The sequence below is a fragment of the Virgibacillus sp. FSP13 genome (assembly GCF_054048505.1).
Map to the genome: position 1 here is coordinate 1 of NZ_JBSVKG010000016.1, position 57,671 is coordinate 57,671.

Consider the following 57,671-nt stretch of genomic DNA (forward strand, 5'->3'; position numbering starts at 1 on the left):
GTAATAAAGTTTTGTTGAGGTTGTTTCAAGGAGTGTGATTATATTGAGTAAATCAAGTAAAAGATTAAGTACATCTCTTTTCATTTTAATGGGTTTATTATTTGTGTTTTCGATGCTTTCAATAGCTTTTTCCTTTAGCAGTTTACTGAAAGATATTGTTTATGCAGCAGGATTTTTAATTGCGATTGTCCTAATAATTTTTCATAGAATTCAAGCTAAACAGGAATGAAATAACAGCAAACGGGCGCGATTCTTTAATATACGCTTTATGTAAGGTTACTGTAGGAGTTCATAGAACAAAGCTCTTTCAAAAAAGTAGTATATCTTCTGTACAGCATCATTGGTAATTAGCAACAGTTATCAAACCTGATTCAAAATGAGTATTTTTATTTAAAACTGGTTTAGTTTACAATTTTATTAGGGGTGACGAATGCGCTCGTATCGTACAATAGGTTTAATATAAATTTAAGAGGGAGGGAAATAAAAAAATGAAAGCTGTAATTCAACATGAATTCGGTGATGCTAATGTACTTTCGTATACAGATGTTGATATACCAAAAGTAGGCAAAAATGAAGTCCTGATTAGAGTAAAATATACGAGTGTAAATTATGCCGATATAAAAAAACGTTTGGGAAATAAAGGGGAAGGTAATTTTCCTTTAATGCTTGGATTAGACCTTGCCGGAACCGTTGAAAGCCCTACCAAAAATTCAATGTTTTCAAAAGGAGATCGTGTAATTGCTTTTTCAAAAAGTGGTTCATATGCGGAATATGTAATAGCAAACGAGGAATTGGTTTTTAAAATTCCAGACCATCTTTCGTTTGAAAAAGCAGCAACAATGCCAACAGTATCTATTCTGTCTTATATACTTCTGCATGAAATTGGACAAGTAAAAAAAGCAGATACAATTGTTATACATAGTGCTGCTGGTGGTGTGGGTTCTATACTCGTACAATTGGCAAAATTAGCTGGTGTAGAAAAAATTATTGGCACTGTCGGCAATGTTAATAAAGAAGATTATGTTAAGAAATTGGGAGTCGATATAGTTTGCACCTATGAAACATTTGCGGAAGAGACCTTAAAGCAAACAAACCATCAAGGTGCCAATGTTATATTCGACTCGGTTGCTGGCGAAGTTTCCAGTAGAAGCATGGATTGTTTGACGCTATATGGCACACTGGTGCAGTTTGGAAATAGCAGCGGAGAAGCCGGCACTTTTAAAACAAGCGATGTTCATAGTAGTTGCAGGAATATCAAAGGCTTTAGCTTGGGAACAACCAGAAAGCATGATCCAGCACGATTGGCTCCTATTGCTCAAAAAGCATTGGAATTATTTGCTTCAAACAAAGTTCATATTCCTATTGCACAGGTTTTCAAATTAAGTGATGCGTCTGAAGCTCATAGGTTAATTGAAAGCCGCAATTATAAAGGAAAAATTTTGATCAAAATATAAAAATATATTATTGTCAAAACGCAGTACAAAATTGAGTAAAAATACGTGATTAAGTTATTGGGGGGATATTGGTATCTTCTTCAATCGGGCGCATTTGCGGAAGATCAGACTTAGGAAATAATCAACCTTTTTTATAAAAATTGTATAATACTTCACAAAGAAACCTTTTTGATCAATACTTTTCAAAATGGTTTTTTCTATTCGCGGAAATTTGGGGTTTAAGGGGTGTTTTGATCAAACTTTATAACTTACACTAACCTGCTAAAGTGACGGGAAATAGATCACAAAAACGCATAAAGTATCCTCGCTTATCCATACTATACGTAAATATGAAATGAATAGGTGAAGAAATGGATTTATTGAGAGATTTGACGCAAGCACAAAGCGCATCAGGTTACGAAAATGAAGTCCGCCAGATTATGCAACATGAGTTGGATCAAATAAGCAATGATATTCTGTACGATCATACGGGAAGCATTTTTGGAAAAAGGGAAGGAAACCCATCCGGACCGAGTGTTATGCTTGCAGGTCACATGGACGAAGTTGCTTTCATGGTAAAAGGAATTAATCAGAATGGGTATCTTCGTTTCACCCCGCTTGGTGGTTGGTGGGACCAGGTCATGCTAGCGCAGCGTGTAACGGTAATTACAGAAAAGAAAAAATTTACAGGCGTAATTGGTTCAAAACCACCGCATTTACTACAGCCCGAGGAAAGAAAAAAGGTATTTCCGATGCGGGAAATGTATATAGATATTGGTGCTCACAGTAAAGAGCAGGTTGAAAAGTGGGGAATCCGAGTAGGGGATCCTATTGTACCAATTTGTCCGTATGAAATGATGCATGATAATGATACGGTTTTATCGAAGGCACTTGATAACCGAATTGGATGCTATATGGCCGTAGAAGCTGCGAAACAATTAAGCAGAACAGACCATCCAAATACCGTTTATGCTGGTGCGAATGTACAGGAAGAAGTTGGAATACGTGGGGCAGAAACCTCACCATACGCGGTGGATCCGGACATTGCGATTGTACTTGATGTCGGTGTTGCCCAAGACACTCCTGGCACAAGCAGTGATGATGTCGATCATCCCGAATTACGAAAGGGACCACTTGTGACTTTTCTGGATGCCTCAATGATTCCGAATATCCGTTTCCGCGATTTGGTGGTCAAAACGGCAGAAAAAAACAACATTCCCTATCAGATTGAAGTGATGACTGGTGGCGGGACAGATGCCGGAAAAATTCATATGTACAAACAAGGTGTTCCTACCATTGTTATCGGAGTGCCAATACGATATATGCACAGTCATGTATCGCTCGCTAGTAAACAAGATATTGAAAACGGCGTAAAGCTGCTAGTTGAGGTTATTAAACAGTTAAATTCAGACACGTATGCATCACTTATAAATTATAAATGAATGAGCAAAAAACCTGGTTCTGAAGAAGAACCAGGTTTTTTGTATAACGGGTTTCTGTTAGCTATCACAAATATCGGCGCGTGTGCGTGAACATCGGCGGGAAAGCAGAAACATCAGCACGAGAGCAGAAACATCGTCCCGAGAGCGGAAACATCGGCGCGAAAGCAGAAACATCGGCGCGAGAGCAGAAACACCGGTGGGAGAGCAGAAACATCGGCGCGAAAGCAGAAACATCGGCGGGAGAGCGGAAACATCGGCGCGAAAGCAGAAACATCGGCGGGAGAGCGGAAACATCGGCGCGAAAGCAGAAACATCGGCGGGAGAGCGGAAACATCGGCGCGAAAGCAGAAACATCGGCGGGAGGACAGAAACATCAGCGCGAGAACAGAAACATCGGCGCGAGCGAGGAAACATCGTCCCGAGAGCGGAAACATCGGCGCGAAAGCAGAAACATCGGCGCGAGAGCAGAAACACCGGTGGGAGAGCAGAAACATCGGCGCGAAAGCAGAAACATCGGCGCGAGAACAGAAACATCGGCGCGAAAGCAGAAACATCGGCGGGAGAGCGGAAACATCGGCGCGAAAGCAGAAACATCAGCGCGAAAGCAGAAACATCGGCGCGAGAGCAGAAACATCAGCGCGAGAGCAGAAACATCGGCGCGAAAGCAGAAATATCAGCCCGAGCGCGGGATAGGTAACGGCATCCTTTAGATTTTCGCACGTCCTTTTTGACCCTCATAAATACCGCCTTCGTAAAAAGCAAATCAAAAAGGTAAGACACTTGCCAAGTATAGTTATCTGAAATAAAATAAAAGATAGAAAATTCAGTTCAAATAGTCAGCAAAATCATTTAAGGAGTGGGGAAATGAATTCAAAAGTAAATGATGAGCTTACAAGTCTGTTGCAACGTGCAAGAAGGAATACACTGGGAGATCTGCTGGCCAGAACGCGGGATCGGACACCGGAAAAGTTTGCAATTAAATATGAGGATAAGCATCTGACGTATGCGGAATTGGATGATCTGGTAAATCAAACAGCACGGGCATTTTTACAAAAAGGGATGCAAAAAGGGGAAATGATTACGGTCATGTCCAAAAACAGTTTGGATTTCGTTGTCGTCAATTTTGCTTTAGCACGGATTGGAGCAGTAATGATTCCGATTAATTACATGCTGACGGAAGAAGACATTCGGTATATTGTTGAACATGCCGAAGTGACTGGATTCATTGCATCGGCGGAATATGCCCCTGTACTAGACGAGGCGGCAGGTAATGCAGACATTGTTCATCGCTACTTAATGGATTTACAAGCTGCGTATGTGCCGATAAATGAACTTTCCTCTTGGCGGCTCTTGTCTGTTATCCGAGATGGAATATCAACGGATTTTGTAGAGACTGATATTACAGACGATACATTAGCTCACGTGCTATACACAAGTGGTACAGAATCCCGACCAAAAGGGGTGATGCTGACACATAAATCGTTAGTGAGTGAATATGTCAGTTGTATTGTTGATGGAAAAATGGAAGCGCGCGATATTGCCATTCATGCCCTGCCACTCTATCACAGTGCACAACTCCATGTGTTTTTAGGACCAAGTGTTTATGTCGGTTCTAGTGGAATTGTTCTTGGTGCGGCTAGTCCAGAACTTATTTTGCAAACGATTGAAGAAGAAGGGGCAACACAGCTGTTTGCGCCGCCAACTGTCTGGATTGCACTTTTGCGCCATCCTGATTTTGATAAGCGAGATTTATCGACGTTGGAAAAATGTTATTATGGGGCCGCGATTATGCCCCGGGAAATTTTAAAAGAATTAGCTGAACGATTACCGAATGCTCGTTTTTGGAATTTTTACGGTCAAACAGAAGTAGCCCCGCTTGCAACAGCCTTGCAGCCGGAAGACCAACTCCGCAAATTGGGTTCAGCCGGAACTGCATCCTTAAATGTGCAAACGAAAATTGTTGACGAGAACGATAAGGAAGTAGCTCGTGGCGAGATTGGTGAAATCGTCCATCGCACTCCACACGCGATGAAAGGCTATTTACATGATCCTGAGAAAACTGCCGAAGCATTCCGAGGCGGATGGTTTCATAGTGGTGATCTCGGTGTGATGGATGAAGATGGTTATGTAACCATAATTGATCGAAAAAAGGATATGATTAATACTGGCGGTGTAAATGTTTCCAGTCGAGAAGTAGAAGAAATGATTTATCAATTGGACGGGGTGTCTGAAGTCGCAGTCGTGGGAATACCTGATGCTTACTGGATTGAGGCTGTTACAGCAATTATTGTGCCAAAAACAGGGGCAAATCTGACAAAAGAAACTGTCCTCGAATTTTGTAAAGCCAATTTATCCACATTCAAGGCACCAAAGTATGTAGATTTTGCAGAAACGCTTCCAAAAAATCCGAGCGGGAAAGTATTGAAACGGTCATTGAGAGATCAGTATGATGGTCTTGGGTCGAAATAGCGACGGGATGGTAAATGAGTGCTTATCGGGGTTATTTTAGGGAAATCAAATATCTATCCATACACACGTTATTTCATTTTTGTAATAGCGTGTGTTTTCTGCAAGGGTGAGGCATTCTAAATTATAATGTTCAGTAAATGCTTTTTCTTATTCAATTAGCGGGGTTTCAATATTGATATATCAGGCTAACCCCCGTCAAGAAAGCTCTCCTGTGATATAATAAGTTTAATAAGTATACAAATGGAGGAGATTTGCATGAGTCTTCCCGAGGAAAAGAAAGTAAGTGTCGAAACCTTTTATAAAATGCGAGAAGAGACAGATCACTTATTGGAATTTGCTGATGGAATTGTTTTTATGTCACCATCTCCCTCGACACGGCATCAACAGGTTTCCGCCAGGCTACAGGCAAAATTGTTTAACTTTCTTGACGGCGGAAAATGCCAAGTGTTCAGTGCCCCTTATGATATTCATCTGCATAGAGATGACCTGGACGATACGAAAATATTCATACCGGATTTATCCGTTATTTGTGATGTTGAAGGACTGGAAGAAAACAGGTTTGTCGGAGTGCCTGAAATGATAGTTGAAATTCTTAGTCCATCCAACCAAAGTCATGATCTTGTAACAAAACTGGAAGCTTATATGAAATACGGTGTGAAAGAATACTGGGTGGTCAACCCGATGCTGCATGCGATTCAAGTATATGCTTTAACAGATAAGCAGGTTTATCAACAAGTAGACATATTAAAGAGTGAAGGTGTAATGAAATCTACTGTATTGAAAGGGTTTCAGGTTGATTTGGGAGAAATTTTTCGATGATTATCAGGATAACTAAAAAGACCCAAATAGACAAAACTCATCAAGAGGAAATAATCACTTAAGGAAGGGAATCCCTCAAATGCTTGGCTGAAGCTGATGAGGGATTATTATTTTCTTTTATGAGTGTATTTTATTTTGGTAGGGCTTCATCAATATGTAAATAGGGCTTTAATTTTTGTAGTTCATGCTCCGGTAATGCCGCTTCTATCATGGGAAAGAGAACGCGCTCTTCTTTTCTAATGTGTGTATCTAAAAGCTCTCCAAGGTTATTCATTAAGGAAACAAGATTATTTTCATATGTAACAATTTGATGTACATGTGATCGGATGGTTACATGTTCCAACAACATTTCGGTTATCTCAGGTTGCTCAATAGACGCATATTGTACATAAACAGGTAGCAGAATCTCCTCTTCATCCCGAAAATGCTGATTACCATCCTTTTCCCAAAAATACGCAAGCTCACTTTTCAATTCATCCACGGTCATCTTACTTTTTTCTGTCCCGATTCGTTTCAATTTTAATGCTAAAACTAATGCATGGTGATGATGGTGTGAAAGTGGATATAACGACTCGTGCCGCTTCATCCCTTTATTGTGTTTAGCCATATCTAAATCCCTTTAAAAAATTATTTTATTACTAAGTCTAGTATACATCTTTCCATTAATACAAAATACCTACATAAATCTTGAAATGAGCATGATGATGTTATCAATAATCAACTCCAAGTGCTACAAGGTACACAAACAAGTACAGCAGAACAAGGTTGGTTTTTAGAATATAAACCTCACAAATTTGCAACACTAATTACAGGAGGTGTCTTCAATGAGTGAAAAGGAAAATAATTGGAAAAAACGAAGACCGGATTCTAGTGTGAACCCACAAGGCCTTACAGAAGATGAAGCAAATCAAAGGCCAAAGTCACAACTGGAACAACGGGCTAAAAAGCGAAACACAAAAATTTAACATTGGAATTTTCGCTAAGAAGGTGAGTCAAATCGACCATACATTAGATTATTTGCGTGAATCATTATCAAACTATATGGAAAATGATTTATGCCAACAAATTTATGAAAAAATGGAATCAGGGAATTATGATGGCGAAGAGGAGTTTGTTCGCGATTTGGATGATGATGAAATGTCATATTTGAACGCTATGTTGGAAAGAGAAATAAATTACGCAAAAAATGTCCAAAATGATAGCAGAGTAAAGGAACTGAATGAGGTCTATGAATTGTTAGTACTTTAACTACATCGAATGACCTAAACATGTTTTTAAATAAAATGGGTAAAAATACCATTGAAATATCCTGCATGAAGATGTACTATATAAATACAAGCTACGATGTTCGTAATCATAATAAGTTTTAACCTCTAATGTGATAATAGGGAGTTTTAGATCGGAACTCTAATGTCGGGCCGCCCAGAGCGGAAGACAGGAAGGTTTCTGCAAACACCCACTTTGTGAAGTGGTGGTTTAAAACTTTTTATATAACAATTACGGCACTTGTGGCTGTTAACTACAACTATGACAGACCAGTTTCTATTTAGGAACTGGTCTTTTTACATACAAAACATCCATGAATATAAGCTCTCAACCATGGATGAAAAAACTTTTTCACAAAAAAAGAGATCATGCCACTACTGGTCATGATCTCTTTTCGATTAAGCTGTTTTCAACGTGATTCCAATACTCTCTAGTTTTCTTTTTGACTCTTCGCTTGCAGGTCGGTAGCCTTTTTCAATAAGTTCTTTTATGTAGATTTTGTTATAAATGAATGAAAAAATGATGGAAACAACCCATGTACCCATACCTGCTGTTATGATTGCAACGGCTACTGCAGCAACGAACATAATAGCGGCCCATTTCAGATCTCCTCTAAATAATGCAGGGAAAAAACCAAAAAAGAATGTAGTCCAACTAAAGCCAACTTTAACCTCTTTAAATAATCCAATTTCATTTTCGAGACTTGCCTTCATTATTTTCACCTCCTAAAAATCAACTATAACCTGTAACATCAATTGAGCATATTACATGTATAGTTAAATTATACTACATTTTTCATATATCGTTAATACATAGTAAGATATTTACCGAAAAGTCGTATAAGTAAAACTTTACACTATTAATTACAAAAAAGTATTATACATCCTGTTTTCGTAGCGATAAGATAAATATATAGAGAAGAGGAGGAAGTTATATGTCGTTTCAAATTGATAAAATTGACCATGTACAGCTTGCAGCACCAATTGGTGGGGAAGATCGTGCGAGAACGTTTTTTCAAGGATTATTGGGCTTTGAAGAAGTGGTCAAACCGGAATCTTTGCAAAAACGTGGAGGGGTTTGGTTCCGAATTGGTTCCATTCACTTGCATATTGGGATAGAAGAAAATTTTCACCCTGCCGAAAAAGCACATCCAGCATTTCAGGTTAAGAATATTGAAGCGATGAAAGTGTATTTGCGTATGCGTAATGTGACATTTACGGAGGATGAAAATCTTCCAAAAGCGAATCGTTTCTATCTTCATGATCCATTTGGGAATCGGTTAGAGTTTTTAGAATGGCTGGATGAATAACATGCTAGAAACGAAAAGACGAACGCTATTTTAGATATTAAAGTATAAAATTTGTAGCTGTATGAATCCTTTTTTAGGAAGAGCCACGTCCAGCTCCAGCGCCCAGCGGCTATTGTGCTTCCTTCACCTTCGTACGATAAGTTAACATCGGTTCGCTTCCAGCTCACCGTGTTTCCTTTATCTCCTACGGTTCAGTCCAGCACATACGCCGCTAACCGGGCGCTTGCGCTTTTGTTCTCTTTTCGTTTCCCCTCCAAGTAAGGCCTTTTTCAATCATTTCCTGATACTTTTGCGTAATTAATTTCCTTTTTTCGTTGTCCTATTGCAGATACAACACTATGTAAAATCATTCCCACAACTACAAGCGCCATCCCGGCGAATGAAATCGGGCTTGGCAGTGGTGCATTTAGTATGAGTAACTCCCCAAACAAGGCAAAAACAACTTCACCAGATTGTGTCGCTTCAACAGCAGCTAGTTTTTGATTATCATGGTTGACCAGTTCCGTTGCATAGAAAAATAATACGGTAGCGATGATTCCAGAAGATACTGCCACAATAAACGTTTGCAAAATTTGACTTGAGCTCGGTAGTCCTTGGGTAGTCAGCCCATAGATCGATAAAATTATCCAAAATGGCATACTCGAAATTGTCATACCAAGGATTCGTTGAAATGTATTTAAGTCACCGTTTACGACCTGCATCATTTTCCGATTGCCAAGTGGATAACTAAACGCCGAAACGATTAAAGGGATGACACATAGTATAACGCTTGTAACCGAGACAGAAGATGCGTGTTCCATCTGCATAATAAAAACCCCTGCTAGTATGACTAGTGAAATGAAGACACTCTGAATTGGAATGCGCTGTTTCTTCTGTTTATTTAAAAATGGTACAAGCAAAGACCCGGCGATAATGGTGATTTGAAATGTTGCTGCAACAAGCCAACCCGGGCCATAAATAGTCGCAAATGTAAGTGGTGCATAAAACAATCCAAATCCAACCGTGCTCCAAATCGTCCATGCGAAAGGCTGTTTTTTTATGTGCGTGATGACTGGTTTTAAATTTTTTTGATAGCCAACGATGATGAAAAGCATTGGCAGCATAAATAGAAACCGAAGTGAAGCGCTCCAGGCCCAGCTTCCACCCTCCAGTTCCATCGATCGATTTAGAATAAATGTTACGGAAAAAAATAAGGCCGCCAAGATACCGATACCTGTTGCTTTCATTGTCTCACTCCAAATTCTTGTAAGTATGTTTATGAATAAGCATACCAGAAAGGAAATAAGAATTGTTGAAATTTTTCATGAAAATCACAATCGCTAGCATATAATTATATCGAACTATTACATTTGAAGGGGGACGGAACATGGGTGTCAAATTAATAAAAATTTCGGTTGTATATTTTATGATTGGGATTTCTTTTGGACTATATATGTCCGCTATGCATGTATTTTCTATGACAACCGTACATGTTCATGTGAATTTACTTGGTTGGATGTCGCTTGGTATTGCTGGTATTTTTTATGTGCTATTTCCCCAACTTGCCGAAACAACTGCTGCAAAGGCCCACTTTTGGCTGCATAACATTGGTCTGCCGGTTATGATGATTAGTATTGCTTTGGCAATTTTAGGTGCAGGGTCAGTATTTTTCCCAATTGCTACGATTGGAGGGGCACTTACAGTTATTGGAATCTTTTGTTTTGGGTATAATGTGTTGCGAAATTTAGGAAGTGTAGCTGGTAAATAGGGACGATAATTAGTAATGAAATAGTACGTGATTGAAGGATTTTTGCTGTTGCAGAAATCCTTTTAGTGTGTGTTCAAAAAGTTGCCAAATTAGAAGCAAGGTCGACTAAGTTCGTCACGTCAATAGCCAACGTCGACACTAGCACGTCCTCGAAAAAGAGATACACTTTTTCTTCGTGCGATGTATCGCTGTCGTAGCCTTCCTTGTCCTGTGCGTCGAAGGTCGAGGCGGCGTAGCTTTGAACACCGGAGTGTACATAAATTGGTACATGAGGAGCAAAAAAGCAAGCCAACGAAGAGATTCGCCGCTTATTATTTGGTGACTGAACAACCTCTTTTAATATTTTTTTTGATCATTAATGTCTGCTATAATTTGGTTAGGAAATTGTATGAAGAAAGGGTGGAAGCTTGCGGCAATTTTTATTAATTTTTGGTGTGCTTTTCTTATTAATGGGATGTAGTCCGGAAAAGGAATATTACATGTCTATGACCGGTGACAGTGATAGCTGGCGGATCGAGAATTATCAAATCAAAATAACGGCGGATTCGTTTAAAGCTGGAAACGGAGAATTGTTTATGAAGAGGAATGACGAATATAAGACTGATTCTTTTTCAATCGAAGCTCATGCTGTTATAAATAATAATGATAAAGTGATTAGTCGATTTAGCTCATCGGCTTATGCTGGTGATGGGATGAATATCGCGGGAAAGCAGGATACTGGAGAAATTGAGAGCGGTGCTTACATAAATGAAGATGGGGATCCGATCACATTGGATGACATCAGCAATGTGTATGTCATAGTTGAATGGTGGGATCAGGGCAAAGAAAGGGACATGAAGGAACGTATTGATTTATATGATGCAACCGATCGTATTGGAAGCGTTGAAAATAGAAAATAACCATACAATGACACGGTTGATCATGGAATGTAAGAAACATGTGGAAATCATCGTAAGTTTAAGGAGATGAAGTAATGAAAACAGAGAAAAATAAAATGATAGATGGAGAATTGTACAATCCAGCTGATCCAGAATTAGTCAATGAAAAAAGCAATGCACGAAGGCTTACCCGATTATTTAATCAGGCACTAAGGTAGGGTTAATGTATGATAAGGAAAAATAGAAATGTATTATTTCAACTATTTTTCCCTTTTGATCTAAACCATAGAAAAAGCTTTGTAAACCAATATGCAATAAGAGAAACTGCAACATCAATGAGGAACAAGTATGTTAGATTCATACCTTTATCTACTTTTAAAAGGCCGAACGCCAAACAGAACGAACCAAAACCATATGCAAAGACAAGAGCTCCAATAATCGCAAAAACATAAAAATTCTTCTTGTGGTTCATACAATATTGATACAATAGCATGAACGTTATCGGCAATAAAATAGCTGCTATGTTAACACCTGTTGGAATAATGTAAGTAAGGCTATGTGGATAAACGAAATAGTTAGCCGATGATAAACTACTACCTATATTTATCCAGATTACGTGAATGGTATAACCGAAAAAGCAAATTTCGAATAATCGTTTCTTGTCTATTAGGAAATATAGAATTATAAGCGGGATTATTACGCTTGCAATATTGAACCAAAAGTACCATGTATCAACACCAGAAAATGCATGCCAATAATCACTTATTAGTTTTTGTAGTTGGTCTTTTTGTTCGTAGATTTTGTCATATAGTTGCTTTTCGCTCATCGTATAATCCTCCAGAACTGCGATATTACTATGTCATGTAGTATTTGGTTTAACCTTATATTTATGCACTGATTAAAAACGAGCCCAGATTTGTTCTAAGCTCGTTTTGTTAAAGGGATTTCCATTATTTTATTTTAATCACAATTTTTCCCTTTGCATGATGTGACTCGCTAAGTTCATGGGCTAGCCGCAATCCATCCTGGTTAAATGGGAAGGTGTGCCCAATATTTGCTTTTACTTTTCCTTTTTCTAAAAGTTCACCGAGTTCAGCGAGTTGCTTGCCATCTGGTTCTAACCAGAGAAAGCCTGCTGATATCTCTTTCGACGCAGCCAATTTCTCATCTGGCGGTTGAGCAATCGACACTAATTTCCCGCCTTGTTTTAAGACGTCAAAACTCTTCTCTTGAATGGCGCCTCCCATGGTGTCGACAACAATATCGTAATCTTTGAGAATCTCTTCAAAATTTTCTTCCTTATAATTAATAAATTTATCCACACCGAGTTCGTTTAGAAATGCTTCGTTTTTCCCGCTTGCTGTTGACGCTACATATGCTCCGAAATGTTTGGCAATTTGAATCGCAAAACTGCCAACGCCGCCTGAGCCTGCATGAATGAGAACCTTGTCGCCAGCTTTTATTTTAGAAAAATCGACAAGACATTGCCATGCTGTTAATCCGGCCAGTGGAACTACAGCTGCTTCTTCATAACTTATATTTTCCGGAATTTTTGCCACCAAATTCTCATCGACTGCTGTGTATTCTGCATATGTTCCATTGGGTGTTGTAGCCGGTCTTGCAAATACTCGATCACCGACATGAAAATTGGTAACATCAGAGCCGGCTTTCTGGATAATTCCAGCTGCATCCCATCCTAAAATGATCGGAAACTCGAATGGTTCCCTTTCTTTTAAATATCCCTCGCGCAATTTCCAATCGATTGGGTTGATTGATGTGGCATACAGCTCGATGAGTACCTGATTGGGCTTAATGTCCGGCAATGGTACATCCCGCTCGATTAAATTGTCCGCTGATCCATATTGGTCTATTACAATTGCTCGCATTAAAAAACCTTCCTTCTGCGTTAAATGTCGAAAAAATGGGTATACCGTAATTAGAAGAATACACATCATATATTTTCCCGTATTTCATTTTTCTAATCTTATGTAGTATGCTGTCCTTTAGATGAGGTGATGAGATGCAAGAAAAGTTGAACTCGCTTCCGCCGATTGTAGGAGAGAATGCGAAATTGCTTATTTTGGGGTCGATGCCTAGTAAGCTGTCATTAGAAAATCAGGAATATTACGGTAATCCGCGCAACCATTTTTGGAGCATTTTGTATGCATTGTTCAATCAAGAGCCAATTGAAGATTACGATGAAAAAATTGCCTTTATTAAACAGCATCAGATAGCTTTATGGGATTCAATCGGTACGTGTTTTCGTGAAGGAAGTTTGGATTCAAGGATTACGGACGAAGAACCAAATGATATTATTGGTTTGCTGAAGAAGCAGCCAAATATTCGGTTGATTGCTTGTAATGGCACAAAATCATTCCAGACGTTTATGGAATATTTTAATGGAGTGAATTTAACTGGCATTGATGTGATCAAATTGCCGTCAACGAGTCCTATACCAGGGCGTTACACGAAATCATTTGATGGTAAAGTGGAAGAATGGAGAAGAATTTTAGCCTACCTATAAAATGAAGTCTAAAAATTTTGATTTATTTGTGTTTTAGTATGTATTTTATAGTATAATAAGCATAGATAGAAATAATTAGATTAACAGCGTGGGGAATTTAAATATAGATATAATTGCTCAAATTTGATCGGTTTAAATTTTTAGTTGTTTTTTTTGAAGGATCAGAATAGAATAAAAAGGTGAGTCGCAAGCGGCAACTTGCGACTCAGACAGTTATCCGCAGAGTGCGGCGACTTTGTTATAGGGAATTAAAAAAGTAATTATCCCGTTAACGCCATCGACAGGGTGATTACTTTTTTTCTCGGCTGTTGACAATTAACAATACAAGAGTTGAGAACATCAACATCAACTCAATAGCTTTTTCGATTGGAATCAATTGCTTCAGCCCCTTTCCTAGGGGATAAAAGCCGCCGATTAAAGAAGCTTCCCTATGCAGCCTCAGTGAAGCTCACCCTGCATTACCTGTCCTCACCATTATACAATAAAATAATTGGAAAAGGTTGTAATTATTTGAAAATGGTACAATTTTCACAGAAATCCGTATATTTGTATTAAAGCCCTTCTTTTTACTCATCATCAGTTTATTTCCAAACCGAAGCTTGTTCCATCGTGTTATTATCCACAATCATTTCCTGCCTAAATAAAAACAAGTAAGATCATGTGATTTGAATATGTTTGCTTCCATCATGTTTATATTTCCGATAAAAATCAATCATAGGTTCGATCGTATCTTTGAAATCGGGACACACAATATCCGATCCCTTTTAATCGGCAACAGCTTGTGAACAGTCATAGGAAGAATGAATCGTAAAATAATCCATTGATTCCTTTTCAACTTTAAGCCATTTACGAGTTGGGGCAAATGCTAATGATGCCTTGGCAAGTGAGAGTGGAATTTGTCCCCTAGGTGTTTTGCCTAAGTAGTGTTCGGTTAGCATTTTGTATAGTTCCCTCATTTTATAAGGCTTTGGATCAGTTAGGTGATAGGTTTTCCCCACCCCAATTGGTGCAATTGCTAAATAACTTGTTGCTTGTAAAACATAATCCGCTGGTACGAAATTTCCTTCTGGCTGCCCGTCACCAAGGTATGGAATGACGGGAAGGAAACTTAGGTTATCAAGAAAATTGAGCATAAAATAAAGCCCATCGAATTTAATCGTGTGACCTGTCTGGGAATTTCCTTTTACAATCCCGGGACGAATAATTGTTGTCGGTACAACTTTTTTTAACCCATCCACAAGTAATTCTGCTTCATACTTTGTTTTTTCATAATGATTTTTAAACGTTTGACCTTCAACAAGCTCATGCTCGTAAATACGGCCTTCACGAGCTCCAGAAACATAGGCAGTACTAAAATAAATATAGCGTTTGAGTCTGATTAGTGTTTGGACCCAATCATTCATATGCTGTGTGCCGTTCACGTTGACATTATAGGCAAGATCCTTTGGCACAGCCAGGTCATAAATAGCTGCCAGGTGGAAAACATGTGTTACCGATTGCTGCAATGTGTGGTCGACATCCTCTTTAAGAGCTAAGCTGGGTTTGGTAATGTCACCTGTAACAATCGTAAACAAGTCTTGATCCAAATCTTGATTTTTTGCAAAGCGGGTAATTTTTTCTGTTGCGTTATCTTTGAGTTTTGGTAAAACAAGTAAGTAGATATGGTCGATGTTGTGATCATGATCATCGATGAGTTGTTTGATCAAACTAGATGCTAGAAATCCTGGATAACCAGTAAGAAGATAGGTATGTTTCAAATGAGCAACTCCAATCTCTTAAATGTATTTTCTTCATTATACCATTATCAAGTGAATCTTTAAAAAATTCACTTGATTTTTAAAATGTTTTTCCGTATACTAATTTTAACATTTAAGCAATGATATCTTCCTATAAACGTTGATGAGGGAAAGTAGGATTTCGATATTTTGTCCAGAGAACTTCGATAGCTGAGAAGAAGTGAAAATTCGAATCTGAACAATGGCCTCTGAGTTTCGCACTGAACGTATCATTTTTTTGGTATTAGTAGGTTCCGACGAGATCTGGTACTCGTTATCCAAACCAAAGTATGGAAGCTTTTCGTCTTTTATACTTGTAGAGATTGTATGTGTGAGCATGCAATGAAATAAGGTGGTACCACGTTACAATAAACCACGTCCTTATCATTTAATTGATGAGGACGTTTTTTAAGTTAGGTAAAAAAGCATAAAATCTGGCTCTAATTTGCTTCCGGCATGATGAGCCACGTCCAGCTACAGCGCCCAGCGACTAGCGAGACTTCCCTCACCTCCGTACGATAAGTCAACATCGGTTCGCTTACGCTCACCGTGTTTCCTTTATCCCCTACGGCTCAGTCCAGTCCGTACGTCACTAAACAGGCGCTTGCGCTTTTGATCTTAAAAATAGGGGGAAAACAACATGAGTAAAAATATAGTTTTTCAAACAGACTTTGGTACGAGTGACGGTGCGGTCTCTGCTATGTATGGCGTAGCGATTTCAGTCGATCCAGCACTTAGAATTTTTGATTTAACCCACGATATTCCGCAATTCAATATATGGGAAGGATCCTATCGTCTGTACCAAACGATCTCTTATTGGCCTGAGGAAACAGTATTTGTATCGGTGGTTGATCCTGGAGTCGGATCGGAGCGATTAAGTATTGTCGTAAAAACGGCTGAGAATCAATATATCGTAACACCTGATAATGGAACATTAACACATATTAAGAAAAATATAGGAATTGTGGAGGCCAGAATTATTGATGAAAAAGTGAACCGGTTACCAAGATCAGGTGAATCGTATACATTCCATGGACGTGATGTTTACGCATATACTGGAGCACGACTCGCTGCGAATGTGATATCTTTTGCTGAGGTGGGTCCGGTTATTGATGTGGAGGATATAATTGAATTGACGATCACCGAACCAAGTGTCACTCAAGATGTAGTCACCGGTATCATTGATATTCTCGATGTACGATTTGGAAATATATGGACAAACATTTCTCGTGAGCTTTTCCAACAGGCAGGGATAACATATGGGGATTCATTAGAAGTTACTATTGCAAATCATATGAATCAAGTATACAAAAATAGGATGACGTTTGGCCGGTCATTTGCTGATAGTCGCCTTGGTGAACCATTGCTTTACGTGAATTCGCTAGACAAGTTAGGCGTTGCTATAAATCAGGGCTCATTTGCCAAAGCGTATCATATTGAAACAGGAGCTAATTGGAGAATAACGATCCGGAGGGCTATTGAAAGTCAAGTATAATTTAATTGAGCTAGTAACCAAAAAACTGGATAAATCGTTTTCATGTGAAGTTTTATTACTGAAGTAGCAGGGCTGAAGGAAGGTGAACTAGGGGTGTGAAAAATTTTTGGTTACGTTTTTTGATTTTTTGTTTACTGTGGGTATTGATGATCTATCAGGAAAGTGAAAAGATTCCCATCAGTATTTTTGTATTTACTGTTGCAGTAGGAATTTATTTTTTCTTATCGATTAAGAAAGGACAATTTGTTTTATATTTGAGTTTATCTAGCGTTATTATTCTTCATGATTTTCTCATTGTAAATGAAAATACATACAGTTTTTTGCTACTTCTATTTTTAGCGATCATTTCTGCATTCGGTCTAAGTGAAAAACAACTTATTATCTATTTGGTTATTAACCTAGGACTATCTTTAATTATGAGTACTGTCCATATGGATGAATTTGTTGAAATGGTGGGGGTTAGTATTTTCTTTTATTTTTTAGTCTGGTCGTTAAATCGTATGGTACAAATAAGAAACGAGCAAAAGGGAACGTATGGACAGCTTTTAGGTGAGTACCGGCAACTAAAACGCATGAATTTAGTTGCTGAAAATGATGCTCGCTTAGAAGAACGGACGAAAATAGCACGGGACATTCACGATTCCGTTGGGCATCGTTTGACGGCATTGATTATGAAGCTGCAAATGTTGGCCATTCAAAATGGTGATACGAATTATCATGAATTAAAACAAATGGCGCAGGATAGTTTAGCGGAAACCCGTCAGGCAGTAAAAGCTCTTCAGACAGAAGAAAATGAGGGAATTGCAACAGTTGTGCATTTAATTCGCAAACTGGAAGCGGAAAGTCATATTCTGGTGCAATTTACCACGAAACAAGGCGTGTTGTCGGTAGCACTCACCAATGAAAAAAGTGTTGCTTTATACCGTGCGATCCAGGAGGCATTAACAAACGCAATGCGCCATGCACAATCGCGGGAAGTACACATTATTTTAGGAAGATCAGCAGATGGTGCAATTTCTTTTGAAGTAAAGAATCCAATTTTTGCTGCTCAACCGTTTACATTTGGGTTCGGGCTTACAAATATGAAGAAAAGGGTTGAAAATGTTGGCGGAAATCTAGAAGTTTATCAGACAGAAAATCAATTTGTCGTGAGCGGGAGAGTTCCGAGCAAGTAAGGAGAGGTAGTATGCTGCGGGTATTATTAGTTGAGGATCAGGCAATTGTTCGGCAAGGGTTAAAAGTAATTTTGGAGCAAGATGAAGAGATTACGGTGACACACGAAGCGGAAAATGGACAGGAAGCACTGGCTGTTTTGGAAAAACACTTGATAGATTTTGTCATGATGGACGTCAGGATGCCAGTCATGAACGGGATCGAAGCAACAAGACGAATAAAGGCACAGTGGCCAGATATAAAAATATTGATCTTAACAACGTTTAATGATGATGAATATGCAGTGCAGGCGTTAAAGGAAGGTGCCAATGGATTCTTGTTGAAAACATCCGAATCTGAAAAATTAATTGACGCTGTACATAGTTGTATGAAAGGTGGATTGACGATTCATGATGAGGTGGCGGCAAAAGTGTTGCCTCGCTTGTTACAGCAAACGAAGCCTGCTGGTGCTGATTTTAGGCTTTCTCCCCGTGAATTAGCGATTACTAAACTAATAGGAGAAGGGATGACGAACAAGGAAATTGCTGAACAATTATATTTGTCAATCGGTACAGTGAAAAATCATCTCACACAAATATTGCAAAAGACTGGAATGCGCGATCGTACACAGTTAGCGATATATGCGGTGAAACATGATATCTATGAATCTTAAAAACTTCCTGCTTAGGTGGGAAGTTTTTTTGCGATGAGATACTGGTAGCGGGATTGACATTTGCCTGAAATATAACTACTTCAACCCGAAAGCTAAAAACGTCAACCATCCACAGCAAACATGACTTGAGTCACCCCATCAATCCAAATCTAGTGACTTCCGTTAGTATTGTGCTGAAACAAAGCATCGTAAACTATAGATATAGGAGGCGAACACCATGCTTGAATTAGTTGATCTATCTAAAAAATTTAAACAGTTTTATGCTGTGAAAAATTTAAATATGTTTATTGAAAAAGGTGAAATTGTTGGTTTACTTGGACCAAATGGGGCAGGAAAGTCAACTGCTATTTCGATGTTATCATCGTTAACCGAACCGACAACTGGTGATGTACGATTTCATAACAAAAGTATCATTAAAAGCCCGGCACCATTAAGAAAAGTGATTGGTATCGTTCCACAGGAGATTGCGCTCTATGATGATTTGACAGCTGAAGAAAACTTGCAATTTTTTGGCCGGATTTATCGGTTGAAGGGTGCCAAACTGAAACAAAAAATGGATGAAGTATTAGAACAGATTGGCTTAACCGACAGAAGGAAAGAGGTTGTGAAGAAATTTTCAGGTGGGATGAAACGGCGACTGAATATAGGTGTGGCGCTGTTGCACAATCCTGAGCTTATTATTATGGATGAACCGACTGTTGGGATCGACCCGCAGTCAAGAAATTACATCCTGGAAACGGTGAAACGTCTAAATGAAGAAAAGCAGATGACGGTACTCTATACAAGTCATTATATGGAAGAAGTTGAGTTTCTTTGTGATCGAATTTACATCATGGATAAGGGTAACTTGATTGCATCTGGAACGAAAGAAGAAATCAAACGGATACTTTCTTCAGAAAAAACAATTGTCATTAAAGTAGACCGATTAAATGATCCATTCCTTGATGCACTAAAACAAGAGCCGACGATCAACAGGGTAACAGCAGGGGATAAAACAGTGACTGTGATGGTACCAAAAGAGATTAATATTTTTCGGAAACTATTAAAACTGGCTGAAGGTGCGGAAATCGAATTAAATTCTGTTGATATCAAGACACCTACTCTTGAGGATGTCTTTTTGCATCTTACTGGGCGGGCACTTAGGGATTAGAGGTGAGAAGAAATGATTTGGTCAATTGTAAAGAAACAAGGATTGATTTTACTTAGAAATCCACAGCAGCTTCTTTTATTAATCGGACTCCCCATTCTTTTGATCGCTATTTTAGGTGCCTCGCTAAGCAGTTTTATGAACGGAGGTACCGTGTCCATTGATGCGAAAGTTGCTTTTATTGAGCATGGAAACAATGATAAGCAAGTGGAACAATTCCTTCAAGAAGTCGAGCATCGCTCACTCCCTGAAAAACAAAAAGCGGCTATCAGTGCAAATGCTTCACAGATTAACCCAGTCAAAACATTGAAGAAAGAAATTTTTGGAAGTGAGGAATTAAGCGACGTCATACAATTGGAGAGAGTGAAACCGTCCGAGAAGCAGAAAATTATTCATGATGATGCATATGCAGCAGTTATTGAGGTTCCGAAAAACTTTACCTATGACACGTTACGTCATATTTTTCTAGAAGAAGATACACCTGGAACATTACAAGTTTATGAGAATGAAGGCAAGTCACTTGGTTCGAATGCTGTAAAAAATATTGTGCAGCAATATCAGGAGCAATTAACGCTTTTAACATTTGCTGGGAAAAAGAGTGCGGACTCCGGGGCATTACAAGTAGAACCGGGTTTAATTAAAGGAGAAGTCGTTTCATTACATCAAAAAAGTCCCGTTACAGCTAAGGAATACTATGCAGTTGGTATGGCTGTGATGAATGTACTTTTTCTAGCCTCAACGATTGGATCGTTTGCATTTTTGGAAAGAAAGCTACATGTATTTAATCGTATTATCCTCGCAGGTGTTTCCAGATGGATTTATTTTGCTGGAATTTTTATCGCAGGTGTTATTTTTAGTTTTATTCATTTATTGATTGTATTTGGTTTCTCTTGGCTGGTTTATGGTGTTGCATGGTCTAATTTACTTGGCTTCTTTGCCGTTACATTTGGACTGGCACTTGCGGTTGGTGGATTATCGGTACTGCTCACAGCAATCAGTTTTCGGATAAAGACAGAAATCATTACCAACTTTTTTTCATCTATTATTGTGACAATATTTGCTTTTCTCGGTGGAAGCTTTTTCCCGATTGGCGAATTATCAAAAATGATTCAATTTCTTGGGAATCTCACACCAAATGGAGCTGGAATGACAGCATATTTAAGTATTTTACGAGGTGATGGGGTAACACAGGTGCTTGATTATCTTGTATTCTTAGTTATTTTCGCGATTACCCTGGTTGTGATCGCCGCATTCAGTTTCCCAAAAAGGGGGCAAACGACATGACCGGTATTTTATTAGCAAAAATAAAGCGATTTATCCGCAATCCTTGGACATTTGTGATTATGACGGTCATGTCAATTGGATTTTCCTTTATTTTGGGAGGGGGAAATGCCGATTCCATTACCGTTCCAGTATATACGGTTCATGACCATCTTCGTAATTCGGTTGTTGGGGAGATGTTAGATGATTCGGATGCTTTAACATTTAAATGGATGTCAAAAGATGATGTTGATGAAATGATCACCAATGGAAAAGCAGAGTTAGGAGTAGAATTGCAGGAAAATGACTTTCGCGTATTGGTTGGGGTCGAATCACCATCCATTGATCTGGTGCAGCAAACAGTTGAAACTGCTTACATGAAAAAAATCCAGTATGAGCAATTGTCTGAGTCTACCAAAACGGATAATCTTCAATCGATAATGGATAATCCGGTTTTCACCATAGAATCAGCATCATTTCGTGGATCAGATACGACGATTTATAATAATACGCTCCGGACATTATTCGGTTTTACGTTGTTTTTCGTTATTTACACAATTGCCTATAATGTCTTTCACATATTGGAGGAAAAGTATGATGGGATATGGGATCGGGTTATTTTATCGCCGGTGCGAAAGTGGGAAATGTATGTTGCTAACTTTCTGTATAGCTTTATCACGGGGTATTTACAGGTAGTCATTATATTTTCTGTTTTTCGTTACTGGATTGGGGTAGACTTCAACGGGAATTTCGGCGAGGCTTTACTACTATTAATTCCATATGTTTTTGCGATTGTCGCGTTGGCCATTTTGATTACAGGATTGGTAAAAACCATACAGCAGTTTAATGCGGTTATTCCAATCGTTGCAGTCAGCATGGCGATGATTGGTGGAGCATACTGGCCACTAGAAATTGTCCAATCGGAATTCATGCTGACCCTGTCAAAACTTGTTCCGATCACATATGGAATGGAAGTCTTGAATGGTGTGGCTGTTTATGGATACCCAATGAGTGAATTGCTTTATCCGATCAGTATCCTGCTTTTGATGGGAGTAGTGATGACAGGGGTTGGGATTCATTTGATGGAGAAGCGGCATATTTAAATATATGGGTTAATCACAGTAATTGTGATTAACCCATTTTTCTGCAGCCCAGCTATCTAAGTTATGAAAAACAAGGATTAGGGAAGGATTTAACTAAGATGAAACATTGACGAATATTTTTATACAAGGACGGTATGTATGAAAAAAATCTTAAGTATTTTCAAAACAGACGTAAAAAATATCGGAACAAATTGGGTCGCCGCCATCCTAATCGGTGGTTTAATTATATTGCCGTCACTGTATGCGTGGTTTAATATTAAGGCGTCATGGGATCCTTACAGTCAGACAGATCAAATACCGATTGGGGTTGTAAACGAAGATATAGGTGCAACAGTTCGTGACCAGGAAATCCACGTTGGTGACGATCTCGTTAAAACATTAAAGAAAAACAAAGATATGGATTGGCAGTTTGTCAGTCATAATCAGGCAATGGAAAAATTAGAGTATGGGGATTATTTTGCTGTCATTGTTATCCCGAAGGATTTTTCTGAAAAACTAAGTAGTGTTGTTAGCGATAACCCTGAAAAGGCTGCGGTTGAGTATTATGTGAATGAAAAAACTAACGCGATTGCTCCCAAAATTACCGAAAAAGGTGCTAGTGTCATTGTCGAGCAAATTAGCAGTAAGTTTATTTCCACTGTTAATGGAGTTATTTTTGATTTGTTTAATGATATCGGAATCGAATTGGAAAGTGATCTTCCGGATATTAAGCGATTTGAAAATTATATTTTTAAAATAGAAGAAAAACTGCCAGAAATTCATCAAACATTGAAGGAGTCAATGACGGATGCTACAAATGCGCAAGGGATGATAGATAAGGCACAAGGGTTAATTCCGGATGCCAAACAAGTGACAAATAGTGGCCTGCGAACAATTGATGATACAACTGCATTTCTAAAAAAAGCTGAAGGCCGATTGAATAAAATAGCGCCAAAGATTAAAAAGGATCTAGCAAAGGTGCAAAACATAGCGACAGAGGCGAACAATTTCATTAGCGAAGTCCAATCAACCACAATTGATTTTAGCGGTGGCAAAGAAATCAGTGATCAATTAAATGGCAAAATGGATGAAGCGCTTCAGAGAATCAGTACAGTTGAAAAGGCGTTGCAGCAATTGAAGGCACAAAATGACAATAAGCAGAATCAACAAGATGAGCAAATCGATGATGAGGAACAAACAGGTGGGAATTTACAAGATCCAAACATGCAACAACAGCCAAATGATCAAATAGATGAAGCACTACAACGATTGGAAACATTAAAGTCAGGTTTGTTGGAAGCACAAGGTAATATTGATAAAATAAATTCTTTTATTGATAGAAAAAAGCAGGAAGTAGACGGTGTTATTGCTGATTTACAGGATATAACAGCAACAACAGCTAAGAACATCGATGCTTTTGTGAAGGAGTACCATGACACAATTGAGCCAACTGTTTTACAAGAAGTAGATAAGGCTAAAAATACGTTATCAGATGCGAGAGGAATTTTAACTAAGATTCAGTCGACAATACCTGAGGTCGAAGGGATATTGAATCGAACGGAAAATAATTTAGGCGAAGGTAAAGAAGTGCTTAACGATGTACTCGGTGAATTTCCTTACGTGAATGAAAAAGTCAACCAACTAGCAACCCATATTCGCGATATTCAGGGTGAAACCGATATAAGTGAGATCATCCAGTTATTGCAAAACGACCCACAAGCAGAGCGAGGATTTTTTGCTGAACCGGTTCAACTCAATGAAAATAAGCTTTTTCCAATTCCAAATTATGGATCGGGAATGACACCATTTTATACGGTATTAGCGATTTGGGTTGGTGCGCTGTTATTGATTTCGTTATTAGCAGTCAGTGTTAGGAATGATGAGGCGTATACACCACGGCAAATTTATGTTGGTCGATATTTAACTTTTATGTGTATTGGAATCGTGCAAACGTTAATTGTTACATTAGGTGATAATTTCCTAATCAATGTTTATATTTGGTCACCTTTTTGGTTTGTGTTGTTCGGTTTGTTCATTGGAGTTGTATTCATGTTAATTGTCTATTCGTTCGTTTCTGTGTTTGGTGATGTTGGCAAGGCAATGGCGATTGTGTTACTTGTATTGCAAATAGCCGGATCAGGTGGTACATATCCAGTTGTACTATTGCCAGATTTCTTTCAAGCAATTAATCCATACTTGCCATTCACATATGCAATTGATCTAATGCGCGAGGCTGTTGGTGGGATAGTTTGGGAACGAGCTTATCGGGATATTTTCTTCTTAGCAGTATTTGGTGTTATTGCCTTGTTATTAGGTATTTTCTTAAAAGGGCCAATTAATCGTAAGGGAAAGACACTAATGAAAAAATCAAAGGAATCGGGATTATTTCATTAATGAAAAGAATGCGGTATAGTAAGGGATAGGAAGTAAATTCCATAACGTGAAGATTGTAGATTGTGAACGGAAAGATTCAATAAATGATAAAAGGGGAGATTTTTTTGCAACCAAATGATCAAGCTCGGGAAACATTATTGACGGAAGTAAATGGGATTTCGGATGAGAATTTAAATAAGAAACCGGATGAAAAAAGCTGGTCGATTAAACAAGTGCTTGAGCATTTGTTTTTAATGGAAGGTGCAATTGTGAAAACGATTGCGGATCAATTGGAAAATGGGGAGGATGTTGAAACGGACCAAAAACCAATTGAAGCAACCGTTGATCGCAGTAAAAAGGTCGAGGCACCTGACTTTGCTGATCCATCTGCAGATTACGCAACACTTGATGAAATGAAATTAAAACTGGAAGCATCCCATCAAGGACTAATCCAATTGGTGGAAAAAGCCGATGTAGACAAGCTGGAGCGTAAAGCCTTTCCACATCCAGTATTCGGACAAATGAGTTTAAAACAATGGATTCCGTTTATTGGATGGCATGAGAAGAGACATATATTGCAAATCCAGGAAGTGAAAGAAGCACTAGGTTTAACCTGATTTCCTGGAGTAGCATCTGGTGGCTGTGACCAATTGGTGATGATCCAAATAGATAGTTACATACAAAAAGCGGGCAGTGTATTGCCTGCTTTTTGTTATGAAATACAATTTTGTAAAGAAGTACCAGCGCTTATTTTTCATCGTTGTCCTAATTCTTCTGTATAATAGAATTATAGCTTTTTAGAAAGGAGTGCGAATGTGAAGGGGAAAAGATGGCTAAAAGTTAGTATAGGAATTATTATTATTCTATTTATTATAAATGTAGTTGCTGGTTTCTTTTTTTATAACCTGGCAATTGATCGCAATCAAAAGGACTTTCTACAAGACAATACTGACCTTGAAGTTTCTGCTGAGGCGATGGACGTTTTCATAAAAGGCGATTGGCGCAATTGGGTCAGTGAAAAGCAATTTGAAGAGGTGGAAATGACTTCTTATGATGGATTGACACTTAATGGCTATTTTTTACCAGCGAAAAAGCCAACAAATAAGACCGTCATTTTAGCGCATGGTTATCTTGGAAGCGGAAAAGACATGGGGTTATACGGTCAATATTATTACGAAAAACTTGGCTACAATCTGTTGATGCCTGATGCTCGCGGTCACGGGCAAAGTGAGGGCGACTATATTGGATTTGGCTGGCATGACCGCTTAGACTATGTGGATTGGATTAATTTGATGGTTGATAAACTTGGTCCAGATACAGAAGTTGTACTCCATGGTGTGTCAATGGGAGCAGCTACTGTATTGATGACAAGCGGCGAAGATTTACCTGCCAATGTGAAAGCAATCATCTCTGATAGTGCATATACAAGTGTGAAAGATATGTTTGCCTATCAAATGAAACGCATGTATCATCTCCCATCATTTCCAGTTTTACCGACTGTGAGTCTCGTTACTGACATGAAGGCTGGCTATTCATTATCAGAAGCATCCGCCCTTGATCAGGTGAAGAAAGCAGAAGTACCAATTTTGTATGTCCACGGAAATGCGGATACATTTGTACCGACTAGAATGTCAAAGGAACTCTATGAAAATACAAAAAGTGAAGCCGAAATTATGACGGTTGATGGAGCCGGACATGGGGAATCATTCGTTGTTGATCAAGATCGATATAAAGAAAAGCTGAGCTCGTTTTTGGAGCAATATGTGAAGGAATAAGCAGTCATTGAGCTGCTTATTTTTTTGTGTTGACTGAATATCGCTACGTGTGCGGTGGAATATTGGCGCGTGCGTGGGAACATCGGCGCGAGAGCAGGAACACGGCGCGTGCGTGGAAACATCAGCCCGAGAGCAAGAACATCGGCGCGAGAGGAGAAACATCGGCGTGAGAGGAGAAACATCGTCCCCAGAGCAGAAACATCATCCAAAACACTATCCAAAAAAGGCTGATGCTCTAATAGAGAGCATCAGCCTTCCCTCATCCTATAAATATTCCTCAAACCACCTGCAAATATGTTGCAAGCGTGCCATTCGCATTTCTGGCTTACCGCTTCTGCTCAGTTCATGGTTTGATCCTGGGAAGCGGACAAATTCTACTTCTTTTCTCAGATGTTTTAACGTTACATATAACTGTTCACCTTGTTCGATCGGGCAACGAAGATCTTGTTCACCGTGCACAATTAATAATGGTGTTTCGACATTTTCTGCATACTTTAATGGAGAGAAATCCCATAGTTTGGCTGGATCGTCCATTAAATTTTGGCCGAGTTCCCATTTCGTGAAGAAGTACCCAATATCACTGACCCCGTAAAAACTAAGCCAGTTGCTGATAGAACGCTGGGTAACTGCAGCTTTGAAGCGGCTCGTGTGGCCGACGATCCAGTTCGTCATGAAGCCACCATAACTGCCACCGGTTACACCGAGACGATTTTTATCAATAAAGTCATAGTTTTCCAGTGCATAATCAACCGCTGCCATTAAATCAGTATAATCTTTTCCACCATAATCTGAACGACACGCGTTAACGAATTCCTGTCCATAGCCATGACTACCTCTTGGATTTGTATACAGGACAACATATCCTTTTGCTGCAAGTAATTGCAATTCATGGAAAAAAGTTTGCCCATACATGGCGTGTGGACCACCGTGAATTTCTAGTATAAATGGATACTTTTCATTTTCCTCAAAGCCATATGGATGTAGAAGCCACCCTTGAATTTCCCAGCCATCTTCAGCAGCAACTGTTATTGTCTCCGGTTCAGCTAATGTTACTTCTTCTAAAATCTCAGCGTTAGCATCTGTTAATCGTGTCAATTTCATATCATTCAATTGATAAAAGTTGCACGGATTTGTTGGTGTACTAATGCCTAAAACAAACGCGTCTGTTTTGAGATCATAGGAAAACCCGAAAACATGATTGTTATCTTTGTAGAGTACTTCAATCTTGCTGTTTAAATCAGTTTGATAGAGTCCTGTTGCGCCATGATCTGTTCCGATAAAAAATAACTTATCTCCATTTGCTGACCACACAGGCCCCTCTTGGGATTGCCCTATTCTTGTATCACCAATCATCGCATCACCAAGTTGCATGTCTAGAGATGAACTTAGGCATGTTCTTTCTTTCGTCATTACATCGAAAACAAATAGCTCATTCAATGTTGCACCACTATAAGCAAATTCATGGCCGAAACAAGCGATTTTATTCCCGTTTGGCGAAAAGCTGGCATTGCCGTATGCCCCGTTTCCGTCTGTTAATTTTGTTATTTCCTTCGTCGTTCTATCTAGTGTGAACAGGTCATTCGTTAAGGAATAATCTGCGTCATCGTCAAGATTCGCTGAAAATAGTATAAGATTACCATCAGGAGAAACATCTTCAAAGCCATGATCAGCATCGTCTGAAGTTAGCTGGGTAAATGTTTCCTTTTCCACATCAAAGAGTACCAATTGCGCTTTCTTACTATCATGAACCCCCTTTGCATCGGATTTGTGATCAAGGCGATCGATCACAATTGGTTTGGTAGCCTTGTTTTCCTTCTCCTCTTTACGTTCTTCCTTGGATTGTTCTGCTTGATCCTGTACGCTATCATTCCTATCCAATTCGGCGGTAAAAATAATCGACTTTCCATCTTTGGACCATTCAGGATTAACGGCGCCGTGTTTGAAAAAAGTTAGTTGACGTGCCTCACCACCATGTGTTGGAACAAGCCAAAGCTGGGGAATGCCGCTTCTCGTAGACTGGTAAACTAGCTTTTTCCCATCAGGAGAAAAACGTGGATGGCTACTTTTAGCATCATCAAATGTCCATTGCTGGGGCTGTTTATCCGTTATTTTTTGTGAGAAGAGCTGTGATTGATACTCGTTATCGTCATTGACTGTTGTGGAAACAAATGCGTATGTTTCCCCATTAGGTGCGAATTGTGGGTCACTGTATACTGCGATTTTTGTTAGATCTTCTACTGATAAAGCACGTTTTGAATTTGCCATTAAACAAGGCCTCCCAATTTCGAGTAATAACATTCTGAACTTTTATTTAGTTTAATCTATTTCGAATGGCGAATCAAATAGAAAGATCGCAAAATGAAACTTCATGTAATAATATCCGGTAATACAGCATAAAAAAATTCCCTTACTTTATCTAAGGGAATTTCACGTTCGTTAATTTGTTTGCTTCATTTTATTTTTTTCGATATCAGCATCTTTCACATATGCTTCTTGTAGCTGCCGGGTGATTTCTCCTGGCTTACCATCTGCAACAGGCTTATCATCAACGGTGACAATCGGCATAATTTCTGATGTACTGCTCGATAAAAATAGCTCATCAGCTGTTTCGATGTCTATAATAGAAAATCCAACTTCATTGAAAGGAATTCCAAGACGATTGGCAAATTGCTCCACACGAATGCGCACACAGCCATGCAAAATATTTCTCGTTGCCGGATGGGTGAAAATTTCCCCGTTTTTAACGAGGTAGACATTTGAAGAGCTGCATTCTGTTACAAATCCATCCTTATTTAGAATTGCCTCATAACAGCCATGTTCTTTTGCCTCTTGTTTAGCCATTACATTCGGTAACAAGTTAAGACTTTTAATATAGCAATTTTCCCAACGAACATCTCGCTGAGTAATCGTTCCAACTCCATTTTCCAAAAACTCCAGATTTCGTGGTAAAGCTTTTACATACGCGTATGCATTCGCCGCTACTCCAACAGGAAAAGTATGCTCCCTAGGGGCGGATCCGCGGGTAACTTGAAGGTATACCTTTGCATCCGTTTGAACATCGTTTTTGGTTAATAATGTGTTTAATAGCGTTTTTAGCTCTTCCTTTTCGAATGGCAACTGTATTTTCACAGCTTCTGCCGAGCGAAATAATCGACTTACATGTTCCTCAAGCAAGTAATATTCACCATGATAAATACGAATGACCTCGTATATACCATCTCCAAATTGTAACCCACGTTCTTCAAACGGATACTGCAACGAATCACGGTGGGCAAATTTGGTTTGCGATAAAATAATCGGATAGATAGACATTTCTGTTAACGCCTCCTATAAAAGCTTAAACCTATTCTATATCTTTCTATGTAACTTGTAAATGAAGGAAGATGAGCTTTTGTTCTGTAAATCGTGATAAAAATCACAGTTTTTGTTTTGTTAGTTCAATATAATGGGTATTAATAAGGTAAGTATCTAATATAGTGAGGATAAATAGCGCAGGAAATCGGGATTACTTATGTTCCGGTTAACTTTAAAAAAGGATCGTGATGATGGTGGAACCTTTGTTGCAACGACTCGATACCGATGATTATAATATGTTAATTGCTGATTCAGAACGGTTACATGTTAAAAAAGGAGAGCTCATTTTTAGAGAAGGTAGTTTGGCTGAGAACTTATATTTTATAAGCAAAGGTGAAATTCGTATTTTTAAAGATTTGGGTGAGAAAAAGGAATTAACTATTTTTACTCGCGGTGAACAGGACGGATTCGGTGAGATCGGCATATTTAGTGGAAATAAATATTCAAATACAGCTCAGGCTGCAAAGAATTGTGAACTTTTTATCATTAAAAAAGCAGAATTGGAAAAACTTCTTGGTCAGAATGGAAGATTAGGATTGCAATTCACTAGATGGGTCGCGGAGTCCTTAGAGGAAAGCAAAGCTAGAATTCGCGATTTTATGGTATTTGGATCAGAAGGCGCCGTAGCATCCATGTTTGTTCGATATTCGAATATGTATGGAATTGTAACACCGAAGGGCACCGCATTACGGAACCAATCATGATCCGGAACATTAGCAATTATATTGGGATTTCCAGAGAAACGGTGAGCCGGATTGTGAATAATTGGAAGGCACAAGGGATTTTAACAAATGTTAATAAATACTTTTTAATTAAAGATATAAATTATTTTAGAAAATTGCTGGCATGCGAAAAATGTGGTGTAGAAAATTGCGTCATGTAAGGGCCATTTTTAAATAGGAGCCTTTTTTTGTGATAAATGTCTAAAAATCGACAAATTCCCCTTGATTATAAGTGATCAAATTGCTATAATAAAAAATACGTTACAAAAACGCAGATGAATAAGCTAGAAGAGTAGGGGCATGATGCACGTAAACAAAATTTAATATCAACTTACACCAGATGCGGGTGTAGTTTAGTGGTAAAACCTCAGCCACGAGGAAAACATCCACCGAATAAACTACGAGTTGCCCCGAAGCACCATACACCCTTGAATAAGCTAGAAGATGTAGGGGCATGATGCACGTAAACGAAATTTAATATCAACTTACACCAAATGCGGGTGTAGTTTAGTGGTAAAACCTCAGCCACGAGGAAAACATCCACCGAATAAACTACGAGTTGCCCCGAAGCACCATACACCCTTGAATAAGCTAGAAGATGTAGGGGCATGATGCACGTAAACAAAATTTAATATCAACTTACACCAGATGCGGGTGTAGTTTAGTGGTAAAACCTCAGCCTTCCAAGCTGATGATGAGGGTTCGATTCCCTTCACCCGCTCCATACATACGTCATAACGCAGTGTTTCGTAAAGCAGACTTACGAAGCGTTGCGTTTTTAATTTAATTTCGGGTTTTATAATATTGAAATTGAACTTTCAGCTTGGACAATAATATTGGGAGGCTTTTCCTATGTCATACACAGATGATAGCTTAGCATTGCACACGGATTTGTATCAAATTAATATGGCCGAAACGTATTGGGCAGACAATATGCATGATCGAAAGGCGGTATTTGATTTGTATTTTAGAAAAATGCCGTTTGATAGTGGATTTGCAGTATTTGCAGGATTGGAAAGAATAATTGATTACATTAATAATTTTCGTTTCAGTGCATCTGATTTATCCTACTTAAAGGATGAGTTGGGATATGGTGATGATTTTATCGACTATTTAAAAACAATACGTTTTAACGGTACGATTAAGTCCGTATGCGAAGGAGAAATTGTGTTTGGAAATGAACCGCTCTTGCGGGTAGAGGCCTCTTTAGCCGAAGCACAATTGATGGAAACAGCCTTACTCAATATTGTGAACTACCAAACATTGATTGCAACCAAAGCAGCAAGAATTAAACATATTGTCGGCGATCAGCCTTTAATGGAATTTGGGACAAGAAGGGCACAAGAAATGGATGCGGCCATTTGGGGTACAAGGGCAGCATTTATCGGCGGATTTGATGCAACAAGTAATGTCAGGGCAGGGAAACTATTTCATATTCCGGTATCAGGCACACATGCGCATTCCATGATTCAAGCCTATAGAGACGAATATACGGCATTTAAAAAATACGCAGAAAGACATCGTGATTGTGTTTTCCTAGTGGATACGTATGACACATTGAAATCCGGTGTACCGAATGCAATAAAAGTAGCAAAAGAATTAGAAGATCAGATAAATTTCTTGGGTGTTCGTTTGGATAGCGGTGATATGGCATATTTATCAAAAGAAGCTCGAAAAATGCTGAATGCGGCAGGTTTTGAGGAGACCAAAATATATGCATCCAATAATTTAGATGAATCGACCATTTTAAGTTTACAAAGTCAAGGTGCAAAAATTGATGTTTGGGGAGTTGGAACTAAACTTATCACTGCGTATGATCAACCAGCATTAGGAGCTGTTTATAAACTGGTTGCCATAGAAGACGAAATTGGAGACATGCAAGATACGATCAAAATATCAGGAAACCCGGAAAAGGTCACGACACCTAGTATGAAGAAGCTTTATCGGATCATAAACACAATAAATAACCACGCTGAAGGCGACTATATTACATTAGAACATGAACAACCAAATGATGAAGAAAGACTAAAAATGTTTCACCCTGTACACACTTACATAAGTAAATTTGTGACGAACTTCAATGCGATTAATTTGCATCATGATGTATTTGTAGACGGTAGTTTAACCTATAAAAGTCCAAGCTTGAATGATATGCAAGCATATGCAAAAGAACAACAAAACCTGTTCTGGGAGGAGTATAAACGCACTATTAATCCGGAAGAATATGCTGTTGATTTGAGTCAGAAGACATGGGACAACAAAATGGATAATATTAAAGAGGTTAGGGAAAAAGTCAGGAAGATGAGGAAGCATCAATAAGGTCGTATCCGCAATTCTAACAATGGTACACCATTCTACAGTGGGGGATGCTTGATCTCCCACTGAAAGTTACCTTCATAGTAAAAATGAACATCCACAATATCGTTCACCCCCATTAAACACTTCAACACTACACTTGAATTACAAGCTACACGAATAGTATTCTAGAGAAAGAAACTATAATAAGTTGAGGGATTTGCATGAAGAGTTTATTACAACAATTACATCAATTAGATGGTAAAAGTTATAAAGGATATAAAAGCGTACAAGGTCATTACACATATGACAATTTTACGTTATATATAGATTATGTACAGGGGGATCCGTTCGCAGCACCATCAAAAATCCGCGTGGTCGTTCCAACACAGAAACGTTCCATAAAAAATGAATGGCTGGAAAATTACCACCGTAAAATAGCCGCGGCAGATAGGATTGCTCGATCTGTAGGGAAGGCGGTTAATGGTAGTAAGTTCCAGGTAAAAGGTTCAGGTAAAAGTGGTGCAGTTATTTTTGACACGCCAGGGCAGGAAGCAATTGAAAGAAGTGCGGTTCAAATCACTTCCTCGAGTACAACAGTGTGCTTGTCGGTCGGTTTACCGGCAAATGGGCGAAGAATCAACGGCCGGGAAGCAGAGAAATTGTTTGGTCAGGTCATTCCCGCTATTATCAAAAATTCGGTATTTACGATTACTGATCAGGAAATAGAAACGGCAATTCAATTAGCCGATCAGCAAGAAGCTATTCGACGCGAAATGGATAAACGAGATTGGGTTGCTTTTATTGCGAACGGATCTATTTTACCAAGAGAAAGTGGTGTCAGTAACCGCCCATTGAAACAGGCAATTCCTTTTCAAAGCCCAAGCAAAAATGAGGTTGAAATCAGCCTTCCACATCAGCTAGAACCTCTAAAAGGGATGGCGATAAAAAAAGGAATTACATTAATTGTTGGTGGAGGATACCACGGAAAAAGTACTGTTTTAAAGGCGATTGAGCGAGGCGTTTATCCCCATACAAAAGGAGATGGGCGCGAATTTGTTTTAACAAACCCTGATGCGGTAAAAATCCGTGCAGAAGACGGGCGGCAGATTACAGGTGTCAACATTTCACCTTTTATCTCGAATTTGCCTCATAAGCAGGATACACAATTTTTCACAACGGAAAATGCGAGCGGCAGTACGTCACAGGCAGCAAATGTCATGGAGGCACTTGAAGTTGGCGCGACAACATTACTGATTGATGAAGATACAAGTGCAACAAATTTTATGATTCGGGACTACCGGATGCAGCAGCTCGTGAAAAAGGCGCAGGAACCAATTACACCATTTATTGATAAAGTGAAACAAATGCGCGATGAACTGGACGTCTCAACGATTTTAGTTATGGGCGGCTCCGGTGATTATTTTGCTGTAGCGGATGAAGTGATAATGATGGATGAGTATGTTCCAAAAAATGTAACAAGTCAAGCGAAATCGATCATGGAAGAACACCCGGTTGAACGGGACTCAACCACAAACGAATATTTTGGTGAAATAGCAAATCGGACATTGAAGCAAAATAGCTTGCAAACGCAAAAAGGAAAGCGCGCAAAGACACAGGCAAAAGGGTTAACAAAAATTATTATGGGAAGATCCGATATTTCATTTGAACAGACAGAACAATTGGTGGATGCTTCACAAACTCGCATGATTGCCGAGATCATTCAGTATTTGGATCGAACGAGTGGATTGAAACGACCAGTATCTTTGGAAGAATTACTGGAAACAATTGAAAGACAAATGGATCAAAATGGTCTAGCATCGTTTGCTGTATTTCCAAATCAGCATCCAGGGGATATTGCAAGACCACGAAAATATGAAATTGCAGCTGTTTTGAACCGAATCCGCTCATTACATGTATCGCAATTAGACAAATAATAAAAGGAAGCGGGATCAATGAATTCAGGACAATTGAAAGAAGAAATCATTGCGTATAGTAAAGAAATCGGTATTGATAAAATCGGTTTTGCCACTGCTGATGTTTTTGGTGAATTAAAAGAACGCTTAAAACGCCAACAATCATTAAGCTATCAATCCGGTTTCGAAAAGGGATCGATTGAAGAGCGGACAGAACCAGAACGTTTATTACCGGAGGCTCAATCCATTCTCTCGATTGCGGTTGCTTATCCATCACGGATAAAAAATGCACCAAAGGGTACGAAGCGGGACCGCCGGGGAATTTTCTGCCGTGCTTCATGGGGAACGGATTACCATGTTGTTTTGCGGGATCGTTTGGAAAAACTTGCGGCCTTTATTCAAGAAAAAGTTCCCGAGGCTGTCAATAAAGTGATGGTTGACACAGGTGAACTGTCTGATCGTGCCGTTGCTGAACGAGCAGGTATCGGGTTTAGTGGGAAAAACTGTGCAATTATCACACCAGAATTTGGTTCTTATGTGTACCTTGGGGAATTGATTACCAACATTCCTTTTACACCAGATTCACCAGTTGAGGATAGCTGTGGGGATTGTCGAAAATGTCTCGATGCATGTCCAACTGGCGCACTTGTTCAAGGTGGTCAACTAAATGCCCAGCGCTGTCTATCCTTCTTAACGCAAACAAAAGGATTTTTAGCTGATGAATTTCGTATTGAACTAGGTAATCGTGTCTATGGTTGTGATACCTGCCAGCAAGTATGCCCGCGCAACAAAAAAGTGGATTTCCATCTTCATGAAGAACTTGAGCCAGAGCCAGAAGTTGCCAAACCTAAGCTAAAACCTATGCTGCGAATTTCTAATCGGGAATTCAAAGAAACATATGGTCATATTGCAGGTTCTTGGCGTGGCAAAAAACCGCTGCAACGGAATGCGATCGTTGCACTTGCCCATTTTAAGGACGAAACAGCGGTAGTGGAATTGATCGCTGTGATGCAGCATGATCCGCGCCCAGTAATTCGCGGAACAGCCGCATGGACACTTGGGAAAATCGGCACGGAGGAATCTATTGCAGCTATAAAAGAAGCGATGAACAAAGAAACGGATGATCAAGTTTTATTTGAAATGGAAAAAGGCTTGGATTTTCAGGGAGAACTTTCGGCTAGTGAATAACAACAACTGTATCGATAAGTGGAGAACAATGGAATGATCTTCAACAGGGCCACTAAACATGAAAAGTGAAATGGGGTAAAAAAGCATGGGGGAAACGAGGCTTTATTTTGACGAAATGGAAACTTCTATAGGTCCATTGTTAATCATTAGTGATGGGGAAAAAATTGTCCGGATTGATTATGGAAGTATGGCCGATTTAGAGGTGCAAATGAACAAATGGAGTAAACGTTATTTTGACAATCCTGTTTTTGAAAACAAACCAGAAAAAGTAGAACATGTAAAAGAAGAACTTCAAGCTTATTTTAAAGGTGAAAGCAAAAAGTTTTCGTTTGCATTTACGTTTCATGGAACACCTTTTCAAACAAAAGTATGGCAAGCATTATATGATACCATCCCATACGGTGAGATAAAGACGTACAAAGATATTGCCGAAGCCATTGGCAATCCAAAAGCAGTACGGGCCGTTGGCGGGGCAGTCAATAAAAATCCATTTTCAATTGTCGTCCCATGTCATCGTGTGATTGGAGCAAACGGCAAAATGGTTGGGTATAATGGTGGACTTGATAAGAAAGAATATTTATTGGCACATGAACAAGATGTGAAACTTTTTTGATTGGGATTGCGGTGTAGAATCATTTTGAATGTGGGAATATCAGCTCGGGAGCAGAAACATCGACACGAGAGCAGAAACATCGGCGCGAGAGTGAGAACATCGGCTCGAGAGCAGAAATATCGGCGCGAAAACAGAAACATCGTCCCGAGAGCAGAAACATCAGCTCTAGAGCGAGAACATCGTCCCGAGAGAGAGCGAAAACATCGTCCCGAGAGCAGGAACATCAGCCTAGAGCAGAAACATCGGCGCGAGAAAGAGAACATCAGCCCGAGAGGAGAGCAGAAACATCAGCCCGAAACCCAGATACATCCCCCTGCCAGAAAGTTATAATTCAGACAACCATCCTTTCCATATATATGTAATGGAGGGGATTTTTTATGGAAAAATTGGCAGAATGGTGGCTGGATTTTCTTCAATCAGATTGGAATAACGAGAAGTGGTGGGAACAAAAGAAAGCATCGTGTAAGGAACGAGGCGTAGAAATAAGCAGAATTCAGGGGAAAGGACATATTTTCCAAAGATTGCGCTATGATCACAGATCGACTTATCAGTATTTGCTTCATTTATCCTTTTTAATGAAACAAGGTGATTTCTTTTATCGAGAGGAACAAGTACTACCACTCCAATTTCGATTAAGTCATGATTATAAAATCGAACATTTGCAGATGGAACGACAACCGGAATCAGCTGAAAGAAGTGTCTCATTGCCAACAGAAGACCAGCGGAATTTGGAGGAATACCGATTTTCTTACGACAGACTTGCTGCGGTGAAGTATGCGGAGCGTTGGTGGAACAGTTATAATCCCGCCTATCGTACGTTTGATGTTGATTGTACGAATTATGTGTCCCAATGTCTTCATGCAGGCGGTGCACCGATGTGGGGAGCACCTGATAGGGGACGTGGCTGGTGGTATCAAAATGGGAATGATAATTGGAGCTATAGCTGGTCGGTAGCACATTCCCTGCGCTGGTACTTAAGTGGTTCGACACAAGGTTTAAAAGGAAAGGAATTACAGGCAGCGGATGAACTTATACCAGGTGATATTATTTGCTATGATTTTGAGGGAGATGGTAGATGGAATCATAATACGATTGTTGTAGCCAAGGATGCTAATGGAATGCCGCTTGTCAATGCTCATACATCCAATAGCCGCAATCGCTATTGGTCATACGAGGATTCAACCGCATGGACACCGAAGATAAACTATAAATTTTTTCGAATTGGCGAGTAGTGGTATAATAATCTTCGTATTTAACTAGGTAAGGAGAATGATAGGTGAGTTTACATGTTGTTTTATATCAACCAGAAATTCCAGCAAATACAGGAAATATTGCACGAACATGCTTAGCTACAGGTGCAACGCTTCATTTGATTCATCCACTAGGATTTTCTACTGATGATAAAATGGTACGTCGGGCTGGGCTTGATTATTGGAAGCATGTTGATATTCGAGAATACGATTCAATTGAAGATTTATATGCAATATATCCGAATGGTAATTTCTACTATATAGAGAATTTTGGAACTAAGTATTACACAGATTATGATTATAGCAATACGGAAGAGGAATTATTCTTTGTATTCGGTAGGGAGACGGATGGGATTCCGAAGAGTCTGTTAGTTGGAAAAGAAGATAAGTGTTTACGCATTCATATGACAGATAAGGTACGGTCGCTGAATTTATCCAACACAGCAGCAATTATTGTGTACGAAGCATTAAGGCAGCAAGGATTTGCCAATCTAAAATAAAAAGTTGCTCCGTTCAACTTAAAGGCGGAGCAACTTTTTTAAAGATAAGGATGTATAAAAATTTGGCTCTGATTTGTTCACGGGTAGGACAAGCCACGTCCAGCTCCAGCGCCCAGCGACTAGCGAGACTTCCCTCACCTCCGTACGATAAGTCAACATCGGTTCTAGTTAAAAGGAAGGCCGACTAAAAACGGGCTTTGCGCCCAACGTCGGCATACCCCTTTTGCAGGGGCATGTTTCCTTTATCTCCTACGGCTCAGTCCAGTCCGTACGTCGCTACGACGCACAGGACGTGCTAGTACAGGCGTTGCGACAGGACGTCGCGCACTTAGCCTGTAAGGGCACTTACGCTTTTGTTCTTTATTGTTTCGTTGGTTTTCCTGGTTTTGCTTCGTAACCGGATGTGAAAAAAGATACGAGAAACGTAACGATAACACCCATTAGTAATGCCATTTTCATGTGTGTTGCCTCCTTTTATAGCTATGTAACAAGAATATATCAATTAGTATGTCCTCATTATACCGAAAAAAATTCCCAATGTGAACTATAAGTATAGCAAAGTTGAAAAAGCGTCACAATGTCGGTGGATAGATTGTGAAAACCTTCCATTTCTAATTATTTTCTTAACATAATTTTAATGAAAATAGGGGTGCGTATTTTCTGTATTTTAAGAATTCGAAACCCTAGCTCTTTTCCTGTCAAAAAGGGTGTTTATTATGTTGTTTATCGTTATAAAATAGGGTATATTAGTTGATGAAGTCATTCGTCAGTTCTATAATGGATACGGAATGTGAAACTACCGTTACAAAAACGGAGAAAGTTAACTGCTAATGGGGGTATAAGACGTGGCACAGAATGAAGAATCGAGTGTTAGCTTCTGGGGAGAATTTTATGGTCCTAACTTGGGGTATATTGAAGAACAATATGACTTATACAAAGAGGATCCAGATGCAATTGATTCATCTTTAAAAGAACTTTTTGATCAATATGGAGCCCCCAACTGGAAGCGCCAAGCAAATGGTGCAGCAATGGAGTCAGTGGCACCATCAACTTCTATAAATGATGTGAAAAAACTAACCTCAGCGATGAAACTTGTTGAGGCTATTCGTCGTTATGGACATTTGGAAGCTGATATTTATCCAGTTGGACGAGATAAAAATCGCAAATCAGAACTAGTTGATCCAGAATCGTATGGATTAACAACTGATGATTTGAAAAGTATCCCTGCATCATGGCTGTGGGAAGAGGCGCCAAATGGTGTGGATAACGGGTATGAAGTTATTGAACGATTGAAAAAATATTACTCTGGAACGATTACGTTTGAATATGATCATGTGAATAATGATGATGAACGTAAATGGTTATTAGAACGAATTGAGTCAGGAAATGTTTATTTATCACTGACAGATGAGGAAAAAAAACAATTACTGGAACGTCTTGCCCATGTAGAAGGTTTTGAAGGATTTTTACAAAAAACATTTGTCGGTCAAAAACGTTTTTCAATTGAAGGATTAGAAGTAATGGTTCCAATGTTGGATCAAATTGTGAAACATGCGACAGCCGAAAAAGTTGAACATATTATGATGGGAATGGCTCATCGTGGCAGGTTGAGTGTGTTGTCACATATTCTAGGAAAACCATACGACAAAATCTTTTCTGAATTTCACCATTCACCGGACAAAGAATTAATACCATCAGAAGGATCAACGGGAATTAATTATGGTTGGACTGGAGATGTGAAGTATCACTTTGGGGCATCAACAGAAGTCAAGGATAGCGATGAAGCGTCTACACATATTACGCTTGCACACAATCCATCACATTTGGAGTTTGTTAATCCGGTTGTCCAAGGTTTTACTCGGGCAGCACAAGATAATCGTTCGGAAAAAGGCTATCCCGAGCAAGATATAAACAAAGCGTTTAGTGTTTTGATTCATGGCGATGCCGCATTTATAGGTGAAGGTGTTGTTTCTGAATCGTTAAACTTAAGTGGATTACCTGGTTATCGCACAGGTGGAACACTTCATTTAATAGCAAACAATCTTGTTGGATATACAACAGATCAAAAAGATGGTCGTTCAACGCGATATGCTAGTGATTTAGCGAAAGGCTTTGAAATTCCGATCATTCACGTTAATGCAGATGATCCAATTGCATGTATTTCGGCAATGAATCTAGCGTATGATTATCGCAAAACGTTCCATAAAGACTTCTTGATTGATCTAGTTGGTTACCGTCGTTACGGTCATAACGAAATGGATGAGCCAAGAACGACACAACCACAGTTATATCAGGACATTGATAACCATCCAACAGCAGCGCATGTTTTTGCTGATGTATTAAAGGAAAAAGGTGTCATTGAAGAAGACGGCCTTACGAAAATTACGGAGCAAGTCGAAAAAGGCTTACGTGATATTTACGATAGTATGAAGGAAAATGATACTGGTGAGGCTGAGGCAAAAGGGATGCCAAAAGCATTAACAAATAACATTGATCAATTTGAAACAGCTGTACCTTTAGATCAATTAAAAACATTAAATAAAGGATTATTAAAACGGCCAGAAGGATTCACTGGATTTAAAAAACTGGAAAAAATCTTGAAACGTCGTGAAAATGTTTTAGAAGAAGGGAACAAAGCTGACTGGGGTGCCGGAGAGGCGTTGACGTATGCTTCTATTTTACAAGACGGTATTCCAATTCGCTTAACTGGTCAGGATTCAGAACGGGGAACATTTGCTCACCGTCATGTTGTATTACATGATGTGAAAACACGTGATTCTTATTGCCTAATGCATGGATTAGATGAGGCTAATGCTTCTTTTGATATTCGTAACAGCCCACTTTCTGAAGCGGGTGTACTAGGGTATGAATACGGGTATAGTGTACAATCACCAAACACATTAGTGATCTGGGAAGCACAATTTGGCGACTTTGCTAATGCTGCACAGGTAATTTTTGACCAATTTATTGCTGCCGCTCGAGCTAAGTGGGGCGAGAAATCAAATATGGTTATGTTATTACCTCATGGTTATGAAGGCCAAGGCCCAGAACACTCGAGTGCAAGGTTGGAACGTTATTTGCAATTGGCTGCAGAAAATAACTGGATCATAGCAAATGTAACGTCATCTGCACAATTCTTCCATTTGATGCGCCGTCAAGCGGCAATGCGAGGACGTGAGGAAGCTAGACCACTTGTGTTAATGACACCAAAAAGCTTGTTGCGTAATCAACGCGTAGCATCAGAGGCAAAAGAATTTACAGAAGGAAAATTCTTACCATTACGTTCACAACCGAACTTAAAAGTAAGCAAAAAGAATGCAAAACGTTTACTAATTGGAAGCGGAAAAGTAATGGTTGATATTGAAGAGGCAATCGATAAATCAGAAGAAAACTTCGATTGGTTGCGTGCATTAAGACTAGAACAAATTTATCCATTCCCTAAAGAACAATTAGCAAAAGAACTTAAAGACTTGCCAAATCTTGAGGAAATTGTTTGGGTTCAAGAAGAGCCGAAAAATATGGGAGCATGGAATTTTGTCGATGATTATTTACGTGATTTATTAAAAGAAGGTCAAACACTTCGTTATATTGGTCGTCCTGATCGTTCTGCCCCTGCAGTTGGTGAGCCGAATGTGCATAAAACAGAACAAAATCAAATCATCCGTGAAGCAATAAACGAATAAAGGAGGAGATTCCAGTGAAAGAAATAAAGATTCCAGAACTTGCCGAGTCAATCACAGAAGGTACGATCGCTGAATGGTTAGTAAAAAAAGGTGACAAAATCGAAAAAGGTGACCCTGTCGTTGAATTGGAAACAGACAAAGTAAACGTTGAGGTAAACTCTGATTATGCTGGTGTTCTTGTTGAGATTGTCGCAGAAGAAGATACTGACGTTGAAGTTGGTGATGTCATCGCAAAACTAGACGAGAATGGGGAAGCTGGCGGCGATGCATCAGCTGAAAAAGAAGAGCCAAAAGCAGAAGAACAAGAAGCACCAAAAGAAACACCAAAAGAGGAACCGAAAAAAGAAGTAGCGAAAGAAGCACCAAAAGAAGACAACAAAACAACGGATGTTATCGCTTCTCCTGCAGCTAGAAAGCGCGCACGTGAATTAAACATTGATCTTAGTCAAGTTAGCACGCGCGACCCATTAGGACGTGTACGCCCAGAAGATGTAGAAGCTGCAGCAAAAGGCGGCAACGACCAAAAAGAAGCAAAACCGGCTAAAAAAGAAGCACCAAAAAATTCCGAGAAAACCGAATTCGACAAGCCTGTTGAACGCGTGAAAATGACTCGTCGTCGTCAAACAATCGCAAAAAACCTTGTTAATGTACAACAAGAATCAGCAATGTTAACAACATTTAATGAAGTAGACATGACGGCCGTTATGAACCTACGTAGCCAACGTAAAGAAAACTTTATTAAGAAACATGATGTGAAGCTTGGATTCATGTCATTCTTTACCAAAGCGGTAGTCGGCGCTCTAAAAGAATTTCCATTATTAAATGCTGAAATTCAAGGCAATGAACTTGTCGTGAAAAAATTCTATGACATTGGAATTGCTGTTTCAACGGATGATGGATTAGTCGTACCAGTCGTTCGTGATGCGGACCGCTTAGACTTTGCTGGTATCGAGCGTGAAATTGGCAACTTAGGTCAAAAAGCACAGAATAAAGAATTGGCACTGAAAGATCTTCAAGGTGGTACGTTCACAATTACAAATGGTGGCACATTTGGATCCATGATGTCTACACCTATCTTGAACGCACCACAAGTTGGTATTCTTGGTATGCATAACATTGTAAAACGTCCAATGGTAATGCCAGATGATACAATTGAAGTTCGCCCAATGATGTATCTAGCAGTATCATATGATCACCGTATAGTTGACGGGAAAGAAGCTGTACAATTCCTAGTACGTATTAAACAATTGCTAGAAGATCCATATGATTTGTTACTAGAAGGATAATGAAGATATATAAGCCTTGCCTTGATGGAAACGATCATGGCAAGGCTTTTATTTTTTAGATAAATTGCTGGTTAGGTTTTGTGAGGACTATACAAGGAAGTTAATTAGATGCAACCTTTTTCAATAATTTTATATCCGCTTGCATATCAGAAACTGTTTCTTTGAGGGTTTCTACATTAGGTTTGATTTCCGTATTTTTTACTGTCTGCTCTTTAATTAATTGGATTTCATCGTGTACTGACTTTATATTTTTGAAGGCCATTTCATGATTCGTTTTAATAAATTTATGATTCATTTTACTGAACTCATAATGATCTTTGATTTCTTTATGAACCTTATCAAATTCATTATAAACCTTATCAAATTCGTGCTTTACCGTGTCCTTGAATGAATTAAAATTGCTTTCATGTGTCTCAAATCTCCCCTCAAGAGCATCAAATCTTCCCTCAAGATTATCAAATCTTCCCTCAAGATTATCAAATCTTCCTTCAAGATTATCAAATCTTCCCTCAAGATTATCAAATCTTCCTTCAAGATTATCAAATCTCCCCTCAAGAGCATCAAATCTTCCCTCAAGGGCATCAAATCTCCTCTCAAGATTATCAAATCTTCCTTCAAGATTATCAAATCTTTTATTTAATTTATTGATTTCGGTCAATACTATTTTTAAATCTCCGTTCACTTATTTGCACCTCCTTTTTGGTATTGATTTAATTATAGCATGTTCGCAAAATTTGTCACGAAGATAAATTTCAATTTTCCATGACGGTACACTATCTAATATCGAATTATCTTCTAGTAAAAATGGAGATCTTATCATGCGTGTAGCATGGAAAACAGGATCTCACTATAAAATTTCCAGTAGTCTATTGCAAAACAGGATAAAAACGAATATTATAGTAAATATTGATTGTTATTATTCGGAAAGCAAGGTGATATGATGGAAAAGCTATTTAAGTTAAAACAAAACAATACAAATATCCGAACAGAAATAGTAGGTGGGGTAACTACATTTCTAACGATGGTCTATATTATTATTGTCAATCCGGCAATTCTTTCGGCAGCAGGGGTTCCATTTGATCAAGTGTTTATGGCAACAATCATCTCAGCAGTCGTTGGTACATTGTGTATGGCCTTATTTGCTAATTACCCGATTGCAATTGCACCAGGAATGGGATTAAACGCCTATTTTGCCAGTGTAGTCGGGATGCAGGGATTGTCTTATCAAACCGTTTTTGGAACTGTATTTTTGGCAGGTATTATATTTATGTTATTAAGTTTTACAACGTTGCGCGAAACATTGATTGAAGCAATTCCTGCGTCTTTGAAATTCGGTATTACGTCTGGAATTGGTTTGTTTATTGCCTTTTTAGGATTAAAGATGTCTGGAATTGTTGTTCCAAATGATGTGAATATGGTTGGCTTTGGTGATTTACATGCACCGGTAACGTTATTGACAATTGTCGGTTTGTTTATTACGTTAATTTTGATGGTGTGGAATGTGAAAGGTGCATTGTTTATTGGGATGATTATAACTGGTGTGATTGGCTTTTTTACTGGACAATTGGAGTTTGATGGATTCACTTCGGCACCACCAACCCCAGTCTTTTTTGATATGGATATAACTGGTGTTTTTAGTAATGGACTATATACGGTTGTGTTTGCCTTTTTATTAGTAACGATTTTTGATACAACAGGGACATTAATTGGCGTTGCCGAACAGGCGGGGTATATGAAAAATGGCAAACTACCTCGTGCAAAATCAGCTCTTATGGCCGATGCAACAGCTACAACAGTCGGTTCTTTGTTTGGGACGAGTCCTTCAACAGCATATGTGGAATCAACATCTGGTGTAGCCGCTGGTGGAAGAACCGGACTAACATCTGTTGTAGTAGCAATCCTTTTTATTATTTCCATTTTCTTCACACCAATTATTGGCGCGATCGCAGACTTACCAGCGATCACCGCACCGGTATTAATCATTGTTGGCTGCTTTATGATGGAGGGGCTGGCACGTATCGATTGGAAAACATTTGATGACGCGTTCCCAGCATTTGCAATTATTTTAACCATGCCGTTAACGTCAAGTATTGCAACGGGGATTTCAATCGGCTTTATCACATATCCATTACTTAAATTAGTAACAGGAAAAGGGAAAGATGTTCACTGGATTTTGTATGTATTCGGAGTGATATTCGTCTTGCAAATGATTTTCTTTCCAGCACATTAAGATTCAATACTAATGAATAATCGGCCTCGGCATATTGCATGCTGGGGCTTTTTGTATCTTAATTATTAAAACGTTATTAGATTGGGAACAAATAATATAAAAGAGAAAAAATTGGTTCCAATATTACCTTGCAAGACGTCTGACAACCTGTTAAAATCATTATTGGATTCGCGAAAATTGTAAGCATTTACAATTACTTGTCGTAAAAATAAAAAGGGAGGCTTCATCCGTGGATATTCTTCTAGGTTTTGTCGCTATCATTATTGTCCTCGGACTAGCATTTTTGATGTCTAATGATAAAAAAAATATCAATTACAAGGGCATCATAGTTATGTTGGTTGCACAATTTTTAATAACCTGGTTCATGTTTTCAACTGAAATTGGTCAGGAAATTATTAATGGTATCTCAGCTGTTTTCAACAAATTAATTGAATTCGGTACAGAGGGTGTTAACTTTGTTGTCGGAGGGATTGCTGTTAATGAAGGTGGCAGTGTATTCTTCTTTAATGTGTTATTACTTATTATCTTTTTCTCAACGCTTTTATCTGTGTTAACGTATTTAAAAATTTTGCCGTTTATTATCAAATATCTTGGTGGATTTTTATCTAAAATTACTGGATTACCAAAAGTAGAATCTTTCAATGCTGTAAATAGTATCTTTTTCGGTCAATCTGAGGCATTACTTGCAATTAAGACACAGTTCCATCACTTGGAAAAAAATCGCCTATACATTGTCAGTGCTTCTGCGATGGGGTCTGTTTCTGCATCGATTGTAGGTTCATACTTACAGATTTTGCCGCCTGAATATGTTTTAGTTGCATTACCATTAAACATGTTTAGTGCAGTAATGATTTCTTCGGTGATTGCACCTGTTAACGTTCCAAAGGCAGAAGATCATGTAGATGTTAAAAATGTGTCGGAGGATAAAAGTATTTTTGAAGCAATGGGAAACGGTGCGCTTGATGGTGGGAAAATTGCCTTAACTGTTGCCGCTATGCTTGTTGCGTTCATTGCATCGCTTGAGCTTGTAAACTGGATCATTCAGTCTGTGTTCGCTGGTGTAACATTACAGCAAATTCTCGGTTATATCATTGCGCCAATTGGTATCTTGATGGGGATATCACCTGGTGAAGTAATCGAAGCTGGCGGGATCATGGGGACAAAAATTGTCACAAACGAGTTTGTTGCCATGCTTGAATTCCAAAACATTCTTGGCAGCATGTCGGAAAAAACAGTTGGTATTGTATCGGTATTCTTAACAAGCTTTGCCAACTTTTCATCAATTGGAATTATCGCTGGAACGGTACAAGCAATTGATAGTAAAAAGGCCGTTCAAGTATCCGGATTTGGTATGAAATTACTAGTTGGTGCAACACTCGCATCAATCCTATCTGCTACAGTAGCTGGGATTTTTATATGATTAGAAAAACCGCCTCATTTGTGGGGCGGTTTTTCATGTTCACTATTACTAATTACTAAAACGAGGTCAACGAATCAATTACAAAGTCACTATCAACCTTGGCTTTGAATTCGCATATGTTTCTTTTGAATATACATGAGTCTACCAACCAAGGCAATTGCTCCACAGCTTAATCCGACAATAATACCGACCCAATACCCAAATGGTTCCAACGCGGTATAATTGGCAAGCAGCCAGCCACTAGGTAAACCAATCACCCAGTACGAGACTAAAGAAATAACAAGTGTAATATTAACATCTTTATATCCTCTTAATGCACCCTGGATAGGAGCCCCAAAGGCATCTGCAAGCTGGTAAAAAATCGCATAATAAATGAAATGTGTCGTCAATTCAATCACTTTAGGATCGGAATTATACATGGCTGAAACCGTGTCATTGAAAATATATAATACAAGTCCGGAAAATGTTGCAATAAACAATCCACCACTAATTCCAATATAGCCGTACGTTCGTGCCTCAGCAAATCGCTTGCCACCGACTTCAAAGCCAATTGCGATCGTCAATGCCATACCTACACTTAATGGAATCATATATAATAAGGAAGCAAAATTCATTGCTGCTTGGTGAGCGGCGATTGTACTAGTGTTATAGACACTCATCAATAACGTTACCGCAGAAAATATACTCGTTTCAAAAAAGATTGAAAAGCCAATGGGAATACCAATCTTCAGCTGTTCCCACCACGCTTTTAATGAAGGCCCAACCCAGTTTGAAAATATTTGAAAGCCACGGAATGGTTGGATTTTGTAGATAACACCTAAAGCAATCAAACAGACTAACCAATAGGTAATCGCCGTGGCAATTCCTGCACCGATCCCGCCAAATGCTGGGACACCAAATTTTCCAAAGATAAACATATAGTTGAACAAAATATTTAATGGCAACGATGTTAAAATGATCATCATCGACATGCGCGTCTGTCCAAGTGCATCAATAAAACAGCGCAATGTGTTGAAGATGAATAATGGAATAATACCAGCGGCAAGGAAAATAAGATAATATTTTGCGACGTGTCTGACCTTCGCTTCAAGGTCCATCATTTGTAAAATGGGGTTAATCAGTAATGCACCAACAGCTACGACTAATACTGCTAACGCTGTCGCCAAATAAATTCCCTGTTGCACTTTTTTGGGTACTTCATTGTCAGCCTTTGCACCAACTAATTGCGCGATGATCGGCGTGATAGCCAGTAAGATGCCGTTGATCCCGGTAAAAATAGGTACCCAAAGGCTCGAACCGATAGCAACACCGGCTAAATCCTCTGCACCAGCTTGGCCAGACATAACGGTGTCGAAAAAATTCATCAAATACATACTAACCTGCGTAATAAGAATAGGCACCAAAATGATGGTGAAAAGCTTTAATTTTTCTTTCAAAGTAGTTGTTTCATGCATAATACTCTTCCTTTTTTTGTCGTTTTCCATTAGGATAGAGATGGATTTTAATTTATATCCGTTATCTCTAAAAATGCTCCAAAGGCAATTATACCTTTTTACAGATAGAAAGGAAGTACATTGTATGAAAAAGAAACGAATCCTTTTTACTGGTGGTGGAACAGCAGGACACGTTATCGTTAACCTGGCATTGATTCCGGTATTTCAAGAAGAAGGATGGGAAATTGATTACATCGGTTCTAAGAATGGGATTGAACGAAAATTGATTGAGCAGTTGGATAATGTAAACTACTACCCAATATCAACCGGGAAACTACGCCGGTATATATCAAAAGAAAATATCAAGGATCCATTTAAGGTTATAAAAGGAACCATGCAGGCTTGGCGGATTATTGGTAAACGTAAACCGGCAATCATTTTTTCAAAAGGTGGATTTGTCTCGGTTCCTGTTATTATGGCAGCAAAACTCAGACGTGTTCCGGCAGTTATTCATGAATCGGATTTCACCCCAGGACTTGCGAATAAACTGGCCATTCCGTTTGCGAAAAAGGTACTTGCAACTTTTCCTGAAACAATGAAATTTTTACCGGAACAAAAAGCAGAATATGTTGGAGCAGTAATCCGTGATGAACTATTTCAAGGCGAACGAGAAAAGGGCTTGGCATTATGCGGATTCACAAGAGAAAAACCAGTATTATTGATTATGGGTGGAAGTGGTGGCTCAGAAAAGATAAACGCAACCGTCCGTGCCAGTTTGGATGATTTGTTACCAGCATTTCAAATTGCTCATATTTGTGGAAATGGCAAAATAGATGCAACGATTGATCGTGAAGGTTATAAACAATTCGAATATGTAAATGAAGAATTGAAAGATCTTTTTGCGGCGACTGATTTTGTTTTGTCACGAGCTGGATCCAATGCGATTTATGAGTTTTTGGCATTACAGAAGCCCATGTTGCTCATCCCATTGTCAAGACAGGCAAGTAGGGGCGATCAAATTATTAATGCGAATTCCTTCGAAGAAAAACAGTATGCACGCGTGCTGGAAGAAGAAAATGTAACAGAAGAACGGTTAGTAGAGGAAATCTTCCAATTGAAGAAACAAGCTCCAATCATGACCGATCATATGAAAAAGTACCAAAGTGAAAAAGCAAAAGAACGTGTCATTGAAATAATTAAAAAAACTAGAAAATAAAAAACTCCCCTTTGCTAGATCCAAGCAAAGGGGAGTTTTCAATATAACAGTATTATTTTTTAAACGGCCACCAGTTTGCTTTACCAAAGATTCGTACCATAACCGGAACAAACAGTGGTAGCATGACAAATGCGTATAGGAATAATCCTGTCAGAACAACTGTCGCAATTTGCAAGAGTGATAAAACACCTGAAGGAAGCATTGCGCCAAATGTACCACCCAAAATAACTGCGGCCGAAATAATTACGGTTCCCATGTTTTTCATTGCCGATAATAGTGCTTCTTTTATGTCACCATTTTTATATTCGTTGAAACGGTCCATTAAGAAGATACTATAGTCGATTCCCAGTGCCATGAGCATGACAAAGGAGAAGAATGGAATGGCCCATGTTAGCCCATCATAGCCAAGTAGTTGCACGAAAATAAGTTCAGCAACACCCATTGACGTGAAATAAGTCAATATAAGTGATCCGATTAAATATAGCGGCATCACTAATGAGCGTAACAGAATGACCAAGACAATGAAGATCCCGGCAATCATAAGAAATACTGTACGGGAGTAATCAGCATCAGAAATATTTTGTAAATCATTATTCGTACTGCTAATACCACCTAGTTTAGGATCACTATCTGCGAAGATGGTATCTTGTTTTGCTTTGTCTGCCGTATCTTTTATTTTATCAACCATATTGATTGCTTCGGTTGAGTATGGGTTATGTGATAATACGACATCAAATTTAGTAATTGTTTTGTCTTCAGAAAGATATGGTTCTGTTCCTGCCATAAAGTCTTCATTTTCCAGTGCTTCTTCTGGAATGATGACAACAGGATTACTTGAGTCAGTATCAAATTGATCTAGATGATTCTGCACTTCTGTCAGTCCATCATTGATTTGTTTCAGTCCATCTGAACTATCATCCAGACCTCCTGAAAGTTGGTCTAATTGATCTTGCATATCAGCAAAGGCTGTTTTTAATTCTTCCTGCCCGCCATAAATTTGTGATAAACCATTTTGCAAGCTTGGAATGTTATTGACCACTTCACCTTGCCCATTTGCAGCTTGATTTAATCCAGATTGTAGTTGCTCAACACCAGATATTAACTCGCCAATTCCAGATGATAATTTTTCCTGACCTGCAATGGAGTCACTGAATCCTTTGTTTAACTTATTGAACTGTTCGTTAACCGTTTGAAGTTGTGTTTGCGCGCCCTGTAAATCTTTTAATTTATTTTGTAATTGTGTAATTCCATCAATGGCGCCTTCGGTATATTTAATTGCGGTACCTAATTGTGTTTGCTGCTCTTTATTAAGGTCTGGCTGCGATTTTTGCAATGCTGTTAGTTGTTTTAAGGAACCTTGCATTGCACCTTTAAGCTCGTCAATACCTTGAGCATCCATCTTTTGCCCGCCAACACCTGATAGTCCAGCAGCAATTGCTTGATAACCCTTCAGCAATTTTTTATTTCCTGCGATGGTCTGATCCAGGTTATCTTTAATGGTTTGCAAGTTGGATTTTATTTCACCAGCGCCTTGTGAGCCAGATTGAATCCCATTTTGAATTTTAGTTAACGCATTGCTAATGTCGCCAATGCCATTATTAGCATCTTGTGTGCCTTGCATTAATTGGTCAACGCCGGTTTGAGCTTCTTCTAGTTGTGGTGCTGACTTTTTCAATTCTGAAGCGGCTTCCTGCAAGCCTTCCTGAATTTTGGTAATACCTTCTGTACTTTGATCGACGCCATCTGCCAGCATACCTGTTTGGTTTTTAGCTAAAAAGTCATCAATAACTGTACCGGCTGGTCGTGTTGCACTACGGACCTGCTCGACACCGTCCATTTTAGCAAGTTCTTCAGAAATATCCTCAATTGCTTGGTAATCTTCCGTAGATTCAACCGGTTCATCTGTTTCAAGAACAACAGAAGTTGGCATTGTTTGACCTGGTCCGAAACTGTCAGCAATCCAGTTGAATCCTTTTACAGATCCGTACTCATCCCCAATTTCTTCAAGGGAGTTATAGGATTTATTACCATCATAGGTTAGTAAAAATGGTAAGGTGATGACGGCCACAATAACTAAAGCTACGACAGGTCTGCCCCAGGCAAATTTTCCTGCAGTTCCCCATATACGGCTTTCTTTATGGGCAACATTTTTATCAAATGGCCAAAATAATTTTTTTCCTAAAACAACTAAGAAAAACGGAACCAATGTTGCTAACGCAATCAGTACGACTGCTACACCAACAGCTACAGCAACGGCCGATTGGTAAAGGGAAAATGTGGATAACCCAATTGTTGAGAAGCCAATCAGTACAGCAATACCAGCAAAGAAGATTGTTTTTCCGCCTGATTTATAGGTCTTCGCGACGGCTTCTTTAATGGAATCATGATTTGCAATTTCTTCTTTAAATCTGCTAATTAATAAAATACAGTAGTCTGTTCCAATACCAAACATTACCGCGACCATGAAAATCTGTGTAAAGGTCGACAATGGGAAACCTGCTGTGTCAGCTAAAATGGAGACAATCCCTTGTGCTGCAAGATAACTGATTCCGACAGTTAGTAATGGAATGAATGGTGCGACGAACGATTTGAAAACGACAAATAAAATAATCAAGATTAACCCGACAGTGATAAACTCAGTCTTTTTCAAACCTTCTTCTGAGTTATCTAAGATGTCTTGTTGAATGAGTTGTTCACCGGTTAAATAGTGCTCAACATCGATATTATCAACTGTGTCATAGATCTTTTCTCGGGATGTGTTAATTTCTTCATTTTCCAGAGAAAGCTCAAATGGAACCATGATCGTTTTCCCATCTTCTGCTACGGTTTGATCTTCAATTGCCGGATCCTCCGTATAATCCAGAATATCAGAAATACCAAGTTCCTCTTTATTTTCTTTTAATGCTTTGATGGCTTGTGAAACTTGCTTCTTATCAGCCTTATCCAATCCGTTGTCATCATGGAAAACAAGTACAGAACTTGCTGTGTTTTTTCCTTCATCAGCTGACATATCTTCAATTAATGCTTGTGCTTCCTGAGAGGTGTAGCCATCAGGGACGGTTATTTGTCCTTTTTCCTGCACTAGCTCCTGAAGATTTGGTGCAAAAATAAATAATGATGCTGCTACAGCTACCCAAAGTACAGCAATGAGCCAGCGGAATTTAATAATGTGTTTCAATCTGTGAACTCCTTTCTATTCATTGTCCATAGCGTTTGCTAACTTTTCCAGAGAATGGATAAATGTTAGTATTTCTTGATCATCAAAATGAGCTAAATGGGTACCAATTGCGTCATATACCTCATTTTCTGTGTAGTCTACAAGACCAGCTCCTTTTGTTGTTACATGTAAATAAACATTTCTACGGTCTTTCTCATCTCGAACCCGTTCAATTAATCCTTTATCAAACAATCGGTTAATCTGGGCGGTAACAGCACTTTTTCCAATACCAAAACTATGAGCAATTTCGGTTGATGTACATTTCTCATGGTTTTGTATGTACTGCAGTGTAGAAAATTGATCTGTTGTAATATCGGAATGAATTTTTTCTTTTATAATAATGTTGACATTCCGATAAATCGTGTTCATTGCATCTTGATGTCGATTTATTAGGTCCCTTAATTTCATGTGCAAAACCTTCACCTCCATTTTAAAAAAAGTTCAAAAGGTGAATAGTTCACTTAATGAACTATTACAGTTTACCAACTTTAGTATGGTAACGCAAGCTGTTAAAACTTGTGTCACAAAAATGACAAATTTGCTCCGTTATGTTGAATATAGGGGGCCGACTTTTCAGAAAAAGAGTGCATACATGGGTTTCGAGTTAAATAATGGGAGTTAACTTGAGTATCTGTTGCAATATAGCTAATAGACAATGCTATCTATAATTAAACTTGTTTTATCAACAATAATTCCATATTTTCGCCATTTATCGCATTTGTCGAAAAAATTTATTTACGATAACATTAATCATGTTGTCAAGGTTAATTACTTTCTTTTGATTTTGTTATCCTTCTTACGTCAAGTTTTAAATGCTACATAAGATCCTCCTTTTAGAGCCAGGTACGGCAAAATTTGTTATCCATTTAACAGATGAAACACTGTCTATTACATCATTAATTTTCCAATAACTGATTCTATTGGGATTATTCATTTTCTTGTTAGATCAAAAAAGAAAGGGGAAATAAAATGAAGAAATTTGTCTTTTTATTGTTTACTGCTATGTTAATAGTAGTACTTTCTGCCTGCGGTGAGACAGAAGCAGACGGAGAAATTGATAAAATAGTTCTAGCTGATGCTGGCTGGGATAGTATTCGAGTTCACAATAGCATTGCCCAAAAAATTATTGAAGAGGGTTATGGCATTGATACCGATGTAACAAGTGGGTCTACAGCAGCAACCTTTCAAGGATTAACAGAAGGGGATATAAATGTCTACATGGAGGTATGGACAGACAATATCAAAGAAATATACAACGAAGCACTTGATGAAGGGGATATTGAAAAGGTATCCGTAAACTTTGATGATAACGTGCAAGGTTTGTACGTACCGACATATGTTATCGAAGGGGATGACGAACGCGGTATTGAGCCAATGGCACCTGACTTAAAGACAGTTGAAGATTTAAAGAAATATCCGGAATTGTTTGCTGACCCAGCTGAACCGGATAAAGGTCGTTTAATTAATGCGCCAAGTGGTTGGGCAGTTGAAAAAGCAATTACAGAAAAAATGGATGCCTATGGTTTAAATGATACATTTGTGAACTTTAAGCCGGGTTCAGATGCAGCTATTGTAACATCTTTAACTGATGCAATTAATGCTGGAGATGCATGGGTTGGATATTATTGGTCACCTACTGCTGTAACAGCGAAATATGACCTGACATTATTGGAAGAACCAGAATATGATAAAGATATTTATGAGGAAACAAAAGCAACTGCATTTCCACCGAATGATGTTGTTGTGGCCGTATATAAAGATTTGCCTGATAAAGCTCCCGAACTGGTTGATTTTCTAGGTAATTATGAAACTAGTAGTGAACTAACGGAAGAGGCACTTAGCTATATGGAAGAAAATGGTGCATCACCAGAAGAAGCAGCAATGTGGTGGATGGAAAAGCATGAGGATATTTGGACAGGTTGGGTTCCAGAGGATGTAGCGAAAAAAGTGAAGGAATCCATGTAATTATAACAAGCAGCCGGTCTTAATGGTTGGCTGCTTTTCTAATTAAAAATAGAATAAAGTGAGGTGACAGGGCTGTTTTAACGGACAGTCTGCCTATGGGAAACTTTCCGGATATAACAACGAAATTAGGAGATTACGTCGAAGAAATAGTAGACTTTTTGGATACAACATTAGAGAGTGTATTTGATTTTATTTATATCGTATCTTCGCAATTTATTAATGGAATTGAAGCATTTTTACTTTGGATGCCTTGGTGGGCATTCATTCTAGTAATCTTTTTACTGGGATGGTATTTTAAATCATTATTTTCCGGTGTATTATATGGTCTGTTTGTGTTTTTAATTGGAACATTTAGTTTATGGGGAGATATGATGACCACAATAGCGATTGTTATGACAGCGGTAATCATATCTCTGTTGATTGGAATCCCTGTTGGTGTGTGGATGGCATTTAGCAAAGGATTTTCAACCGTAATGCGACCATTTTTAGATGCCATGCAGACAATGCCAAGTTTTGTTTATTTAATTCCAGCAATATTCTTCTTTGGCTTAGGAAACATCTCCGCTATTTTTGCAACTTTAATATATGCATTGCCACCTGTTATTAGGTTAACCGAACTTGCTATACGAGGCGTGGATAAAGAAGTTATTGAATCAGCAGAATCATTTGGATCATCAAAATGGCAAATGTTGCGTAAAATTCAATTACCACAAGCATTACCAACGATTATGGCCGGGGTGAATCAAACAACAATGATGGCACTCGCGATGGTAGTTATTGCTTCAATGGTTGGTGCTCAAGGATTAGGGGAACAGGTTTTAGTCTCTATTAACCGAATTGATATCTCTCTAGGATTTGAAGCTGGTATTAGTATTGTATTTTTAGCAATCATTATTGACCGTGTTTCCAGTGGGATTGCCGATAAACTCCAGAAGCATAGGAGGGTAAACGAATGACAGCGAAAATAAAATTAGAGCACGTTTCAAAAATTTTTGGATCAAAACCAAAATCGGTTCTACCAAAAGTTAAAGAAGGTATGTCAAAGCAAGAAATCTTAGCAAAAACGGGTCATACAGTGGGTGTATATGACGCATCAATGGAAATAAAACAAGGAGAGATTTTTGTCATCATGGGCTTATCCGGAAGTGGAAAATCTACCCTTATCCGTTGCTTTAATTTATTAAATAAACCGACTAGTGGATCTATCCTTATCGATGGTGAAGATATTGTCAAATATAATAGCTCAAAACTTAAAAAGGTACGTCAAGAAAAAATAGCAATGGTATTCCAACATTTCGGCTTATTTAACCATCGTACGATATTGGCAAATGTAGAATATGGATTAGAAATTCGCAATGTATCAAAAGAAGAGCGTCAGGAAATTGCTAGGAAGAATATAGAAAGTGTTGGGTTAAAAGGATATGAGGAAAAGTATCCTGATCAATTATCTGGTGGAATGCAGCAACGAGTTGGATTGGCCAGAGCTTTGGCGAATGATCCAGATATTTTATTAATGGATGAGCCTTTTAGTGCACTTGATCCATTAATTCGTCGGGAAATGCAGTTAGAACTACTTGATATTCAAGAGCGTTTGCAAAAGACGATTATTTTTATTACGCACGATGTAAATGAAGCGTTCAAGCTTGGTGATCGTGTAGCAGTAATGAAAGATGGTCGCGTTATTCAAACTGGTACACCGGAAGAAATTATTGAAAGCCCGGCAAATGATTACATTTCTGATTTTATTAAAGATATCGATCGTTCAAAAGTATTTCAAGCAGAACATGTCATGATAAAACCGAATGCTTTGGTGTCTATGAAAGATGGCCTAAATGTTGCGGTTAAAGAAATGGAGAAACATAACATATCAAGTGTCTTTGTTGTTGATAGACAGCGACATGTCAAAGGAATTGTAACGATTGATGATGCAATTGCCGGTATTAAGGAAAAGAAATCATTGCAAGATGTCATGCTTACGGATATTTCAATTGTTCAGAGAGATGAATATGTGAATGAACTGATCGCAAAAACATTAGAATCTAAATTTCCCTTAGCAGTTGTGAATGAGGAAAACAAATTAATTGGGTTTATTTTGCGTGTGCATGTACTGTCAGGGCTTGTGGCTGATGATGTAGATGAAAGTGACGAGTATATTGGATAAAAGTTTGACGTGGGTCTCCTGTTTAGGTTGCCCGCGTTTTTTTTATTCTTAATGGAAGAGTTGTCTTGTATACGTTAAACTTAGAATCAAAGGAGTTGAAGACGTTGGATCTTAAAACTACAAAGGAGCTAAATAATGGAAATCAAATCCCGCAATTGGGACTTGGCGTTTATAAAGTACCAGCTGAGCAGGTATACGAGACAGTAAAAAATGCTCTCGAGTTTGGCTATCGACATATTGATACAGCGAGTTTTTACGGTAATGAAGAAGGGGTCGGCAAGGCCATTAAAGATTCGGGAATACCTAGAGAGGAAATCTTTGTAACAACCAAGGTTTGGAACGATGATCATGGATTAGAACGTGCTTTAAATGCATTTGATAAAAGCTTGAACAGACTTGGATTGGATTATGTTGACCTTTACCTCATTCATTGGCCAGTCCCTAATATTTTTACCGAGACATGGAAAGCACTAGAAAAAGTATATAAAGATGGAACAGCAAAGGCAATTGGTGTAAGTAATTTTCTTGATCATCATTTACTAGAATTAGCAGCCATCCAAGAAGTGCAACCAGCAGTAGATCAAATTGAATTACATCCGAAAT

The 57,671-nt window shown here is 38.7% G+C and carries 50 protein-coding genes, 1 tRNA gene, 1 other RNA gene, 2 pseudogenes and 1 other annotated feature (1 of these 55 running past the window's edge); of the genes and pseudogenes, 42 read left to right on the forward strand and 12 right to left on the reverse strand.

The window, feature by feature from the left end; all coding sequences use genetic code 11:
* Positions 1-488: 488 nt before the first annotated feature.
* From ACW2QC_RS13450 to ACW2QC_RS13470, 5 genes are all read left to right on the forward strand, one after another.
* Entirely contained in the window at positions 489-1,454 is a 966-nt protein-coding gene (locus ACW2QC_RS13450) for a quinone oxidoreductase family protein (protein ID WP_457544483.1), read from the forward strand.
* Between the two features lie 350 nt (positions 1,455-1,804).
* Complete coding sequence (locus ACW2QC_RS13455; protein WP_457544484.1) at positions 1,805-2,875, forward strand: M42 family metallopeptidase; 1,071 nt, start codon at positions 1,805-1,807, stop codon at positions 2,873-2,875.
* An 86-nt stretch (positions 2,876-2,961) separates the two neighbouring features.
* Positions 2,962-3,585: a hypothetical protein gene (locus ACW2QC_RS13460; protein WP_457544485.1), complete on the forward strand. Its 624-nt coding sequence runs from the start codon at positions 2,962-2,964 to the stop codon at positions 3,583-3,585.
* Between the two features lie 154 nt (positions 3,586-3,739).
* Positions 3,740-5,344 (forward strand): acyl-CoA synthetase, encoded by a 1,605-nt coding sequence (locus ACW2QC_RS13465; RefSeq protein WP_457544486.1) that lies wholly within the window; start codon positions 3,740-3,742, stop codon positions 5,342-5,344.
* Positions 5,345-5,599: 255 nt separating this feature from the next.
* Complete coding sequence (locus ACW2QC_RS13470; protein ID WP_457544487.1) at positions 5,600-6,163, forward strand: Uma2 family endonuclease; 564 nt, start codon at positions 5,600-5,602, stop codon at positions 6,161-6,163.
* Between the two features lie 130 nt (positions 6,164-6,293).
* Here ACW2QC_RS13470 and ACW2QC_RS13475 read toward each other — a convergent pair whose 3' ends face one another.
* Positions 6,294-6,770: a hemerythrin domain-containing protein gene (locus tag ACW2QC_RS13475; RefSeq protein ID WP_457544488.1), complete on the reverse strand. Its 477-nt coding sequence runs from the start codon at positions 6,768-6,770 to the stop codon at positions 6,294-6,296.
* 217 nt (positions 6,771-6,987) lie between these two features.
* On the opposite strand from ACW2QC_RS13475, the gene sspL reads away from it, so the two are divergent.
* The 3 genes from sspL to ssrS all read left to right on the forward strand — a co-directional run bounded on the left by sspL (position 6,988) and on the right by ssrS (position 7,682).
* Positions 6,988-7,128, forward strand: a complete 141-nt coding sequence (gene sspL, locus ACW2QC_RS13480) for a small, acid-soluble spore protein L (RefSeq protein WP_106498193.1) — start codon at positions 6,988-6,990, stop codon at positions 7,126-7,128.
* Positions 7,129-7,159: 31 nt separating this feature from the next.
* Positions 7,160-7,411, forward strand: coding sequence for a sporulation protein (locus ACW2QC_RS13485; protein ID WP_457544548.1), 252 nt, complete (start codon positions 7,160-7,162; stop codon positions 7,409-7,411).
* Between the two features lie 85 nt (positions 7,412-7,496).
* Positions 7,497-7,682: non-coding RNA, 6S RNA (gene ssrS, locus ACW2QC_RS13490), on the forward strand.
* A gap of 145 nt (positions 7,683-7,827) precedes the next feature.
* Here ssrS and ACW2QC_RS13495 read toward each other — a convergent pair.
* Positions 7,828-8,142, reverse strand: a complete 315-nt coding sequence (locus ACW2QC_RS13495) for a DUF2628 domain-containing protein (RefSeq protein WP_457544489.1) — start codon at positions 8,140-8,142, stop codon at positions 7,828-7,830.
* 221 nt (positions 8,143-8,363) lie between these two features.
* Here ACW2QC_RS13495 and ACW2QC_RS13500 point away from each other — a divergent pair, with 221 nt between their 5' ends.
* Complete coding sequence (locus tag ACW2QC_RS13500) at positions 8,364-8,738, forward strand: VOC family protein (RefSeq protein ID WP_457544490.1); 375 nt, start codon at positions 8,364-8,366, stop codon at positions 8,736-8,738.
* Between the two features lie 269 nt (positions 8,739-9,007).
* On the opposite strand, the gene ACW2QC_RS13505 is transcribed toward ACW2QC_RS13500, so the two are convergent.
* Positions 9,008-9,964, reverse strand: coding sequence for a DMT family transporter (locus ACW2QC_RS13505; RefSeq protein WP_457544491.1), 957 nt, complete (start codon positions 9,962-9,964; stop codon positions 9,008-9,010).
* A 140-nt stretch (positions 9,965-10,104) separates the two neighbouring features.
* Between ACW2QC_RS13505 and ACW2QC_RS13510 the strand changes: the two genes are divergently transcribed.
* From ACW2QC_RS13510 to ACW2QC_RS13520, 3 genes and pseudogenes are all read left to right on the forward strand, one after another.
* A complete protein-coding gene (locus ACW2QC_RS13510) occupies positions 10,105-10,485 on the forward strand; it encodes a cytochrome-c oxidase (protein ID WP_457544492.1) in 381 nt (126 codons plus the stop codon).
* A gap of 407 nt (positions 10,486-10,892) precedes the next feature.
* Positions 10,893-11,384, forward strand: a complete 492-nt coding sequence (locus tag ACW2QC_RS13515; protein ID WP_457544493.1) for a hypothetical protein — start codon at positions 10,893-10,895, stop codon at positions 11,382-11,384.
* Positions 11,385-11,458: 74 nt separating this feature from the next.
* Positions 11,459-11,572 (forward strand): annotated as a pseudogene (locus ACW2QC_RS13520) (maltose acetyltransferase domain-containing protein); the annotation flags it as partial.
* Positions 11,573-11,619: 47 nt separating this feature from the next.
* Here ACW2QC_RS13520 and ACW2QC_RS13525 read toward each other — a convergent pair.
* Positions 11,620-12,189 carry a hypothetical protein gene (locus tag ACW2QC_RS13525; RefSeq protein ID WP_457544494.1) on the reverse strand — a complete coding sequence of 190 codons (570 nt, stop codon included), beginning with the start codon at positions 12,187-12,189 and terminating at the stop codon, positions 11,620-11,622.
* A 124-nt stretch (positions 12,190-12,313) separates the two neighbouring features.
* A complete protein-coding gene (locus tag ACW2QC_RS13530; RefSeq protein WP_457544495.1) occupies positions 12,314-13,249 on the reverse strand; it encodes an NADP-dependent oxidoreductase in 936 nt (311 codons plus the stop codon).
* Positions 13,250-13,383: 134 nt separating this feature from the next.
* On the opposite strand from ACW2QC_RS13530, the gene ACW2QC_RS13535 reads away from it, so the two are divergent.
* Positions 13,384-13,887, forward strand: coding sequence for a DNA-deoxyinosine glycosylase (locus tag ACW2QC_RS13535; protein ID WP_457544496.1), 504 nt, complete (start codon positions 13,384-13,386; stop codon positions 13,885-13,887).
* Positions 13,888-14,651: 764 nt separating this feature from the next.
* Here ACW2QC_RS13535 and ACW2QC_RS13540 read toward each other — a convergent pair.
* The gene (locus ACW2QC_RS13540; RefSeq protein WP_457544497.1) at positions 14,652-15,644 is read right to left on the reverse strand and encodes an SDR family oxidoreductase; all 993 of its coding nucleotides are present in this window, start codon (positions 15,642-15,644) and stop codon (positions 14,652-14,654) included.
* A 130-nt stretch (positions 15,645-15,774) separates the two neighbouring features.
* Positions 15,775-16,048, forward strand: a binding site (T-box leader).
* Positions 16,049-16,302: 254 nt separating this feature from the next.
* On the opposite strand from ACW2QC_RS13540, the gene ACW2QC_RS13545 reads away from it, so the two are divergent.
* The 10 genes from ACW2QC_RS13545 to ACW2QC_RS13590 all read left to right on the forward strand — a co-directional run bounded on the left by ACW2QC_RS13545 (position 16,303) and on the right by ACW2QC_RS13590 (position 26,850).
* Positions 16,303-17,157: an SAM hydrolase/SAM-dependent halogenase family protein gene (locus ACW2QC_RS13545; protein ID WP_457544498.1), complete on the forward strand. Its 855-nt coding sequence runs from the start codon at positions 16,303-16,305 to the stop codon at positions 17,155-17,157.
* 95 nt (positions 17,158-17,252) lie between these two features.
* The gene (locus tag ACW2QC_RS13550) at positions 17,253-18,332 is read left to right on the forward strand and encodes a sensor histidine kinase (RefSeq protein ID WP_457544499.1); all 1,080 of its coding nucleotides are present in this window, start codon (positions 17,253-17,255) and stop codon (positions 18,330-18,332) included.
* Positions 18,333-18,343: 11 nt separating this feature from the next.
* Positions 18,344-18,982 carry a response regulator transcription factor gene (locus tag ACW2QC_RS13555; RefSeq protein WP_457544500.1) on the forward strand — a complete coding sequence of 213 codons (639 nt, stop codon included), beginning with the start codon at positions 18,344-18,346 and terminating at the stop codon, positions 18,980-18,982.
* A 217-nt stretch (positions 18,983-19,199) separates the two neighbouring features.
* On the forward strand, positions 19,200-20,132 hold the full coding sequence (locus ACW2QC_RS13560; protein ID WP_457544501.1) for an ATP-binding cassette domain-containing protein: 933 nt from the start codon (positions 19,200-19,202) through the stop codon (positions 20,130-20,132).
* Positions 20,133-20,144: 12 nt separating this feature from the next.
* Positions 20,145-21,413 (forward strand): ABC transporter permease, encoded by a 1,269-nt coding sequence (locus ACW2QC_RS13565; protein ID WP_457544502.1) that lies wholly within the window; start codon positions 20,145-20,147, stop codon positions 21,411-21,413.
* Positions 21,410-22,492: an ABC transporter permease gene (locus tag ACW2QC_RS13570; RefSeq protein WP_457544503.1), complete on the forward strand. Its 1,083-nt coding sequence runs from the start codon at positions 21,410-21,412 to the stop codon at positions 22,490-22,492. Before ACW2QC_RS13565 ends, ACW2QC_RS13570 begins: the two co-directional genes overlap by 4 nt.
* Positions 22,493-22,630: 138 nt before the next feature.
* A complete protein-coding gene (locus tag ACW2QC_RS13575) occupies positions 22,631-24,865 on the forward strand; it encodes a YhgE/Pip family protein (RefSeq protein ID WP_457544504.1) in 2,235 nt (744 codons plus the stop codon).
* Positions 24,866-24,969: 104 nt separating this feature from the next.
* Positions 24,970-25,461: a DinB family protein gene (locus tag ACW2QC_RS13580; protein WP_457544505.1), complete on the forward strand. Its 492-nt coding sequence runs from the start codon at positions 24,970-24,972 to the stop codon at positions 25,459-25,461.
* A 198-nt stretch (positions 25,462-25,659) separates the two neighbouring features.
* Positions 25,660-26,619 carry an alpha/beta hydrolase gene (locus tag ACW2QC_RS13585; RefSeq protein WP_457544506.1) on the forward strand — a complete coding sequence of 320 codons (960 nt, stop codon included), beginning with the start codon at positions 25,660-25,662 and terminating at the stop codon, positions 26,617-26,619.
* A gap of 69 nt (positions 26,620-26,688) precedes the next feature.
* Positions 26,689-26,850, forward strand: a complete 162-nt coding sequence (locus tag ACW2QC_RS13590; protein ID WP_457544507.1) for a hypothetical protein — start codon at positions 26,689-26,691, stop codon at positions 26,848-26,850.
* A gap of 33 nt (positions 26,851-26,883) precedes the next feature.
* Here ACW2QC_RS13590 and ACW2QC_RS13595 read toward each other — a convergent pair whose 3' ends face one another.
* Both ACW2QC_RS13595 and dat read right to left on the reverse strand, forming a co-directional pair.
* Positions 26,884-28,884 carry a S9 family peptidase gene (locus tag ACW2QC_RS13595; RefSeq protein WP_457544508.1) on the reverse strand — a complete coding sequence of 667 codons (2,001 nt, stop codon included), beginning with the start codon at positions 28,882-28,884 and terminating at the stop codon, positions 26,884-26,886.
* Between the two features lie 171 nt (positions 28,885-29,055).
* Positions 29,056-29,931, reverse strand: a complete 876-nt coding sequence (gene dat, locus ACW2QC_RS13600; protein ID WP_457544509.1) for a D-amino-acid transaminase — start codon at positions 29,929-29,931, stop codon at positions 29,056-29,058.
* A gap of 248 nt (positions 29,932-30,179) precedes the next feature.
* Between dat and ACW2QC_RS13605 the strand changes: the two genes are divergently transcribed.
* From ACW2QC_RS13605 to odhB, 12 genes and pseudogenes are all read left to right on the forward strand, one after another.
* Positions 30,180-30,677 (forward strand): Crp/Fnr family transcriptional regulator, encoded by a 498-nt coding sequence (locus ACW2QC_RS13605; protein WP_457544510.1) that lies wholly within the window; start codon positions 30,180-30,182, stop codon positions 30,675-30,677.
* Positions 30,674-30,856, forward strand: a complete 183-nt coding sequence (locus tag ACW2QC_RS13610) for a helix-turn-helix domain-containing protein (RefSeq protein ID WP_457544511.1) — start codon at positions 30,674-30,676, stop codon at positions 30,854-30,856. Before ACW2QC_RS13605 ends, ACW2QC_RS13610 begins: the two co-directional genes overlap by 4 nt.
* 489 nt (positions 30,857-31,345) lie before the next feature.
* Positions 31,346-31,419 (forward strand) — tRNA-Gly (locus ACW2QC_RS13615).
* 128 nt (positions 31,420-31,547) lie between these two features.
* Positions 31,548-33,014 carry a nicotinate phosphoribosyltransferase gene (locus ACW2QC_RS13620; protein WP_457544512.1) on the forward strand — a complete coding sequence of 489 codons (1,467 nt, stop codon included), beginning with the start codon at positions 31,548-31,550 and terminating at the stop codon, positions 33,012-33,014.
* A gap of 200 nt (positions 33,015-33,214) precedes the next feature.
* Positions 33,215-34,927 carry an ABC-ATPase domain-containing protein gene (locus ACW2QC_RS13625; RefSeq protein ID WP_457544513.1) on the forward strand — a complete coding sequence of 571 codons (1,713 nt, stop codon included), beginning with the start codon at positions 33,215-33,217 and terminating at the stop codon, positions 34,925-34,927.
* An 18-nt stretch (positions 34,928-34,945) separates the two neighbouring features.
* Positions 34,946-36,094: a tRNA epoxyqueuosine(34) reductase QueG gene (gene queG, locus ACW2QC_RS13630; protein WP_457544514.1), complete on the forward strand. Its 1,149-nt coding sequence runs from the start codon at positions 34,946-34,948 to the stop codon at positions 36,092-36,094.
* 85 nt (positions 36,095-36,179) lie between these two features.
* Entirely contained in the window at positions 36,180-36,707 is a 528-nt protein-coding gene (locus tag ACW2QC_RS13635) for a methylated-DNA--[protein]-cysteine S-methyltransferase (RefSeq protein ID WP_457544515.1), read from the forward strand.
* Between the two features lie 24 nt (positions 36,708-36,731).
* Complete coding sequence (locus ACW2QC_RS13640) at positions 36,732-37,037, forward strand: hypothetical protein (RefSeq protein ID WP_457544516.1); 306 nt, start codon at positions 36,732-36,734, stop codon at positions 37,035-37,037.
* 47 nt (positions 37,038-37,084) lie between these two features.
* Positions 37,085-37,939, forward strand: coding sequence for an amidase domain-containing protein (locus tag ACW2QC_RS13645; protein ID WP_457544517.1), 855 nt, complete (start codon positions 37,085-37,087; stop codon positions 37,937-37,939).
* 44 nt (positions 37,940-37,983) lie between these two features.
* Positions 37,984-38,457, forward strand: a complete 474-nt coding sequence (trmL, locus tag ACW2QC_RS13650) for a tRNA (uridine(34)/cytosine(34)/5-carboxymethylaminomethyluridine(34)-2'-O)-methyltransferase TrmL (protein WP_457544518.1) — start codon at positions 37,984-37,986, stop codon at positions 38,455-38,457.
* A gap of 845 nt (positions 38,458-39,302) precedes the next feature.
* Positions 39,303-42,213, forward strand: a pseudogene (locus tag ACW2QC_RS13655) (2-oxoglutarate dehydrogenase E1 component).
* A complete protein-coding gene (gene odhB, locus ACW2QC_RS13660) occupies positions 42,155-43,426 on the forward strand; it encodes a 2-oxoglutarate dehydrogenase complex dihydrolipoyllysine-residue succinyltransferase (protein WP_457544519.1) in 1,272 nt (423 codons plus the stop codon). Before ACW2QC_RS13655 ends, odhB begins: the two are co-directional and overlap by 59 nt.
* 100 nt (positions 43,427-43,526) lie before the next feature.
* Here the strand turns inward: odhB and ACW2QC_RS13665 are convergent, their stop codons facing one another.
* Positions 43,527-44,108: a hypothetical protein gene (locus ACW2QC_RS13665; protein WP_457544520.1), complete on the reverse strand. Its 582-nt coding sequence runs from the start codon at positions 44,106-44,108 to the stop codon at positions 43,527-43,529.
* A gap of 255 nt (positions 44,109-44,363) precedes the next feature.
* Between ACW2QC_RS13665 and ACW2QC_RS13670 the strand changes: the two genes are divergently transcribed.
* Together ACW2QC_RS13670 and ACW2QC_RS13675 are read left to right on the forward strand one after the other, a co-directional pair.
* Positions 44,364-45,656, forward strand: a complete 1,293-nt coding sequence (locus ACW2QC_RS13670) for an NCS2 family permease (RefSeq protein ID WP_457544521.1) — start codon at positions 44,364-44,366, stop codon at positions 45,654-45,656.
* Between the two features lie 229 nt (positions 45,657-45,885).
* Entirely contained in the window at positions 45,886-47,076 is a 1,191-nt protein-coding gene (locus ACW2QC_RS13675) for a NupC/NupG family nucleoside CNT transporter (RefSeq protein ID WP_457544522.1), read from the forward strand.
* Positions 47,077-47,168: 92 nt separating this feature from the next.
* Here ACW2QC_RS13675 and ACW2QC_RS13680 read toward each other — a convergent pair whose 3' ends face one another.
* Positions 47,169-48,530 carry an MATE family efflux transporter gene (locus tag ACW2QC_RS13680; protein WP_457544523.1) on the reverse strand — a complete coding sequence of 454 codons (1,362 nt, stop codon included), beginning with the start codon at positions 48,528-48,530 and terminating at the stop codon, positions 47,169-47,171.
* Between the two features lie 124 nt (positions 48,531-48,654).
* Between ACW2QC_RS13680 and ACW2QC_RS13685 the strand changes: the two genes are divergently transcribed.
* Positions 48,655-49,725: an undecaprenyldiphospho-muramoylpentapeptide beta-N-acetylglucosaminyltransferase gene (locus ACW2QC_RS13685; RefSeq protein ID WP_457544524.1), complete on the forward strand. Its 1,071-nt coding sequence runs from the start codon at positions 48,655-48,657 to the stop codon at positions 49,723-49,725.
* A 52-nt stretch (positions 49,726-49,777) separates the two neighbouring features.
* Here ACW2QC_RS13685 and ACW2QC_RS13690 read toward each other — a convergent pair whose 3' ends face one another.
* Both ACW2QC_RS13690 and ACW2QC_RS13695 read right to left on the reverse strand, forming a co-directional pair.
* The gene (locus ACW2QC_RS13690) at positions 49,778-52,903 is read right to left on the reverse strand and encodes an MMPL family transporter (RefSeq protein WP_457544525.1); all 3,126 of its coding nucleotides are present in this window, start codon (positions 52,901-52,903) and stop codon (positions 49,778-49,780) included.
* Between the two features lie 15 nt (positions 52,904-52,918).
* Positions 52,919-53,350 (reverse strand): MarR family winged helix-turn-helix transcriptional regulator, encoded by a 432-nt coding sequence (locus ACW2QC_RS13695; protein ID WP_457544549.1) that lies wholly within the window; start codon positions 53,348-53,350, stop codon positions 52,919-52,921.
* 561 nt (positions 53,351-53,911) lie between these two features.
* On the opposite strand from ACW2QC_RS13695, the gene ACW2QC_RS13700 reads away from it, so the two are divergent.
* The 4 genes from ACW2QC_RS13700 to ACW2QC_RS13715 form a co-directional block, all read left to right on the forward strand.
* On the forward strand, positions 53,912-54,907 hold the full coding sequence (locus tag ACW2QC_RS13700) for an ABC transporter substrate-binding protein (RefSeq protein ID WP_457544526.1): 996 nt from the start codon (positions 53,912-53,914) through the stop codon (positions 54,905-54,907).
* Positions 54,908-55,002: 95 nt separating this feature from the next.
* Complete coding sequence (locus ACW2QC_RS13705; protein WP_457544527.1) at positions 55,003-55,863, forward strand: ABC transporter permease; 861 nt, start codon at positions 55,003-55,005, stop codon at positions 55,861-55,863.
* Positions 55,860-57,068 carry a quaternary amine ABC transporter ATP-binding protein gene (locus ACW2QC_RS13710; protein ID WP_457544528.1) on the forward strand — a complete coding sequence of 403 codons (1,209 nt, stop codon included), beginning with the start codon at positions 55,860-55,862 and terminating at the stop codon, positions 57,066-57,068. The genes ACW2QC_RS13705 and ACW2QC_RS13710 overlap by 4 nt, the downstream gene beginning before the upstream one ends.
* A 104-nt stretch (positions 57,069-57,172) precedes the next feature.
* A protein-coding gene (locus tag ACW2QC_RS13715; RefSeq protein ID WP_457544529.1) for an aldo/keto reductase crosses the window boundary here: on the forward strand, positions 57,173-57,671 show its 5' portion. 323 nt of this gene lie beyond the right edge of the window; the window shows 499 of its 822 coding nt (coding positions 1-499); it begins with the start codon at positions 57,173-57,175; the stop codon falls past the right edge of the window.

What these genes read in the sequence shown, in the direction of transcription:
- ACW2QC_RS13495 (WP_457544489.1), bottom strand. Translation starts at nt 8,142, where the DNA reads ATGAAGGCAAGTCTCGAAAATGAAATTGGATTATTTAAAGAGGTTAAA.
- ACW2QC_RS13695 (WP_457544549.1), bottom strand. Translation starts at nt 53,350, where the DNA reads ATGAAATTAAGGGACCTAATAAATCGACATCAAGATGCAATGAACACG.
- ACW2QC_RS13595 (WP_457544508.1), bottom strand. Translation starts at nt 28,884, where the DNA reads ATGGCAAATTCAAAACGTGCTTTATCAGTAGAAGATCTAACAAAAATC.
- ACW2QC_RS13625 (WP_457544513.1), top strand. Translation starts at nt 33,215, where the DNA reads ATGAAGAGTTTATTACAACAATTACATCAATTAGATGGTAAAAGTTAT.
- ACW2QC_RS13620 (WP_457544512.1), top strand. Translation starts at nt 31,548, where the DNA reads ATGTCATACACAGATGATAGCTTAGCATTGCACACGGATTTGTATCAA.
- ACW2QC_RS13450 (WP_457544483.1), top strand. Translation starts at nt 489, where the DNA reads ATGAAAGCTGTAATTCAACATGAATTCGGTGATGCTAATGTACTTTCG.
- ACW2QC_RS13525 (WP_457544494.1), bottom strand. Translation starts at nt 12,189, where the DNA reads ATGAGCGAAAAGCAACTATATGACAAAATCTACGAACAAAAAGACCAA.
- ACW2QC_RS13555 (WP_457544500.1), top strand. Translation starts at nt 18,344, where the DNA reads ATGCTGCGGGTATTATTAGTTGAGGATCAGGCAATTGTTCGGCAAGGG.
- ACW2QC_RS13500 (WP_457544490.1), top strand. Translation starts at nt 8,364, where the DNA reads ATGTCGTTTCAAATTGATAAAATTGACCATGTACAGCTTGCAGCACCA.
- ACW2QC_RS13575 (WP_457544504.1), top strand. Translation starts at nt 22,631, where the DNA reads ATGAAAAAAATCTTAAGTATTTTCAAAACAGACGTAAAAAATATCGGA.
- ACW2QC_RS13670 (WP_457544521.1), top strand. Translation starts at nt 44,364, where the DNA reads ATGATGGAAAAGCTATTTAAGTTAAAACAAAACAATACAAATATCCGA.
- queG (WP_457544514.1), top strand. Translation starts at nt 34,946, where the DNA reads ATGAATTCAGGACAATTGAAAGAAGAAATCATTGCGTATAGTAAAGAA.
- ACW2QC_RS13565 (WP_457544502.1), top strand. Translation starts at nt 20,145, where the DNA reads ATGATTTGGTCAATTGTAAAGAAACAAGGATTGATTTTACTTAGAAAT.
- ACW2QC_RS13530 (WP_457544495.1), bottom strand. Translation starts at nt 13,249, where the DNA reads ATGCGAGCAATTGTAATAGACCAATATGGATCAGCGGACAATTTAATC.
- ACW2QC_RS13635 (WP_457544515.1), top strand. Translation starts at nt 36,180, where the DNA reads ATGGGGGAAACGAGGCTTTATTTTGACGAAATGGAAACTTCTATAGGT.
- ACW2QC_RS13680 (WP_457544523.1), bottom strand. Translation starts at nt 48,530, where the DNA reads ATGCATGAAACAACTACTTTGAAAGAAAAATTAAAGCTTTTCACCATC.
- ACW2QC_RS13505 (WP_457544491.1), bottom strand. Translation starts at nt 9,964, where the DNA reads ATGAAAGCAACAGGTATCGGTATCTTGGCGGCCTTATTTTTTTCCGTA.
- ACW2QC_RS13610 (WP_457544511.1), top strand. Translation starts at nt 30,674, where the DNA reads ATGATCCGGAACATTAGCAATTATATTGGGATTTCCAGAGAAACGGTG.
- ACW2QC_RS13470 (WP_457544487.1), top strand. Translation starts at nt 5,600, where the DNA reads ATGAGTCTTCCCGAGGAAAAGAAAGTAAGTGTCGAAACCTTTTATAAA.
- ACW2QC_RS13685 (WP_457544524.1), top strand. Translation starts at nt 48,655, where the DNA reads ATGAAAAAGAAACGAATCCTTTTTACTGGTGGTGGAACAGCAGGACAC.
- sspL (WP_106498193.1), top strand. Translation starts at nt 6,988, where the DNA reads ATGAGTGAAAAGGAAAATAATTGGAAAAAACGAAGACCGGATTCTAGT.
- ACW2QC_RS13535 (WP_457544496.1), top strand. Translation starts at nt 13,384, where the DNA reads ATGCAAGAAAAGTTGAACTCGCTTCCGCCGATTGTAGGAGAGAATGCG.
- ACW2QC_RS13560 (WP_457544501.1), top strand. Translation starts at nt 19,200, where the DNA reads ATGCTTGAATTAGTTGATCTATCTAAAAAATTTAAACAGTTTTATGCT.
- ACW2QC_RS13645 (WP_457544517.1), top strand. Translation starts at nt 37,085, where the DNA reads ATGGAAAAATTGGCAGAATGGTGGCTGGATTTTCTTCAATCAGATTGG.
- ACW2QC_RS13570 (WP_457544503.1), top strand. Translation starts at nt 21,410, where the DNA reads ATGACCGGTATTTTATTAGCAAAAATAAAGCGATTTATCCGCAATCCT.
- ACW2QC_RS13705 (WP_457544527.1), top strand. Translation starts at nt 55,003, where the DNA reads ATGGGAAACTTTCCGGATATAACAACGAAATTAGGAGATTACGTCGAA.
- ACW2QC_RS13545 (WP_457544498.1), top strand. Translation starts at nt 16,303, where the DNA reads ATGAGTAAAAATATAGTTTTTCAAACAGACTTTGGTACGAGTGACGGT.
- dat (WP_457544509.1), bottom strand. Translation starts at nt 29,931, where the DNA reads ATGTCTATCTATCCGATTATTTTATCGCAAACCAAATTTGCCCACCGT.
- ACW2QC_RS13475 (WP_457544488.1), bottom strand. Translation starts at nt 6,770, where the DNA reads ATGGCTAAACACAATAAAGGGATGAAGCGGCACGAGTCGTTATATCCA.
- ACW2QC_RS13710 (WP_457544528.1), top strand. Translation starts at nt 55,860, where the DNA reads ATGACAGCGAAAATAAAATTAGAGCACGTTTCAAAAATTTTTGGATCA.
- ACW2QC_RS13465 (WP_457544486.1), top strand. Translation starts at nt 3,740, where the DNA reads ATGAATTCAAAAGTAAATGATGAGCTTACAAGTCTGTTGCAACGTGCA.
- ACW2QC_RS13510 (WP_457544492.1), top strand. Translation starts at nt 10,105, where the DNA reads ATGGGTGTCAAATTAATAAAAATTTCGGTTGTATATTTTATGATTGGG.
- ACW2QC_RS13455 (WP_457544484.1), top strand. Translation starts at nt 1,805, where the DNA reads ATGGATTTATTGAGAGATTTGACGCAAGCACAAAGCGCATCAGGTTAC.
- ACW2QC_RS13700 (WP_457544526.1), top strand. Translation starts at nt 53,912, where the DNA reads ATGAAGAAATTTGTCTTTTTATTGTTTACTGCTATGTTAATAGTAGTA.